The following is a 43780-nucleotide window of genomic DNA, read 5'->3' on the forward strand; positions in this document are numbered from 1 at the left end:
GTGGCGCCATGACGTGGTTGATCACCGGCGGCGCCGGCTTCATCGGATCACATGTGGTGCGGGCGATGACCCGCGCGGGCGAGCGCGTGGTCGTGCTCGACGACGGCTCGGCCGGTGTGCCGGACAGGGTGCCCGCGGACGTCCCGGTGGTCGATGGATCCGTTCTGGACCGCGCTGTCCTGGATCGCGCGATCGCCGACCACGGCATCACGGGTGTCGTGCACCTGGCCGCCAGAAAGCAGGTCGGGGAGTCGGTGGAGCAGCCGCTGCGCTACTACCGGGAGAACCTCGGCGGCCTCGGCACACTGCTGGAGGCGGTGGCGGACGCCGGCATCTGCCGCTTCGTCTTCTCCTCCTCCGCCGCCGTGTACGGCCTGCCCGACGTGCCGCTGGTGACCGAGTCCACGCCGTGCCTGCCGATGAGCCCGTACGGCGAGACCAAGCTGGCCGGCGAGTGGCTGGTCCGGTCCGCCGGGCGGGCGCACGGGATCTCCACCGCCTGCCTGCGCTACTTCAACGTCGCGGGGGCGGCCGAGCCCGCTCTGGCGGACACCGGGGTGTTCAACATCGTCCCGATGGTCTTCGACAGGCTGACCCGGGGCGAGGCCCCGCAGATCTTCGGGGCCGACTACCCGACCCCCGACGGCACGTGCGTGCGCGACTACATCCACGTCGAGGACCTCGCCGACGCCCACCTCGCCGCGGCCCGCTGGGTCGGCGAGCGGGACGGCGGCACCGACCTGACGGTGAACATCGGACGCGGCGAGGGCGTCTCCGTCCGCGAGCTGATCGACGTCATCCTCGAGGTCACCGGGCGCAAGGAGATGGAGCCGGTGATCCTGCCTCGACGGGCGGGCGACCCGGCCAGCGTGGTCGCGTCGTCCGAGCTGACCCGGCGGGAACTGGGCTGGACGGCCACCCGCGACATCCGCGAGATGGTCGAATCCGCCTGGGAAGGCTGGTGCCGGCGCCACCCGGAGGCACGCGCCGCCTGACCACCACCGCCTCCCCGCCACCCACGCCTATCACCGCAGGTCACCACGGACGACGGCGGCGGCAGCCGGCGAGTTGCCCAGCCATGGCGGCCGTTGTTCACTGGGCTCGCCGGTCTCCGCGCGCGGACACGCCGTCGCGCGGAGGGCGACGGACGGGAGCGGCGCGCGATGGGCGCTGGACACGCGCACGGCCACGGCCACCCGCACGGGCCGGGGACCGTCCCGACGGGCACGGCGGCCGCCGCCTACCGCGGTCGGCTGCGCGCGGCGCTCGGCATCACCCTGCTGATCCTCGTGGCGGAGGTCGTGGGAGGCGCGCTCACCGGATCTCTCGCCCTGCTCGCCGACGCCGGGCACATGGCCACCGACGCGGCGGGCCTGGCGATGGCACTGGTGGCCATCCACTTCGCCAACCGCCCGCCGAGCGAGCGCCGCACCTTCGGGCTGGCGCGGGCGGAGATCCTTTCGGCGGTGGCCAACGCGGTGCTGCTGTTCGGCGTGGGTGTCCTCATCTTCTACGAGGCGGTCCGCCGGCTGATCACGCCCCCCGGGATCGAGGGCGGGCTGACCGTCGTCTTCGGCGCGGTCGGCCTGGTGGCGAACCTCGTGTCCCTGCTGCTGCTGATGCGCGGGCAGCGCGACAGCCTGAACGTCCGGGGCGCCTTCCTGGAGGTCATGGCGGACGCGCTGGGCTCGCTGGCCGTGGTCGTGGCGGCGCTGGTCATCCTGGCCACCGGCTGGCAGCGGGCGGACCCCGTGGCCTCGATCCTGATCGGCCTGATGATCGTCCCGCGGACGTGGCGGCTGCTGCGCGAGGCGATCGACGTCCTGCTGGAGGCGGCGCCCAAGGACGTGGACATGGCCGACGTGCGCGCCCACATCCTCGCGCTGCCCGGGGTGGCCGGGCTGCACGACCTGCATGCGTGGACGATCACCTCGGGCATGCCGGTGCTCTCCGCGCACGTCGTGGTGAGCCGGGACGTCCTGGACGCGGTCGGCCACGAGAAGATGCTGCACGACCTGCAGGGCTGCCTCGGCACCCACTTCGACGTGGCGCACTGCACCTTCCAGCTGGAGCCGGTCGGTCACGCGGAGCACGAGGCGCGCCTGTGCCACTGAAAGGTGGCGCGGATGGGCGGGTGGAGAAGGGAGCGGGGCGAGGGCCCAGTCCGGCAAGGCGGAGAAGACAGACGCAGCGGAGCTGCGGCGATCGACGACAACGCCGCCAGGCGAGAGTCAACGGCCCGCGGCGTCGGGGCGCCCATCCGTGTGGCCTCCATGGGGACGCCGCAGTGCGCGACTCGGCGTCACGGGACAGGGACGCGCTGCAACCGCACCGGGCGTCGCCGCGTGAGGCAGACTGAGGTCTTGTCGTCGAAGCAAAGGATGGCCATGCCCACACGCCCCGCCGCCAACCGGCCCCGCACACCCGCCGCGGAGCCCTCTTCCCACGGTGCCCCGGCGCCGATCCTGCTCGAATTGGTCGACGAGGCCGGTGCGACGATCGGCACCGCGGAGAAACTGTCGGCCCACCTCGCGCCGGGGCGGCTCCACCGGGCGTTCTCCGTGTTCCTCTTCGACAGTGAGGGCAGGCTGCTGCTGCAGCGCCGGGCGTCGGGGAAGTACCACTCCCCCGGCGTGTGGTCGAACACCTGCTGCGGCCACCCGTACCCCGGCGAAGCGCCCTTCGTCGCCGCGGCGCGCCGCACCGCCGAGGAACTCGGCGTCGCGCCCGCGCTGATGCGGGAGGCCGGCACGGTCCGCTACAACCATCCCGACCCGGCGTCGGGGCTGGTCGAGCAGGAGTACAACCACCTCTTCGTCGGCCTCGTGACCGCGGCCCCGGACCCGGATCCGGAGGAGATCGGCGAGACGGCCTTCGTGTCGCCCGCCGAACTCGCCGCGCTCCGCGCCTCCGGGCCCTTCTCGGCCTGGTTCCCGACCGTGCTGGACGCCGCGCTGCCCGCGGTCCGCGAGCTGACGGGCGACGCGGGCTGGTAGCCCCTGCGGCGCGGTCCGGGCGGTCACCGCGCGTCCGGGGCCGCGCGGTCGGACCGGCCCGGTCGGCGGCGCGACCAGGGCGCTCAGGACACCAGGCCGCGCGGCAGCGGGAGCGCGGCCCAGATGACCTTGCCGCCGGTCGTGGTCTGCTGGACGTCGCACATCCCGCCCGCCTCGGCGGTGACCGTCTTGACCAGCAGCAGGCCGCGCCCGTTCGTGTCGGCGTCGTCGACCTGGAGGGCCTTGGGCCGGTACGGGTGGTTGTCCTCGACGGCGACCCGTACCCAGTCCATGCCGACGGCGAGCTCCACGGCGATCTCCGGGGACAGCAGCGCGGCGTGCCGCACGGCGTTGGTGACCAGTTCGGAGACGATCAGCAGCACTCCGTGCAGCAGGTCCTCGCCGACCGGCACGCCCTGGCGGACGATCAGGTCCCGCACCGCGTGCCGGGCCTGCGGCACCGAGGAGTCCAGCGCCGGAGCGGTGAAGCGCCACACGCCCTCGTAGGGGCGCGGGACATCCGGAGCCACCGAGGGCACCGGTTCGGGGGGCGGGACGCTCCCGCGTACGTCCATGGCGGTCTTCACCCTCGCATTCGCGCGATGCAACCCGCGACCCCCGCGGCCCGCTCACGGCGGCGGCGGGGAACGCCTCACGGTTCGAGTGTCGGCAGGCGGCGGGCCCGCCCCGAGCCGCTGACCGAAAATCCGTGCCTTTCGATCAGGTTCGACACATTGCGATCGGGCGTGCCAGCCACATGAGCTTTACTGATCCGACCTTTTCCGGTCACTGACGCGTCAGCGGGGCGTCCCGGACATCAGCGACCATTCCGACGATCCGCCGGCCGCCGAGGCCCGCGCCCAGCAGTCCCAGACCGTCGAAGAGCAGCGCGAGCGAGAAGAAGGCGCCGATGACGTAGAGGCTGCTGTGCGGCCAGTCGGCGAGAACCAGGATCGACAGCAGGATGCCGACGGCGCCCTGGATGAGCGTCCACACCATGTGCGGCCCACGCACCACCATCCCGCCGAAGAGGCGGAAGATGCCGCCCGTCAGGAACAGCAGCGCCGCGAACATGGTGAGTGCGGCCGCCGTCTGCTCGGGGTTGCGGATCACGACCACCCCGGCGGCGATGTAGAGGGCCGCGACGACCAGGGCGAGCCAGAAGTAGTTGGTGTCGTGGTTCTGCACCGCCTGCACCAGGCCGACGACGCCGCCGACGAGCAGCAGCCAGCCGAAGAGCAGCATCGAGGTGATGGTCGCGATGCCCACGTAGAACAGCCCGACCAGGCCGCCCGCCACCAGGACCGCTCCGAGGGCGGCGACCCAGCCGAAGCTGCGCCTGATACCGGCCTCCGGGGGTTCCGGATGTTTCCTGCGTCCCTTGAACGGTGCCATGGCCGCCGCCTCCTTGCGCTCGTCGGAGCCTGTCGGGAGCTACTGCCCATATACCCGATATGCGGCGGCGCGGACCGGGATAGGATCCCGGTGGGGCGGCGTCCGTGCTCCGTGCCGGCCGGGACGACGACGAGATGAGGGATCAGGGCATGTCCGAGCCGTCCGTGCCCGGCCTGGTGGTGCACACGGTGGGCGCCACGGCCACCGTGACGATCAGCAATCCGGCCAAGCGCAACGCGATGACCCTGGCGATGTGGCAGGAGTTGCCCCGCCTCCTCGACGGTCTCGCGGCGGACCCGGCCGTGCGCGTCCTGGTGCTCGCCGGGGCCGGCGGCACCTTCTGCGCCGGCGCGGACATCTCCGGGCTGCTGCGCACGCCGGCCGACGCTTCCGGCACGTCCGGCACGACGCAGAGCGCGGCCGTAGCGGCGGAGGAGGCCCTCGCGGCGTTCCCCAAGCCCACGCTGGCCTCGATCCGCGGTTTCTGCGTGGGCGGCGGCTGCCAGCTCGCGGCCGCCTGCGACCTGCGGTTCGCCGCGGAGGGCGCGCGCTTCGGGGTCACCCCGGCGCGGCTCGGCATCGTCTACCCCGCCTCCTCCACGCACCGGCTGGTGAGCCTGGTCGGACCGGCGACGGCGAAGCACCTGCTGTTCTCCGCGGAGCTCATCGGTCACGAGCGGGCGCTGCGGACCGGGCTGGTGGACGAGGTGCTGGCCGAGGACGAGCTGGACAAGCGGGTCGAGGAGTACGCCGGTGTCCTGGCCTCCCGGTCGCTGCTCACGCAGGCGGCGGCCAAGGAGTTCACCGCCTCCCGGATCGCCCCGGAACGGGTCGGCCACTGGGCCCGCCAGGCGGAGCGCAGCGACGACACGGCAGAGGGCGTGACCGCCTTCCTGGAGCGCCGTGAGCCCCGGTTCACCTGGACGGTGGGCCGGTAGCGAGCGGTCGGCGGGATGCCGCGGCACCGGTCACCGGACGGGCACGCCCGCCCTGTGCCACCGCCGGGACACACCGCTCGGTCCGGACCTCCGCAGAAGTGGGCCGTGCGGTGTCCCCCGGTGCGCGGCGCCGGTGGACCCGCCCCACCGGCCGGTCAGGTGTCGGCGGTAGCGCTCAGCGGACGGCCCTGACGGGTTCCTCGCCGGGCCCGTCGGCGCCGACCGCCTCCTTGCGGGACGCGCCGTGCGCGCACGGCATCGCCGGATGCCGGCCCAGCAGCACGACACCCGCGGCGATCGCGGCGAGCCCCGCCGCCTCCCAGGCCAGCGCGCCGGGCGAGACGCGCACCCGGTCGCCGAGGAAGCCGACGCCGCAGGCGATCCCGGCCAGCGGCTGGGCGGCGGTCAGCGCGGGCAGCGACATACGCAGCGGAGCCGACTCGAAGGCACTCTGCACGAGCATCAGGCCGGTCAGGCCCATCGCGACGATGGCGTACGGCTGCCAGTGCGTGAAGAGGGCGCCGGCGCCCTCGTCCTGGGCGATCTGGCCGGAGATCCGGGTCAGGGCGTCCTGGAGGCCGTACAGCAGGCCCGCGGCGAGCGCCAGCACCGTCGCCTCCGGCGACGGACGCAACCGCCGTGCGCAGGCGACGAGCAGCAGCGCCAGGCCGACGACGACGCCGACCACCAGCCAGTGGCGCAGCGCCCCTGCGGGCGGACCGCCGCCCGAGGGGCGGCCGGCCACGATGAAGGCGGTGACGCCGAGCGCCAGCAGCACCACGCCGGACCAGCCGTGCCGGCCGAGTCTCTGGCCGGTGAGGCGGCGTGAGAGCGCCAGCGCGAAGACCAGATTGGTCGCGGTCAGCGGCTCGACGAGGGAGACCTCGCCCTTGGTGAGCGCGAGGGCGCTGAGCAGCATGCCGCAGACCATCAGGAAGACGCCGAGCAGCCACTGCGGCATCCGCATGAGGTGCAGCAGCAGCCTGAAGGAGAGGAAGTGGGCCAGGGGGGCGCGCTGGGCGGCCAACTGCTGGAGTACGAAGCCGAGCCCCAGGCAGCACGCGGCCCCCACCCCGAGCAGGAATACGGCCACCTCGTCAACCTCCCGGTGTCGCCGACTGGCCTGACCTTAGCGCCTCACCCGTCTTGATCGCGACGATTGTCCGCCTTTGGCTTCGGGTCTCCGGGCGCGGCGATGGTGACGGGACGCCGTGCCGTGCGCCCGCCCCGCGCGGTCACGGGCAGGCCCGCCACGATGCCGCGGATGAAGTGCAGCTCGCTGACGATGTCCGCGATGGTCTCGCACTCGGGGGTCGCGGGGAGCTTCGGGGGACCCGCGGCGGGAGCACGGCCGTCCAGGGTGTCGGCGACCGCCGTGAGCGCGGCGTCCACCTGGGCCCCCTCGCGGGCCGAGGGACGCGGGTGGCCCTGCTCCATCCGGACGACGCAGGCGGTCGTCGCGTCCACGATCCGTTCGGTGGCCGCGACCACGCGGGACCAGTCGCCGTTGCCTCCGTGCCGGGAGGGCAGCTCGGCGGCGAGCGTCTCGGCGGCCCCACGGGCCTCGCCCAGAGCGCTGTAGGCCGCCCGGCGCAACACCCTGCGCTGCTCAGGGCGCTCGCCCGCAGCCGCGGCCAGGACGTACCCGAGGTAGTCCCGGGTGCGCCGCTGGGCGACGGCCAGCAGGTGGCCGACCCGTGCGGTGCTGCCGGTGATCCGGGGCAGGTGGCCCACGATGACGACGATCGCGCAGGCGATCGCCGTGTCCAGCAGCCTGGGCAGGGCGGCCTGGGTGTCGCCGCCGGCCCACACGAACGCCAGCACCATGATCGTGACGACGGTGGTCTGCAGCGCGTAGTGGCGGGTCGCGAAGGGCAGGAGCGCGCCTGCCGCGCAGGCGCAGACGGCCGTCCACCAGATCCCGTCGCCCAGGGGCGCGGCGAGCGCCGTGAAGACCAGGACGCCGAGCACTGTGCCGAAGAAGCGGTTGACGACCCGGGAGAACAGCGGGCCGATGTCGGGCTTCACCAGGAACGCCGCCGTGAGCGGCAGCCAGTACCAGTGGTCCGCGCGCAGGGCCAGGGCCACGGCCGCACTCGCGGTGACGCACACCGCGACCTTCAGCGCGTACTCGCGGCCCACGGGGCCGAGAACGCGGCGGCGCATCAGCGGCGCCGGTCCGCGGGCGGGGAGCGGGGCGGCGTCCTCGGGGCAGCCGGTGGCCGGTACCGTGCGGGCGAAGACGGTGGACGCGTGCAGCATCATGGCGTTGAACACCGCCCGCGCGGGGGTGGCCGTCCCAGGGGCGGACGTCTCGGGCACGGTCAGCGGACCGGGCGGTGTCCCCGTCCGCACGGCCGCGGCGAGCCGCCGCGGGCCGTCGCCGGTGCCGGGCGGCAGGGGCCGGGCCTCCCAGAGCAGGGCGGTGGCGGCGTCGGTCAGTTCGGTGGCGACGCCGAAGCGCTCCGCGAGCAGGATCTCCCCGGGGCTCGCGGACCTGCGCAGCAGCCGCCGGCTCAGCCGGCGCAGCCGTACCGCCTCGTCGCCGTGGTCCAGGGCGGCGCTCAGCCGCCGCCGCGCGGCCTCGGCGCCGGGCCCTCCGACGGCGTCGAGGGCGTCCGCCAGGGCGTCGAAGATCCGGGCCAGGGAGGCCCGCTCGCCGTCCAGCGCGCCGCCGGCCGGACGCGGCGGACGTAGGAAGAGCCGCAGCAGGAGCAGCCAGACCGCCCCGGCGAGGAAGCACACCGCCTTGTAGCCGGGCCCACCGGGCAGCTGCAGCCCCATTCCGACCACGGCGGCGGCCAGCCCGTGCATCCCGGCCCGCGAGCAGACCGGGCCCACCACGCTGAGCGCGCCGGAGGCGGCGCCCAGGGCGAACACCACCGGCAGCGCCCACCAGCCGATGAGAGCGCTCTGCGTCACCGCGCCCACCAGGACGCCGAACGCGGTGACGAGCGCGGGCAGCCCGATCTGGACGACGCCCGCCCTGCGGGTCCCGGGGAGGTCGCTGAAGCCCGCGAACAGCGCCCCCAGCCCCGCCAGCACCCCGAACTCGAGGCTCCCCAGCCCGATCCCCAGCGCGAGCAGCGGCCCCGCCGCGAGGGCCCCGCGCAACACCGCCGGCCAGGGCACCGGCCCCCGCTGCCAGCGCAGGGGGTGGGCCAGCCACGACGGCAGGGCGGCGGGCCGGCGGCCGGGACCTCGGGGCGTCACGGGCATCCTCACAGAACGAGTACGGTCTCGGTCTCGGGAAAGCCGCAGGCCAACGGGGGCCGGGCCGTCGCTTCCCCCTGCTCAGCCTATCGGTGGCGGGTGCGCCGGTACCGACTCGGTACCGCCCTCCGGCACCCCCGGGGCGCGGACGGCCTCGGTGCACGATCCCCGGGCGGAGGCTCGGTCCAGCGGCCGCGGAGTTCGGGGAGTCGTGCTGCACCGCCGGGAGCGTCCTCGGCGACGGCGGGCACGGCGTCGCGGCCTTGCGGCGCGGCGGCGAACCCGGTGCCGCAGGGGCGCCGGGCGGGAAGGCCAGGCCGACTGCCACCATGGCGGCCGCACCGGCCGTTCTTCCGGCGGCTTCCGGGGTGCGGCACTCAGGTGACCAGTGGCCTCCCCTGGCGCCTGGCGCCAGGGGAGGCCACCCGGCCCGCCTGCCCCGGGCGGCGGCTGGGGATCGCGCTCGCCGTACCGGCCGGCACAGCCGGTACGGCGAGGCCGGCCCCAAGAGCCTCCGCGGGCTCATCCGCGAGCCCGGACGCGGAGTCGAGCCGGGCGCCCGACCGGAGCCTCAGGCGGGAAGCTGGGCCTCGAGGGCGGCGACGAGCTCGTCGGCCTCGGGCTCGGTGCGCGGGCGGAAGCGGCCCACCACCCGGCCGTCGGCGGCGACGAGGAACTTCTCGAAGTTCCACTGCACGTCGCCCGCCTCGCCCTCGGCATCGGTGGTCTCCGTCAGCACCGCGTACAGCGGGTGCCGCTGGTCACCGTTGACATCGGTCTTCTCGAACAGCGGGAAGCTCACGCCGTAGGTCGCGGAGCAGAAGGTCCCGATCTCCTCGGCCGTGCCCGGCTCCTGCCCTGCGAACTGGTTGCAGGGGAAGCCGAGCACGGTGAAACCGCGGTCGGCGTACCGCTTCTGCAGCCGCTCCAGGCACTCGTACTGCGGGGTGAGACCGCACTTGGAGGCCACGTTGACGATCAGCAGGGCCTTGCCCCGGTGGTCGGCGAGGGAGGCGGGCTCACCGGTGAGGGTGCGCAGGGGGATGTCGTAGATGCTCACGTCGGTATCTCCTCGTATCGGATCGCGGACCGACTGCAGGTCGTGCGCGCAGGCCCGGTCACGGTGCCGATCTTCCCACGCGACCGGGGTCCGGGCACGCCTCCCGGACGGCGTCAGTGCTCTGTGACACGTCCGGAAGCCACCTGGATACGGCGGGTGGTGCGGACGGCCTCCAGCATGCGCCGGTCGTGGGTGACCAGCAGCAGGGTGCCCTCGTAGGAGGCGAGGGCGGACTCGAGCTGCTCGATGGCGGGCAGGTCGAGGTGGTTGGTGGGCTCGTCCAGGACGAGCAGGTTGACGCCGCGCCCCTGCAGGAGGGCGAGAGCGGCCCGGGTGCGCTCGCCCGGCGAGAGGGTGGCGGCCGGGCGCAGGACGTGGGCGGCCTTGAGGCCGAACTTGGCCAGCAGGGTGCGCACGTCAGCGGGGGGCGTGTCGGGGACCTCCGCGCCGAAGGCGTCCAGCAGCGAATCACCGCCGTGGAACAGCTTGCGGGCCTGGTCGACCTCGCCCACCACGACGCCCGGGCCGAGCTGGGACGCGCCCGCGTCGAGGGGCACCCGGCCCAGGAGAGCGGCCAGCAGGGTCGACTTCCCGGAGCCGTTGGCGCCGGTGATGGCCACCCGGTCGGCCCAGTCGATCTGCAGGTCGACCGGTCCGAGGGTGAACTCCGGCCCGCGGCGGACCTCGGCGCCGCGCAGCGTCGCCACGACCGCTCCCGCTCGGGGCGCGGCGGTGATCTCCATGCGCAGCTCCCACTCCTTGCGGGGTTCCTCGACGACGTCGAGGCGTTCGATCATGCGCTGGGTCTGCCGCGCCTTGGCGGCCTGCTTCTCGGTCGACTCGGCACGCAGCTTCCTGCCGATCTTGTCGTTGTCGCTCGCCTTGCGGCGGGCGTTGCGGACGCCGTGCTCCATCCAGTTGCGCTGCATGCGGGCGCGGGACTCGAGGGCGCTCCTGGTGTCGGCGTACTCCTCGTACGCCTCCCTGGCGTGCCGACGGGCCGTCTCGCGCTCCTCCAGGTAGGCGGCGTAGCCGCCGCCATAGGTGTTGACCTGCTGTTGGGCGAGGTCGAGCTCGACGACGCGGGTGACCGTGCGGGTCAGGAACTCGCGGTCGTGGCTGACCAGGACGGTGCCCGCCTTGAGACCGCGAACGAAGGCCTCCAGGCGTTCCAGGCCGTCCAGGTCGAGGTCGTTGGTGGGCTCGTCCAGGAGGAAGACGTCGTAGCGGCTCAGCAGCAGGGACGCCAGGCCCGCCCGCGCGGCCTGCCCGCCGGACAGGGCCGTCATGGGCGTGTCGAGGCCGACGCCGAGACCGAGCGCCTCGCCGGCCTCCTCGGCCCGCTCCTCGAGGTCGGCGCCGCCGAGCGAGAGCCACCGCTCGAGGCTGTCGTTGTAGGCGTCGTCCGCACCGGGCGCCCCGTCGACCAGAGACTGGGTGGCGGTGTCGAGCGCGGCCTGCGCAGCGGCGACCCCGGTGCGCCGGGCGAGGAAGGCCCGTACCGTCTCGCCCTGGCGGCGTTCGGGTTCCTGCGGGAGGTGGCCGACGGTCGCGGTGGGCGGGCTGAGCCGCAGCTGCCCCTGCTCCGGAGCGCTCAGGCCCGCGAGCATGCGCAGCAGCGTCGACTTGCCGGCGCCGTTGGCCCCGACCAGACCGACGACGTCGCCGGGGGCGACGACGAGGTCGAGGCCGGAGAACAGGACGCGGTCCCCGTGGCCTGCGGCAAGATCCTTGACGACAAGAGTGGCACTCATCAGGCTGCCGATGCTATCGCCCCGCCGGACCTCGCCCTGCGCCCGGCTGCGGCGCCCGGGGCGTCCGCCGACCGCCCCCGACCCAGGGAGGGAACGTCCCATGCCGAGCAAGAAGGCCCTCGTCCGCCGTCCCGGCCCGCGCCTCGCCGAAGGACTGGTGACCCACCTCGAGCGCTCCCCCGTCGATGCCGGGCGGGCCGCGCGCCAGTGGGAGGGGTATGTGGCGGCACTGCGCCACCACGGCTGGGAGACGGTGGAGGCGCCGGCGGCCGACGACTGCCCCGACGCGGTGTTCGTCGAGGACGCGGTCGTCGTCTTCCGCAACGTGGCGCTGCTCGCCCGGTCCGGCGCCGCCTCCCGGCGCGCGGAGGCGCCCGGGGCCGAGGAGGCGGTCACGGCGCTGGGGCTCTCGGTCAACAGGGTGCGGCCACCGGGCACGCTGGACGGCGGGGACGTGCTCAAGGTCGGGGACACCGTCTACGTGGGTCGGGGCGGGCGGACCGACGCCGAGGGCGTCCGGCAACTGCGGTCGGTGTTCGAACCGCTGGGAGCGCGGGTGGTCGCCGTACCCGTCACCAAGGTGCTGCACTTGAAGTCGGCGGTGACGGCGCTGCCCGACGGCACGGTCATCGGGTATCCGCCGCTGGTCGACGATCCGTCAGTATTTCCCAAGTTCCTGCCGGTTCCGGAGGAAGGCGGCGCGCACGTGGTGCTGCTCGGCGGCGGAAGACTGCTGATGGCGGCGAGCGCGCCGCGGAGCGCCGAGCTGCTGGCGGATCTCGGATATGAGCCCGTTGTGGTGGACATCAGCGAGTTCGAGAAGCTCGAAGGGTGCGTGACCTGCCTCTCCGTCCGTCTGCGGGAGCTGTACGCCTGACGGCGGGTTGCCTTTTGGGAGCTACCTAACCTACGGTTTCGTAACTTACGATTCCGTAGGCACTCTCAGCGACCCCCACAGGAGCCCCGCGTGACCATTGCCCCGTCCCAGAGCACAGGATCGGAAGCATGGAGCGACACCAGGCTGCTGTACGCCCTGGAAGAGGTCGTCGAGACCGAGATCAACCGCCATCTGGCGGTGGCCAGGGAATGGATGCCCCACGAGTACGTGCCGTGGAGCCAGGGCCGTGACTTCGACGGGTTGATGGGCGGCGAGGCCTGGGCGCCGGAGCAGTCGAAGGTCACCGAGGTCGGCCGGATATCGCTGGTGGTCAACCTCCTCACGGAGGACAACCTCCCCAGCTACCACCACGAGATCGCCACCCTCTTCGGCCGGGACGGCGCCTGGGGCACCTGGGTGCACCGCTGGACCGCGGAGGAGGGCCGGCACGCCATCGTCATGCGCGACTACCTGCTCACCACGCGGGCCGTCGACCCGGTGGAGCTGGAACGGTTGCGCATGCGGCACATGTCGGACGGTTTCGAGTCCGACAACGCGCACAGCATGCTGCACTCGGTGGCCTATGTGGCGTTCCAGGAACTGGCCACCCGTATCTCGCACCGCAACACCGGCCGCGGGTCGGGCGACCCGATGTGCGAGCGCATGCTCGCGCGCATCGCCACCGACGAGAACCTGCACATGGTCTTCTACCGCAACCTGTTGGCGGCCGCGCTGCAGTTGGCGCCCGACCAGGCGATGCGGGCGATCCGTGACGTGGTCGTCGGCTTCCGGATGCCGGGGCACGGGATGCCCGGCTTCGAGCGCTCCGCGGCGCGGATCGCCATCGGCGGCATCTACAACCTCCGCATCCACCACGACGACGTGCTCCAGCCCGTCCTGCGGCACCTGAAGGTGCTGGAGACCTCGGGGCTCGGCCCTGAGGGCCTGAAGGCGCAGGAGGAGCTGGGCTTCTTCATGGGTGAGCTGGACTGCCAGGCCCGCAAGTTCGAGGAGCGCAGGGACGCCCTGCTGGCGCGTCGGGCCGCCCGCGCCTGACGTACCCGGCCCGCGACGGTGGAGCGCCCGCCCAAAGGCGCCCCGCCGTCGCGGGCCGTTCGGCGCGTCACCATGGCGACGTCGCCCACCATCCGGATCAGGCGCGCGCCGCCGTGCGCGAACTCGCGCCGGCGGGCCGAGCCCGTCCCCGAACGGAAGCCCGCGGCGCGGGGGCTCCGCGCCACCCCGAGCCGACGAGCGGCCGGCGCGACCGCCGCCGCGCCAAGCCCCCGGCAGGCGCCCGGCCCCGCCGCCGATGAACGGGCGGTCGACCAGCAGCAGCCCGATCCTCGAACCGCCCGAGGACGAACTCCGCCTGCTGCCCCGCCAGCCCGATCCGGCCGACCACGTGACCGGCCGCACTGAGGGCCCGTATCGGGACGAATCCCACGAACAGGGGTGACATGGCGTGCAGGGAACCTCGGGTCGTCCGGTGAGCCGTACGGCGCGGACCCGGGATCGCCGGGCCGGCCCGGGGCAGTCCATCAGGCGGTCGCCGGGCCGCCGCACCGGGGCCCGGCGGAAAATCATGCAAGCACGCTTGCCTGTTTCCCGCCCCGGTGCCAGCCTGAGACGCGCACGGCTTCTGACGTCGCGTCATTCAGGGGGAGCCTTGTCCGACCCCGCATCCGTACCGGACGACCTTCGCGACGAGAGCGAGGGCCTGGACGCCCTGGTCGCCGGACTCCCGCCAGACGCCTGGGCGACACCGACACCGGCCGTGGGCTGGACCGTGGCCCACCAGATCGCGCATCTGGCCTGGACCGACCGGCAGTCCGTGCTGGCGGTCACCGACCCGGAGGGCTTCGGGTCCGTGGTGGACAAGGCGGCCGCCGCGATCGGCACCTTCGTGGACGAGGGCGCCGGGGAAGGCGCGGCACTGCCGCCCGGCGAACTCCTCGCGCGCTGGCGCTCGGGGCGGGCGGAACTGCAGGCCGCGCTGCGGGCCCAGCCGGGCGGGACGCGCTTCCCCTGGTTCGGGCCGCCGATGAGCGCCGCGTCCATGGCCTCGGCCCGGCTCATGGAGACCTGGGCGCACGGGGAGGACGTCGCGGACGCCCTCGGCGTCCGGCGTCCCGCGACCGCGCGGCTGCGGCACGTGGCACGGATCGCCGTACGGGCCCGCGACTACGCGTACGCCGTCAACGGGCTCGCCCCGCCCGCCGAGGAGTTCCGGGTCGAGCTGACCGCCCCCGACGGCACGACGTGGGCGTACGGTCCGGAGGACGCCGCACAGCGCGTGACGGGACCGGCGCTCGACCTGTGCCTGCTGGCGACCCGCCGCCGGCACCGTGCCGACCTGGCCGTGCGCGCCGAGGGCGAGGACGCCGACCGCTGGCTGGACATCGCCCAGGCGTTCGCGGGACCGCCGGGACCGGGCCGCCGTCCACGTGAAGGAGGTGCGGCGTGAGCTCCGCGAACCGTACGGCGATGCTGGAACGCCTCGCCGAGCTGGCGGCCGAGCACGAGAAGGCGCTCAGGGGCGGCGGACCCGCATACGTGGACCGGCACCGCGCGCGGGGGAAGCTCACCGCCCGGGAGCGGGTGGAGCTGCTGGTGGACCAGGACAGCCCGTTCCTGGAGCTGTCGCCGCTCGCGGCCTGGGGCAGCGACTACCCGGTCGGCGCGTCGCTGGTGACCGGGATCGGCGTGGTCGAGGGCACCGAGTGCGTGATCACCGCCAACGACCCCACGGTCCGCGGCGGGGCGAGCAATCCGTGGACGCTGAGGAAGGCGCTTCGCGCGAACGAGATCGCGCTCGCCAACCGGCTTCCTCTGGTCAACCTCGTGGAGTCGGGCGGCGCGGACCTGCCCAGCCAGAAGGAGATCTTCATCCCGGGCGGTGCGCTCTTCCGCGACCTGACCCGGCTGTCGGCGGCCGGCATCCCCACCGTCGCCGTCGTGTTCGGCAACTCGACCGCCGGAGGCGCGTACATCCCCGGCATGTCCGACCACGTGATCATGGTCAAGGAGCGCTCCAAGGTGTTCCTCGGCGGCCCGCCCCTGGTGAAGATGGCCACCGGCGAGGAGAGCGACGACGAGTCGCTCGGCGGCGCCGAGATGCACGCCCGGACCTCCGGCCTCGCGGACCACTTCGCACTGGACGAGCCCGACGCGCTGCGCACCGCGCGCCGGGTGGTGGCCCGGCTCAACCGGCGCAAGCACGGCCCCGCCCCGGCCGCCGCCTACGACCCGCCGCTCCATGACGAGGACGAGCTGCTGGACATCGTCCCGGCCGACCTCAGGACCCCTTTCGACCCGCGCGAGGTCATCGTCCGCGTTGTGGACGGCTCGGAGTTCGACGAGTTCAAGCCGCTGTACGGGCCGAGCCTGGCGACCGGCTGGGCGCGCGTGCACGGCTATCCCGTCGGGATCCTCGCCAACGCGCGGGGTGTGCTCTTCAGCGCGGAGTCTCAGAAGGCCGCGCAGTTCATCCAGCTCGCCAACCAACGCGACATCCCGCTGCTCTTCCTGCACAACACCACCGGCTACATGGTGGGCCGCGAGTACGAGCAGGGCGGCATCATCAAGCACGGCGCCATGATGATCAACGCGGTGTCCAACTCCAGGGTGCCGCACATCTCCGTCCTCATAGGCGCGAGTTACGGCGCCGGGCACTACGGCATGTGCGGTCGCGCCTTCGACCCGCGCTTCCTGTTCGCCTGGCCCAGCGCCAAGTCCGCCGTGATGGGCCCGGCCCAACTGGCGGGCGTCCTGTCGATCGTCGCACGGCAGTCGGCGGCCGCCCGGGGCCTGCCCTTCGACGAGGAGGCCGACGCGGGGCTGCGCGCCGTGGTGGAGCGGCAGATCGAGTCCGAGTCGCTGCCGATGTTCCTGTCGGGACGGCTGTACGACGACGGGGTCATCGACCCGCGTGACACGCGCACCGTGCTGGGCGTGTGCCTGTCGGCGGTGCACAGCGCACCGGTCGAGGGCGCCCGCGGCGGCTTCGGCGTCTTCCGGATGTGAGGAGCCCTGACCTTGATCACATCAGTGCTGGTGGCCAACCGCGGCGAGATCGCCCGCCGGATCTTCCGCACCTGCCGCGACCTGGGCATCGCCACGGTCGCCGTCCACTCGGACGCGGACGCCTCCGCCCCGCACGTCCGGGAGGCCGACGCCGCCGTCCGGCTGCCGGGCGACGCGCCGGCCGACACCTATCTGCGCGGGGACCTCATCGTCAAGGCCGCCCTCGCCGCGGGCGCCGACGCCGTCCACCCCGGTTACGGGTTCCTGTCGGAGAACGCCGTGTTCGCCCGGGCCGTCCTCGCGGCGGGCCTTGTCTGGATCGGCCCGGGGGCCGAGGCCATCGAGGCGATGGGCTCCAAGACCCGCGCCAAGCGCCTGATGGCGGCGGCGGGCGTCCCGGTGCTGGAGGCGGGTCCCGGCGAGCTGCCCGTGCTCGTCAAGGCGGCGGCAGGAGGCGGGGGGCGGGGCATGCGCGTCGTCCGGGAGGCGGCCGACCTCGAGCGTGAGGTGGCGGCCGCCGGCGCCGAGGCGCTGTCCGCCTTCGGCGACGGCGAGGTCTTCCTGGAGCCGTACGTCGAGGACGGCCGGCACATCGAGGTGCAGGTGCTGGCGGACACCCACGGCACCGTGTGGACGCTCGGCGAGCGCGACTGCTCCGTGCAGCGGCGCCACCAGAAGGTGATCGAGGAGACCCCGGCGCCTGGTGTCGCCGACGCCCTGCGCCGGACGCTCCATGAGGCGGCCGACGCGGCGGCGCGGGCCATCGGCTACGTGGGCGCGGGCACGGTGGAGTTCCTGGTGACGGCGGACGGCCGTGCGTACTTCCTGGAGATGAACACCCGGCTCCAGGTGGAGCATCCGGTGACCGAATGCGTCTTCGGCGTGGATCTCGTCGCGCTGCAACTGGACGTCGCCGAGGGCGGGCGGCTCCCGGCCGCTCCCCCAGAGCCCTCCGGGCACGCGGTCGAGGCCCGGTTGTACGCGGAGGACCCGGACCGCGACTGGCGGCCGCAGACGGGCGTCCTGCACCGCCTTCGGGTGCCGCAGGCGCCGGGGCTGCGGGTGGACGCGGGCTTCGGCGACGGCGACCGGATCGGCGTGCACTACGACGCCTTGCTCGCCAAGGTCGTCGCCCACGCCGCCGGCCGGCCGCAAGCGCTGCGGCTGCTCGCGAGCGCCTTGGAGCGGGCCCGGGTGCACGGCCTGGCGACCAACCGCGACCTGCTGGTGAGGGTGCTGCGCGACCCGGACTTCGCCGCGGGGCGGCTGTCCACGGCCTTCCTGGACCGCCTCGGCCCGGCGCCCGCCGGGGACGAGGGCGCGGCGCGGCTGGCGGCCCTGGCCGCCGCGCTCGCCGACGCCTCGGGCCGCCATCCGCTGGGCGGCTGGCGCAACCTGCCGTCGGCGCCGCAGTCCAAGGCCTACCGCGCCGAGCCGGACGGCGCGCGCTACGAGGTCCGCTACAGGCTCGGCCGCGAGGGCCTGGCCGCCGAGGGCCACCCGGACGTCCGCCTCCTGGAGCGGACCGCGGACCGGGTCGTGCTGGAGGTCGCCGGGGTGCGCCGCGCCTTCGACGTCGCGGTCTACGGGGACGAGGTGTGCGTCGACGGGTCGGCGGGCGCCCACCGCTTCACCGCGCTCCCCCGCTTCCCCGAGCCGGAGGACCGGATCGCGCCGGGTTCGCTGCTGGCCCCGATGCCGGGCACGGTGGTCCGGCTCGCGGACGTCGCCGTCGGCGACAAGGTGGCCGCGGGGCAGCCGCTGCTGTGGCTGGAGGCCATGAAGATGGAGCACCTCGTCGCCGCCCCGGCGGACGGGGTGCTCACCGCACTGCACGCCGAGGCCGGCCGCCAGGTCGACGTCGGAGCCGTACTGGCCGTCGTTCAGGAAGAGGTGTCCGGATGAGCGCCACGCCCGCTGCGCACGGACCGGCAGGCACCTTCGACAACGTCCTGCTGGAGAGCGAGGAGCGGCGCGCGCTGCGCAAGGCCGTCTCCGACCTGGGGCGCCGCTACGGGCGTTCCTACTTCCTCGAGGCCGTGCGCGAGGGGCGGCACACCGACAAGCTGTGGCAGGAGGCCGGCTCGCTCGGCTACCTCGGCGTCAATCTGCCGGAGGAGTACGGCGGCGGGGGCGGGGGTCTGGCCGAACTGGCCATCGTGCTCGAGGAACTGGGGTCCTCGGGCTGCCCGTTGCTGCTGCTCATCGTCTCCCCGGCGATCTGCGGCACGGTCATCGCGCGCTTCGGCACCGAGGAGCAGCGGCGCCGGTGGCTGCCCGGGCTCGCGGACGGCTCCGTCCGGATGGCGTTCGGCATCACCGAGCCGGACGCGGGGTCCAACTCGCACCGGCTGACGACCACGGCCCGCCGCGACGGCTCGGACTGGCTGCTCACCGGCCGCAAGGTCTTCGTCTCCGGTGCGGACATCGCCGACGCGACGCTCGTCGTGGGACGCACCGAGGACGCGCGCACGGGCCGGCTCAAGCCGTGCCTGTTCGTGGTGGAACGCGGGACGCCCGGCTTCGACTTCCGGCCGATCGACATGGAGCTGTCCGCGCCGGAGAAGCAGTTCCACCTCTACCTCGACGACGTACGGCTGCCCGCGCGGGCCCTCGTCGGCGACGAGGACGCGGGGCTGCTGCAGCTGTTCGCGGGCCTGAACCCCGAACGTGTCATGACGGCCGCCTTCTCGATCGGCATGGGCCGTTTCGCGCTCGCCGCGGCCGTGGACTACGCCCGTACGCGGCAGGTGTGGAAGGCCCCCATCGGCTCGCACCAGGCCATCGCCCATCCGCTGGCGCAGGCGCACATCGAGCTGGAGCTGGCCCGGCTGATGACGCAGAAGGCCGCGTTCCTGTACGACGCGGGGGACGACACGGCGGCCGGCGAGGCCGCCAACATGGCGAAGTACGCGGCGGCCGAGGCCGGTGCGAAGGCCGTCGACCAGGCCGTGCACACCCTCGGCGGCAACGGCCTGACGACCGAGTACGGGCTGGCGTCCCTGCTGACGGCCTCACGCGTGGGCCGCATCGCGCCCGTCAGCCGGGAGATGATCCTCAACTACGTCTCGCACCACACGCTGGGGCTGCCCAAGTCCTATTGAGCACGTCCGACGAGGAGGGGGGAACGGCCATGGCGCAGCCGGCCGTGTTCCACAGCGAGTATCCCGCGGTTCCCGCCGTCGACCTGCCGATCCACGAGGCCGTGCTGGGCCGTGCCGCCGACTTCGGCGACCGGCCCGCGCTCGTCGACGGCGTGGAGGGCACGACGCTCACCTACGCGCAGCTCGACTCCTTCACCCGTCGCATCGCGGCGGCGCTCGCCGAGTCCGGGCTGCGCAAAGGCGACGTCCTCGCCCTGCACAGTCCCAACACCATCGCCTACCCGCCGGTCTTCTACGGCGCCACGCGCGCCGGCGCGGCCGTCACCACGGTGCATCCGCTTGCCACCGCCGAGGAGTTCGCCCGGCAGTTGCGGGACAGCGGCGCCTCGTGGATCGTCACCGTCTCGCCGCTGCTGGAGACCGCGCGCAAGGCGGCGGAACAGGCGGGCGGCGTCCGGGAGATCCTCGTCTGCGACAGCGCCGAGGGCCATCGCTGCGTCCTCGACCTGCTGGGCTGCACCGCTGCGGAGCCGGAGATCGCCTTCGACCCGGGCGAGGACCTGGCCGCGCTGCCGTACTCCTCGGGCACCACCGCCCTGCCCAAAGGAGTGATGCTGACCCACCGCAACATCGCGACCAACCTGGCCCAGCTGGACCCGGCGCTGTCGATGGGGCCCGGGCACCGCATCCTGGCGGTGCTGCCGTTCTTCCACATCTACGGGCTCACCGCCCTCATGAACGCCCCGCTGCGCAAGGGCGCGACCGTCGTGGTGCTGCCGCGCTTCGACCTGGAGCAGTTCCTCGAGGCGGTGGCCGCCCACCGGGTGCAGGGGCTGTTCGTGGCCCCTCCGATCGTGCTGGCGCTCGCCAAGCACCCGGCGGTCGCCGCGCACGATCTGAGCTCGCTGGAGTACGTGCTGTGCTCGGCGGCGCCGCTCGACGCGGAGCTGGCCCAGGCGTGCTCCAAGCGGCTGGGGCTGCCGCCGATCCTGCAGGCGTACGGCATGACGGAGCTCTCGCCGGGCACGCACGTGGTGCCGCTGGACGCGCGCGACGCGCCGCCCGGCGCTGTCGGCAAGCTGCTGCCCAGCACCGAGATGCGCATCGTGCCGCTCGACGGAGCGGCCGACAACGACGCCACCGGCGAGATCCACATCCGCGGTCCGCAGGTCATGAAGGGCTACCTGGGGCGGCCCGAGGAGACCGCCGCCATGATCGACGCGGAGGGCTGGCTGCACACCGGCGACGTCGGCCGGGTGGACGCCGGCGGCTGGCTGCACGTCGTCGACCGCGTCAAGGAGCTGATCAAGTACAAGGGCTACCAGGTGCCGCCCGCCGAACTGGAGGCGGTGCTGCTCACCGACCCGCGGGTGGCCGACGCCGCGGTCATCGGCGTGGTGGACGAGGAAGGCAACGAGGTCCCCAAGGCGTACGTGGTGCCGCAGCAGGGCGCGGACCTCACGGCGGAGGAGGTCGTCGCCCACGTGGCGGCGCGGGTCGCCCCGTACAAGAAGGTGCGCCGGGTGGAGTTCACCGACGCGATCCCGAGGGCGGCCAGCGGCAAGATCCTCCGGCGCGAACTGCGCGCCCGGGAAAGGGGAACCTCCTGATGACCGACGACGCCGCGGCACCCTGCGTGCGGAGCGCGTACGACCGGGGTGTCACCACACTGACGCTGGACTCCCCGCGCAACCGCAACGCGCTCTCCGCACGCATGGTCGACGAGTTGTCCGACGCACTGGCCAGGGCCGGCAAGGACCCGGGCACGCGGGCGGTGCTGCTCACACACACCGGCGGCACCTTCTGCGCGGGCGCGGACCTGAAGGAGGCGACCTCGCCGGAGGGGCCGCGGCGGCTCGTGGCGCTGCTGCGGGCGGTCGTGGAGCTGCCCAAGCCGGTCGTGGCGCACGTGACGGGTCATGTGCGCGCCGGCGGCATCGGGCTGCTGGCGGCCTGCGACATCCCGGTGGCCGGGCCGGGGGCGAGCTTCGCCTTCACCGAGGCGCGGCTCGGCCTCGCCCCCGCGGTGATCTCGCTGACGGTGCTGCCGCGCATGGACGCCCGGGCGGCCGCGCGGCGCTATCTGACGGGCGAGGTCTTCGGCACCGCGGAGGCCGTCCGCACCGGACTGGTCGCCGCGCAGGATGAGGCGCTGGACGGGATCCTCGCCGGGCTGCGCGCGGGGTCGCCGCAGGGGCTCGCCGCGTCCAAGGCGCTGACGACGGCCGCCGTGCTGGGCGGTTTCGACAGGGACGCGGAGGCGCTGATCGAGCAGTCCGCCCGGTTGTTCGGATCGTCCGAGGCGGCGGAGGGGACGCGGGCGTTCCTCGAACGGCGGGCCGCGCCTTGGGCGCTGTGAGCACAGCCGCCCGCGCGCCCATGCAGGACCGCAGCCGCGCCACCCGGCGGCGGCTGTTGGAAGCCGCCGCCGCGTGCCTGGCCGAACACGGCTGGACGGGCAGCACGGTGACGGTGGTCGCGGAACGGGCGGGGGTGTCGCGGGGAGCGGCCCAGCACCACTTCCCCACCCGCGAGGACCTGTTCACCGGCGCGATCGAGTACGTCTCCGAGCAGTGGCTGACGGCCCTGCGGGAGCACGCGCGCGCCCTTGCCCGCGAGGGCGCGCCCCGCACGCACGCCGTGGTCGGCATGGTCGTCGACCTCTACACGGGGCCGATCTTCCGGGCCGCCCTGCACCTGTGGGTGGCCGCCGCCAACGAGGAGCAACTGCGGCCCCGCGTCACGGCGCTGGAGACCCGCATCGGACGGGAGGCGCACCGCCTCGCCGTGGAGATGCTCGACGCGGACGAGGCGGTGCCGGGGGTCAGGGAGACCGTGCAGGCCACCCTCGACATGGCGCGGGGCCTGGGCCTGGCGAACCTCCTTACCGACGACGGCGCCCGCCGCACCGGGATCGTCCGCGCGTGGTCGGCGGTGCTGGACGGGGTGATGCGCCGCGGTATCTGAGTCGCCCGCTGTCGGCGGCGGGTGAGAAGATCGCGGCATGCTGAACGAGGCGGTGTCCGCCGGCGAACTGGGCTTCCTGCTGGATCTCGTGGACCCGGCGCTCGCCGCGCGTGCGCGGAGCCGGACGGGTGTCCCTGAGGAGGATCCGGCGTCGTCCGCGAGGCCGCATGGGCACCCGATGTGGGGCTGGGGCCCTTGGTGGCACGAGGTGCCCGCGTCGGTGCTCTGGTGGATGCTCCAGGAGGACGATCCCGAGGTCAACACGGTGGTGTACCACCACTGGCGTGCCGACGACCGTGTCCGGTACGACATCGTGGGCGGCGCCCCTTACGGGCCCGATCGCTCCCGCCGCGTGGAGGTTCCCGCGGACCTCGCCCGCTTTCCGGCACCGGAACTCACCCTGCCTCCGGGCCGGAGGAGCTGACCGCCGCACTGCGCGCCGTGACGGGCATGTCCCAGGGCCGCGCTGCGGCGCTGCTGGTGGGCCGGGACGACTGGGGGGTGGTCGCCGCGGCGGACGAGGAGCGGCCGCTGCCCGGCTACGCCCGCTGGGCGCTGGCGGTCCGCCCCGACTGCCCGCCGGCGCTGCGCACTCAGTTCGGCACGCACCGCAAGTTCACCAACCGGCTGCGTGACGCGGGCGTCGTGGACGGTCCCGCCGCGTACGTGACCGGCGCGAAGCCGGCCCGCCACGTCCTGCGCGTCCTGGCCATGGGCCGCTGGGGGTTTCCGCGGCGGCTGCTGGAAGCCGCCGAGGCGCTGCGGCCGCTGGTGCGCGCGGAACTGGGCGCGAACACCGAGGCGTGGGCGGTACTGGTGCAGCTCCTGCCGACCTTCGCGGGCACGCTGCCGGAGCTGATCGGGACGGCGGGGGCGATCGCGGGGAGCGCCGGGGCGACGGCCGGTGACCGGTTGTCAGTGGCCTCTGGTAACACTGAGTCACCGGGCTAGCCGGGATCCGGACCTGGGAATGGGGGGCTGACATGGGATTCGACGAGCGGTCACGACGACCCGTGGTCGATCTCGCCGACCGGCGGGCGCTGGAGCGGTGGCGTCCGGCGGATCCGGACGTCGTGGCGGAGGCGGAGCGGCTGAAGGAGGCCGCACTGCTCGACTTCGGGCTGACCGAGTCGGCGATCGCCTCCTGGCTGTACGCCAAGTGCCCGCACCAGATCCCGACCACGGCCGTGGACACCGCGGCGGTGGTGGCCTCGGGGGACGGCTCGGTGCTGCTGCTGTACAACCCCGCCTTCTTCGTCGACCTCGGGCTGGAGGGGGTCACGTTCGTCCTCTTCCACGAGGCCCGGCATCTGGTGCACCGGCATCTGCTCGCGGAGCCGGCGCTGCGGGACGACCCGGTCTTCACCACCGCGGCGGAGGTGTCCATCAACCATGTGGCACTGGTCCGCCTCCGGCGGGAGAGGATGCCGCTGCGGGACGGCCGGCCGACCGGGGTCGACCCGCGCGAAATCCACGCCGCGTACGAGCGGGATCTGGCGGAGCAGGGGTTGACGCCCCTTCCCTACCCGGAGTTCGTCGAGACCGACATGGGCGTCTACACCGAGCTCAAGCGGATGAAGCACCCGCCGGTGCCCCCGGCCTCACTGTGCGTGCACCTCGCGGGCGAGGGCGTGCCGGGCGACCAGGCGACGATCGACGCGCTGGTCTCCTCGTCCCTGCTCAACTCGCTGCTGGCCGCGCGGCGCGGGCACACCGGAGCCGAGCGGGAACTACTCGACCTCATGGGCCGCACCGAGGGCGCCTCGGAGCGCACGGCCCGGCTGTGGGGCCGGCTGGGCGCCGGAACGCTGCGGGGCGAGGCGGCCAGGACGGGTCGGGTGGACTGGTGGCAGCGGTGGCTGGTCGACGTGGTCGCCTCGAAGCTGCGGGAGGGCGAGCGGCTGGTCTACCCGAAGAAGCGGGGTGCGCTGCTGGCGGCGCTCGGACACGGCCCCGTGCTGTCGCGGCGCGGCCCGGTCCGCGACAAGGTCCTGGTCATCGCCTACGACACCTCCGGGTCCATGCCGGACTCCGTGGTCGATTGGCTGACCGAACTCGTCGGGCGGATCGACGGCGTGGAGGCGCACTGGCTCTCCTTCGACGGCGTGGTGATGCCCTTCGCCCCCGGTGAGCGGGTGTACGGGGGCGGGGGCACGAGTTTCCAGACGGTCTGCGATTACGTGGAGGGGCGTACGGAGGTCCAGGGCCGGCGCTTCGAGGAGCGTCCCGACGCGGTGATCGTGTTGACGGACGGCTACGCCCCGCACATCACGCCGCGGGATCCCGACGCATGGATATGGCTGATCACCGAGGGCGGCGACGACTGGCCCGACGCCCATGACCCTCCTATGGCCTGCCACCGCGTCACGACAGGAGCGAGATGACCACCACCGCGACGACCGCCACGGCCGGCCCCCGGCCCTGGCGACCCAACGCCACCTATCCGCAGCCGCCCGAGGGCCGCCATGAGGCCTCCCGGTTGGAGTCGTTCATCGACGCGATGATCGACATGGGGCAGACCGGACAGGTCTTCGGCGAGCACGGCATCGGCAAGACGTCGACGTTCTTCTCGCACGTCGCCGAGGCCCATCCGTACGCCGAACTGGTCTATGTGCCGGCCGCCAACCTCACCCCGGACGACCTCCTGGTGGGCGCCCCGGTCCGAGATCCGCACACGGGCGAACTGGTGCTGCGCCAGCTGGTGATGAGCCAGCTTCGCCCGGGGCGGTCGTTCGTGCTGCTCATCGACGACTCGCTGCAGGCCGGCGAGACGATCCAGTCGCAGCTCATGCAGATCGCCTGCAACTGGACGCTTGGCGAGTACGACCTGCGGGAGCTGGGCTGCATCGGGGTGTTCCTCAGCGACAACGAGTCGCTGTCCGAGACGGCCGCACGCCGTGGCGACCTGGCAGTCCTCGACCGCATGGTCACCATACGCGTGACCGCCGGCGACACGGCGTGGCGGCGCAAGCTGGCGGAGAAGTACCGGGAGTGGGATCTGAACGGGGTCTTCGCCCTGTGGGCGTCGCTCGGTCCCGCGGTGCGCGAGTTGCTCTCCCCGCGCACCGTGGACCACGTCCTCGCCAACGCCCGGGAGGGCTTCCCGCTGCGCTGGGGGCTGCCGTTGGTCAACGGCGAGCGGCTGCGGCTGGCCGAGCCCCGGCCGGACGGCAGCCCGGGCCAGAACCGGACGGCGGAGATCCTGGACCGGATCGCCGCGGAGCTCGGGGTGCCCAATCCGGCCACCGTGCCGGACCCGGTGCGCTCGGTGGTGCGGGCGGCGCTGCGCAACCGGTGGTCGGTGCTGCTCCAGGGGCCGCCCGGCTGCGGCAAGACCGAGGTGGTGCGCGAGACGCTGCGGCAGGGGCTGGGCCGGGACCCGCTGTACTTCTCGCTGCCGGTCACCAACGTCGAGGACCTGTGCGCGCCCGTCCCCGACCGGGACGGCTCGCTGGACACCCTGCTGGCGCAGAAGTTCACCGGGAGCGAGCCGAAGGCGATCGTCTGGGACGAGTACAACCGGCCCAAGGACAAGGCCGCGTTCGCCAAGCTGATGGAGATCACCCAGGAGTGGTCGCTGGCCGGGCGCCCGATCGAGAATCTGCGCGCCCAGATAGCGGTGCAGAACCCGCCCTACCATCTGGGCCGACGGCTGATGGTGTCCCGCAACAACATCGCCCAGGCGACCCGCTTCACTGCCTCGCTCACCGTCGAGCCGGGCGACATCCCCGCCAACGAGTGGCTGATCGCGCGCTACGGCGGCCTCGCCGAGACGGTGTTGGAGTGGTGGAAGCACGACATGGACGAGGACGGCCGCGCATGGATCACCAAGCGCACCATCGAGCGGCTGATCAAGCTGCACCAGCGGGGTCTGCCGCTGGAGATGGCCACCGTCTACCTGGGCGACGGCGAGTACGCCCCCGTGCCGCTGACCGCCCTGGTCGACCGACTGGCGAACCGCTCGGTGACCGGGCTTCGCGAGCTGGCCCGGGACGTGGACGCCTGGGAGGCCCGGCTGAGACGTGCCCGGGAGGAGTCCGAGGAGGGCGACAACGAGACCGACGTCGTCCACCAGGTGATCGCCAACGCCGAGCTGTCGCAGCTCAAGCGGCACCGCAAGGCGGTCACCCGGCTGGTCGCGCTCTTGCCGCCCAAGCTGCGCTCGACGTATCTGGTGGGGGCCTCGGAGCAGGTGCAGCGCTTCTGGATCGAGACCTTCGCCGCCATGCCTCGCTGATCAGCGCGGCGTGCGGTGGACACTGCGCACGGCGGCCACGTCCGCCGGAAGGGCCGGCGGCGGCAGGTGCGCCCTGAGCGCGTCAAGCCGCCTCCGGACAGGCGCAGCGCTTCTGGATCGAGACCTTCGCCGCCAAGCCGCGCTGATCAGCGCGGCATGCGGTGGACACTGCGCACGGCGGCCACGTCCGCCGGAAGGGCCGGCGGCGGCAGGTGCGCGCTGAGCGCGTCAAGCCGCCTCCGGATACTGGTCGCGATGCCCTTGCCGAGCACATAGCGGGTCGCCGTCGCGGCCGCCGGAGCGGCATCGAGCAGACGGTGCGCCTCGCGGCTGCGCATCCCCGTGTGGGCCAGCACGAGATGGGTCAGCCGGTGCGGCGCCGCGCTCAGTGCCGCGGCCATCGCCTCGGCCGCGTCGGCGTCGACCCGGTTGTCCGCGGCGCCCAGTGTCCGGGCGGCCTTGACCCGTCCCAGGTCCAGGAGTTCCACACCCGCGGCCGTCGCAGCGGCGACCAGGCGGGCGCAGGCCGCCGGCCCGATGCCGTTGCTGGCCACGGAGAGCCGGGTGAGCCGGCCGTGCGGGGTTCGGGCGAGGGCCTCGGCGAGCAGGAGGGCGCCCTCGTCGCCGAGGCGGGCGGCGGACACATACAGCTCGGCCACCGCTCCGGTCGTGATGAGGCTCGTCAGGCAGGCCGCACCGGCTGTGCCGAGGGTGTTGCCGCCGACGAACAGCCGCTCCACGGCCCGTCCCGAGCGGGCGGCCGCGACGAGCGCGTCGGCCAGCACGGCGAGGCCCGCCGGGTCGAGTCCGGTCTGCACCAGATCCAGGGTGCGCAACGACCGGGCCGCCTCGACGAGTCCGGCGCCGGCCTCGCCCGCGCCGCCGCCGAGCGGGTTGCGCTTCAGCCAGACCCCGGTGACCGCCTGGGGCGAGGCCCGCAGGTGGTCGGCGATGCGGCAGGCGCCGCCCGCCGTGATGCCGTTGTAGCCGAGGTAGAGCGTCTCGACTCCGGTGTCGCGGGTGCGTTCGGCGACGGCGGCGGCACCCGCATCGCCCAGCCCGTCGGTGCCGAGCAGCAGATGGCGTACGGAGCCGGTGGCGGGGGCCTGGCGCAGGGCCTCGGCGACCGCCGCCGCGCCCTCCGGGCCCAGCGCCTGCTTGCACAGGTCGAGGCGCCCGTCGGGCAGGGCGGTCCCGGCCGGGAAGTCCCGGCGTTCGGCCACCCCCTCCCCTCCGCGCAGCCAGCCCAGCAGCGGCTCGAGATCGGCGGCCGGGCGGGGCACGATCTCGGGGACACCCGCGTACGGCGGCCGGTCGTCCGTCATGTCACCACTCGGCTTCCTGGTAGTCCTTGAGGAAGACGCCGGATACCGGGTGTCCGGCCTCTCCGCGCACGATCGGGTCGTAGATGCGGGCCGCGCCGTCCACGACGTCCAGTGGGGTGCGGAAGCCCTGGCCGGCCAGCCGGCTCTTCTTCGGCAGCGGGTTCTCGTCGGTGATCCAGCCGGTGTCGACGCTGCACATGTGGACGCCTTGCGCGGCGAGCGCGGGGCCGCTGGTGCGGGTCAGCATGTTCAGGGCGGCCTTGGCCATGTTGGTGTGCGGATGGCCGGCGGTCTTGTTGCGCACGGCGAAGCGCCCCTCGACGGCGGTGACGTTGACGATGTAGCGGCGCGGCCGCGGGGAGGCGAGCAGCAGGGGCAGCAGGCGGTCGCAGAGCAGTGCGGGGGCGAGGGAGTTGACGAGCTGGGTCTCCAGCACCTCGGCCGGGTCGAGTCCGCCGAGCTCCGCCGACCAGGAGTTCTCGGGGGCGGTGTCCGGCAGCAGCCCGGCCTCGTCGGTCTCGGTCAGCACGAGTTCAGCGGTGGGCCCGGCGGCGGCCGGCAGCGCGTGGACGGTGCCGAAGCCGGGCGCGGTGAGCACGGCGACGGGTGGCCGGCCGGCGGCCAGCGGCGCGCGTTCTCCGGCGATGAGGGCCGCGTACGACTCGGGGGGCCGCCGAACCGTCTGGGCGGCATTGTTGACCAGGATGTCGAGGGGCTCGCCGTTCGCGCGGAGCCGTTCGCACAGACCGACGACCTGGCGGGGGTCCCGCAGGTCGACGGCGACGACGGTGAGTCGGTGCAGCCACCCTTCACTGCCGGGCGCCTCGGTGAAGCGGCGCAGCGTGTCCTGCGGGAAGCGACTGGTGACCAGGAGTTCCGCCCCGTCCCGCAGCATCATCAGGGCCAGCTGGAAGCCGATCTTGACGCGGCCGCCCGTCAGCAGCGCGCGCCGGCCGGCGAGGTCGGTGCGCGCTCCCCGGCGGGCGGTGTTGTCCCCGGCGCAGTCGGGGCAGAGCAGGTGGTAGAAGGCGTCCGCCCGCCGGTAGGGGGACTTGCACACGTAGCAGCGGCGGGGCCTGGCGAACTCCCCTGCCGCGCCGCCCTCCGGGGCGTCGTCGAGGGGAGCGTCCTCCCGGCGCTCCCGTGCGCCGGTCGCGGTGGCGGCCACGACCTCCGCGTCCGCAGCGGCACGGTCCTCACGACGGGTCTTCCTGCGCCGCAGCCGCCCGTCACGCGCGAAGGAGGCGGCCACCTGTTCGGCGCGCAGCCGTACCGGGTCGTCGACGGGCAGTTCGCGCAGTTTGCCGACCACCGTGTCGAAGGCCGCGAGTTCCGCCTCCGTGATGTCGCCCGTCTCCCCCATGATCCCCACTGGTGTCTACCGCTGATGCGAGGGGGTGATCCGGCCGGACGCGACCCGGCCTGTCCGACCGCGCGGAGCCGGCACGCCTGCCGCCGCGCCACGGACCCGTACTTCCCCGGCTGCCCGGACGGCCGGATACGAACCGGCGTGATCCCTCCGTGAGGGGAGGGGCGCCTGCCTCTGCGCTACATCCGGGCATTGCGATGATCCTATCGGGGGCCCGGCCGGATTCGAACCGGCGTATCCGCCTTGTAGGAAGCGGGGGGTCTGCCTCTGCCCTACGGGCCCGTGTGTCCCGCTGCCCGGACGACCGGATTCGAACCGGCGTGATCCGCCTGAGCAAGGCGGTGCGTCTGCCGCTGCGCTACGCCCGGGCATGACGGTGATCGTACCGTCGCCGAGGATCCCGTCACAGGCAGGCCCCATCGGCCGATCGACGAGGGGAATCGGGCGTTCACGTGCACGGCACACCCCCGGTATCGATCCCCTTCTCCGAACGCGAAAGGCGAGGAAGACCGCCTGTCGCGGTCGAGGAATCTCCTGGCGTGAGAGCGTCCTCAAGGCCGTCCGGAAGGTCGTCGTCTTCCTCTTCCCCGACGCGGGCGACGGCGGCCGTCCACCCGCCGTCGACCCCGAGCTCGAGGACCCCCAGCTCCATGAGCACACTCCGTCGGCGCCCGGCGCCCGGCCCTCTGGATGCACGTCCCCCCGACCAGGGAGGCACCCGCCCCGAAGCGGCTCACCGCGGCGCCGGACGGCCGCTGAGTCCCGGCCTCGCACCGATCACGGCGGCGGTCGCGGCGTCCAGCGGATAGGGCCGATCCGGCGGCAGCAGCGCGGCGGCCGCCTCGCGGTCGCCGGAGCGCACGAGCTCGTGGACGCGGTGGGCGAGGGCGGTGACGTCCCGGATCCGGACGATCCAGTGGTCGGCGTAGTCGCGGGTCGCCCCGCCGGTCAGCCCGAGCTGCAGCGAACGGTACGGCAGCGCACGCAGCGAGAGGTCGCGCTCCGGGTCCCACTGGACGCGGACCTGCGCGGTCCGCACGCGCTCGGCCCACGTCTCGCGGTCGGGGTACACCGAGCGGTCGAAGTGCGACAGGCAGGCCTCGCGAAGCGCCGAGTCGAAGCCGTCACGGGTGATCTCGAGGGCGAGCACCCGCTCCTGGCCCTCCTTCCGTCCCCAGCCGCTGCGGTACATCATCCAGAGGAAGGACGGCTTGATCCACGTCATCCGGGAGCGGCTCCAGCTCTCGGGGAAACGGCCGTGGCGCACGGCATGATCACCTATTTCCGGGCGGTACGCCTGATAGACCGTCACGGTGTCGTCGGTGTGCACGGCCCGGATCATGCGGTACGGCGTCTCGCTGCTCTCCATGATGCGCGCATCCTGCCCTCCACGGCCCCCTTGCTGCGACAGGATTTCCAGCGGAACCGCCCCCGCGAAAAGCCTCCCCTGCACTCCACCTCCACCTCGCCTACCCTGGAATCCCGAGCCGACACCACCTACTACCAGGGGCCCGGTGAAGCGGACCGCACCCGTCGGGAGGTATCCGGTGGGATCCGTCACCTTTCTCATCGTCATCGTCATCATCACGGCTCTCGCCTTCGACTTCACCAACGGGTTCCACGACACGGCCAACTCGATGGCCACGTCGATCGCCACGGGCGCGCTCGCGCCCCGGGTGGCCGTGGCGGTGGCGGGAGTGCTGAACCTGCTGGGCGCGTTCCTGTCCACGGAAGTCGCCCGCACCATCTCCGACGGCATCGTCGACGACGCCAAGGTGTCGGCTGCGATGATCTTCGGCGGGCTGGTGGGGGCGATCATCTGGAACCTCGCGACCTGGCTGCTCGGTCTGCCCTCCAGTTCCTCGCACGCCCTGTTCGGCGGGCTCATCGGAGCGGTCTGGGTGGGCGCGGGCGCGGGCGCGGTCAACACCGGCGAGGTTCTGGAGAAGATCGTGATCCCCGCCGTCGCCTCGCCCCTCGTGGCCTGCCTGGTGGCGATGCTGTCCACCTATCTCGCCTATGTGATCACCAGACGGACCCGGGGCGACGTCGCGAAGCGCGGCTTCCGGGCCGGGCAGGTGGGCTCGGCCTCGCTCGTGGCGCTCGCCCACGGCACCAACGACGCACAGAAGACGATGGGGGTCATCACCCTGACGCTCATCTCGGGAGGACTGCTCGCTCCCGGGACGGGTCCGCCGTGGTGGGTGGTGCTGAGCGCCGGGCTGGCCATCGCGCTCGGCACCTACGTGGGCGGCTGGCGGATCATCCGCACCATGGGCAAGGGACTGACCCACATCGACTCCCCGCAGGGCTTCGCCGCCGAGAGCAGCGCCACCTCCGTGATCCTCGCGTCCTCGCATCTGGGTTTCGCCCTGTCCACCACCCAGGTCTGCACCGGCAGCATCCTGGGGGCGGGCCTGGGCCGCAGGCTCGCGCAGGTGCGCTGGGGGGTGGCCGGGCGGATCGCCCTGTCCTGGGTGCTGACGCTCCCCGCGGCGGCCGCGGTGGGCGGCGTGGCGGCCTGGGTCGCGGACCACGGCGACGTGGGTGTGGGGCTCGTGGCGGGTGTGGCGCTGGTCGCCGCCGCGGGCTTCTACCTCCTGTCGCGGCGCCGGCCGGTGACCCCCGACAACGTCAACGACACGCGGGCGAGTGTGCCGGAGCCGAGCGCCGCCGGCCAGCCGGCAGGGTGACGGTGAGGAGCGGACCCGGATGGAGATCAAGTGGGGCAACCTGGGCGCGGTGCTGGGGGTCAGCCTCGGCATCACGATCACCGTCGTGCTGATGTTCTCGCTGGGCATCGTCGCGTGGGGCCGCGCCGGGGGCCCGCGCGGCGGGCAGCCGCGTGACGGCTCGGAGAAGGCGGCCCTGGTCGTGGCGGTCCTGTGCTTCGCGGCGTGCCTGGCGGTGGCGGCGTACGGGATCGACCTGATCATCCCGGGCTGAGGCGGGTGGCGTGGCACGCCGCCGCCGGTCCCGGCCGCGAGCGCGGCGCGCGTCCCGGGCGTCCCGCCTCAGAAGATTCCCTGACCGGGGACGAGGATCCCCCGGGGGTCGTAGCGCCGCCGGGCCGCCGCCAGCGCGGGCCACGCGGACCCGAAGTGGGTTCGCCAGTCCGCGCGGCTGAAAGGGATGGAGCCGACCGGGTACTGCGTGCCGCCGACCGCCCTCGCGGCCTCGGACGCGGCACGGTTGGCGGCCAGGAGGCGGTCGACGGTCGCGGTGTCCTGCGGCGGGGTGGTGCGCAGGACGGCGAGCAGGTACGGAACCGGATCCCGGCCCGCCCGCAGCAGGGGCCGGCGCAGGCGCTCCCGTAGCAGCGGGTAGAGCAGCACGACCCCGGGGCCGAGGTCGTCGGGCGTGAGGGCGTCGAGGATGCGCCCGGCGACGGCGGCCGCCTTGGCGCCGGGGATGAGCAGGTTGAGCCAGGGGTGGGCGAAGTTCCACAGTCCGGCGGCCTTGAGCGCAGCCACCGAGGCGGCGAGCCGGTCGAGGAAGTCGACATAGCCGAGGCTCTCGACCTGTGCGCCCGCGGCGTCGTGGCGCAGCCCCGCCAGCAGCGCGGCGTCGTCGGGATCGGCGTCGTAGGAGACGGCCTCCAGCACATAGGAGCGGAACGCGCCGTCGGCGTCCGGCTGGACCTGGCCCTCGACGTAGTCGAACCGGCCGTCGGTGACCAGCAGTCGCTGGTCGGCGAGGAAGGTGCCGAGGTCGTGGTACGGCAGCAGGTAGTGCCGGACCGTCGTCGGGGCCGGCACCAGGCGCAGGGTCGCCGCGACGATGACGGCGCATTGGCCGAGGCCCGCGAGCACCGCCTCGAACAGGTCCTGGTGGCGCGACGGTGAGCAGCGCACGAGCTCACCCGCGCCGGTGACCACCTGCAGTTCGGTGACGTTGTCGACCTGCGCGCCGTGGCGGTGGCTCTGCCCGCCGAGCCCTCCCACGGACAGGGTGCCGCCGACGGAGAGTTCGAGGTAGTCGGTGAAGACGGGCGGGGTGAGCCCGTGCGCCAGAGTGGCCCGCGTGACGTCGCTCCACTTGGCGCCGGCGCCGACCGTGACGGTACGGCTGTGCGCCGCGACCGGGCCGATCCGCGCCAGGGGCGCAGTCTCGACGACCAGCCCCCCGTCGACCTGCGCCTGCCCGTACGTCCCGTGCCCCTGACCGCGCGGCGCCGCCTTCAGACCGTGCCGGTTGCAGAAGCGCACCATGGCGACGACGTCCTCCACCGACCCCGGGCGCAGTACCGCGGCCGGCCTGCGGTGCACGATGTGCCCGTAGTCGTCCGCGGCGGCGCCGAGCGAGGCGTCGTCCGTGAGCAGCGTCCCGTCCAGGCGGGGCAGCCCCACCAGCCCGCGGTCCGTCCGCTCCGCGGTGGTCGCCGCCGCGGCCCAGCTTCTGCCGACCGGGTCGAATCCGACGACGACGGCGCCCGCGGCTGTGGCCACCGCGCCCAACATCGCACGCCTGGACGGGAGTCGGGACATGTGCGCTCCCCCTGAACGGGTCGGTGGGCCGTACAGCAGTCCTCGGATTCTAGGCCCGCCGTCCCCCGGCCGACGGCGACTCGGGGAATCCCGTGGAGCCGCCCGGCGGGCGGGCCGGCCGCGTAGTGGTCGCGGCGTGCGGCCGTCCGGGCGCGTCATGCACCGCCCGTCGTCATCCGAGCTCCTTCCACCGGGGGTCGGTCGCCGCCTTCACGAGTGCGTCCATGCTGAGGGCGGGTGCGGTGCGGGTGGGAGGCCGGTGGTAGCCGCCGGAGTTGAGTTCCCCGATGACGACGCGCAGCCCGTCGGGCCGGAACGTGTCGGCCGTCCACCGCTGGATCCCCGCTCCGCCCTTGTCGCCCGGCCCCTTGCGAGCGTCCACCTCGGTGCCGTCCGGCAGGGTGGTGGGGTTCTCGAAGCGCAGGGCGCCGGCCTCCTCCGGCCTCCACCGCTGGACGTTGACCTCGACGAGGGTCGCTCCACGGCCGTCGTCCACGGTGATGTGGGCGTAGCCGTCCTCTCCGACCAGCTCGGTGATCTTCAGGCCCGGCGGCATGACGGCCTTGAGGCGTTCGAGGATCTCCCCTCCGCTCGGCTCGCCGGTGCCGGGCTGCTCGGGCGGGGCCGACGGGTCGGGGAGGGTGGCGAGCAGAGGCTTCCACTCCGGCGCGCGCACGAGGGCGGCGAGCCGCGCCTCGTTCAACGGCGGCTCGTCCCGGGTGGTGGGCTCCCCCTTCTGCGCGGGCGCGTTCCACTCCTGGACCTCGATCTGCAGGCCCTCCAGGGTGGTCAGGACGGCCCGCCAGTTCCTGGGGCCCTCGCGTTCGTCCTGGTACTCCCACGTCTTGACCACGACCAGCACCGATCCGTCCCGGGATTCCGTGCGCGTGCAGGCACTGCCCTCCCTCATCATGGCGAGATCGGGACACCGCGCCTCCTCCGGACCGGTCGCGGCGCGGCTGAGGCCGACGGCGATCGTCGACGCGCCGTGCCCGTCGTCCCACACGACCTCGGCCCTGGGGAACATGTCCACCCCTGGCCGCGTACCCGCGGCGTGCCCGCTGATGATCCTGCCCTTGGGGAGCAAACCCGCGAAGAGGGCGAGCATCTTGCGGTCGGAGGCCGTCTCGGGGCCCCAGCCGCGGTCGGTGTCCGTGTCCGCGACCGTCGCCGCGGCGCCGGTGCTCCGCACGCCCTCACCCGGGGCGACCAGGGCCGCGCCCACCCCCAGGGCCGCCACGGCGGCCGCGCTGCCGGCGAAGGCCACCGCCCGGCGGCGGCGGGTCCGGCGGCCCCGGGCGAGGCCGGCCGCGGCCAGGGCGCGGCTGTCGGTGCTGAAGCCGTCGCCGGTGCGCCGCAGCGCGGCGCCGAGCTCGTCTTCGAAGGGCATGGGTGGACCACCGTCCTGAGAAGTAGGGGAAGCGGAAGCGCGAGGGGAAGCGAAGGCGTGGCGGGATCAGGGGGAGGGGACCCGTTCGGCGAGACTGTCGCCGAGCAGGTCGCGGAGCCTGGCAAGGGCCCGGACCGACCGGGTGCGCACAGCGCTGGAACTGACCCGCATCGCGTCGGCGGTCTCTTCGACGCTCCGGTCCTCCCAGTAACGCAGGATGACGACCGCGCGGTCCTTGGGCGCCAGGCGGGCGAGGGCGTCGAGGAGGGTGAGCCGCAGCAGCGCGGTGTCGCTGTCGGTGCCGTCGTGGCCCGCGGGGACATCAGGGAGCGCCGCGGTGGGCGACTCGCCGCTGCTGCGCCGCCGTCTGTGGCTGAGGAAGGTGCGGACGAGCACGGTCTGGGCGTAGCCGGCCGGGTTGCCGACCGTGGCGATGCGCCGCCAGGTGACGTACATCGTGCCGAGGGTCTCCTGCACGAGGTCCTCGGCGAGATGGGTGTCACCGCCGGTGAGCAGGCACGCGGAGCGGAAGAGGTGAGCCGCGCGGGTCCCCGCGAAGTCCAGGAAGTCCTTCGTACGATCCTCGTGCACGCCCCGCCCCAACCTCGTCCGGTGTCCCTTTCACCTCACTGACGTCGTGGGCGACGGAAATGTTGCACCGTCCCGGTCAGCGGGGGCGTCGACGCCGCCGGGTCATGGGACGCGCGGTACCGGGTACGAGAAGAACGAGGAGGTTTCCATGCATATGGCACGTTCTGGGAATGAGCCGCTTCGAGCGCGCAGCGCGCTGCGGGCGCGGTTCGCGCTCGCGGCCTTCGGCCTGGTCTGGGCGATCGCGGGAACCGTGCTCTTCATCAGCCTCGGACAGACCGGGTGGGCCGTCTTCTTCGGGCTGCTGGCACTCGCCACGGCCGTCGACCTGTTCGTGATCGTCCGGCGCATCCGCCAGGGTCCGCACTGGCAGCCGGGACGCGACGTCCCGCCCTACGAACCGCTCCACAAACGCTGAGCACGGAGGGAAGCCATGCTCGGCGGGGAAAGACCGAGGGCCCGGTGCGTGCGCACCGGGCCCTCGGTTTCAGTAGCGGGGACAGGATTTGAACCTGCGACCTCTGGGTTATGAGCCCAGCGAGCTACCGAGCTGCTCCACCCCGCGTCGTTGAACACCACCCTACGGGGTGCCGACGCCAGGACCAAATCCATTTTCCTCAGGTCTCCGCCGGCCGGTCTCCCCGGGCCCTGTGGGGCCTTCGCCGGGGACGCCGAACGGCACCGCGAGGCGAGGCGCCGCACCGACCGCCGGTCACTGCGCAGGGGCGGAGCCGATCAGCTGCGCCTGCCGGGCAGCGCCGCGCTCGGGGCGACGGCGACGGCACCGCCGTCCGGCGCGCCCGCGGTCGGACCTGGGACGCCCCGGTGGCGGACCGCTCCGCGAGCGGGCCCGGTAAACGCGTTGCCGGGGGCCCGGTCGCGGCGTACCTTCTGCCCCGGCCCTGCAATCGTCTGTAAGGAGAAGGCCGTTGCTCTTCTGAGGTCCGGGACACCGTGCCCGCGGCGCCGAACCGGCGTCCGCGCGGGCCAGTGTGCGACCTCGGCCGTGAGCAGCCGCCTCAGCGCAGCGCCCGCCTTCGGTGTCCCCGTGTGCCGACCACCGTCAGTCACGAGCACCCGGAGGACCACATGGGACATCCCACCCTCTCCATCACCTGCACCGACCTCTCCTTCGCCTGGCCGGACGGCACCGCCGTCCTCGACGGCTTCCAGTTCTCGACCGGCCCCGGCCGCACCGGTCTGATCGGACTCAACGGCTCGGGGAAGTCGACCCTGTTGCGGCTCGTCGCAGGCGAACTCGCCCCCGTCGACGGGTCCGTGCGCGTCAGCGGCGAGATCGGCTATCTGCCGCAGGACGTCGTCCTCGACACCGCCCTGCGGGTGGACGAGGCCCTGGGCATCGCGGACGCGCGGGCCGCCCTGCACGCCATCGAGGCCGGCGACGTGCGGGAGGAGCACTTCGCGGCGGTCGGCGACGACTGGGACGTGGAGGAGCGGGCGCGCGCCGAGCTGGACGCCCTCGGGCTGGGCCATGTCGGCCTCGACCGGGTCGTCGGCGAACTGTCCGGCGGCGAGTGCGTCCTGCTGCGGCTGGCGGCCCTGCTGCTGCGCCGTCCTGGCGTGCTCCTGCTCGACGAGCCGACCAACAACCTCGACCTGGAGGCCAGGCGGCGGCTCCATGAGGCCGTCGCGGGCTGGAACGGCGTGCTGGTGGTCGTCTCCCACGACCGCGAACTGCTCCGCCACGTCGACCGGATCGCCGAGCTGCGCGACAGCGGCGTCCGCTGGTACGGGGGCGACATCGACGCCTACGAGGAGGTCCTGGCCGCCGAGCAGGACGCCGCCGAGCGCATGCTGCGCGTCGCGGAGTCCGATGTCCGTCGGCAGAAGCGGGAACTGGCGGACGCCCACGTCACACTGGCCCGCCGGCAGCGGTACGGGCAGAAGATGTACGACTCCAAGCGGGAGCCGCGCGCCGTGATGAAGCTGCGCAAGCGCAGTGCCCAGGTCTCGGCGGGCAAGCACCGCGTCCTGCACACCGAGCGGCTGGCGGAGGCGAAGGAGCGGCTGGACGAGGCCGCCTGCGCGGTGCGGGACGACGACGAGATCCGCGTCGACCTGCCGCACACGGCGGTCCCGGCCGGTCGCACGGTGCTGACGCTGCGTTCCTTGCGGACGGCGTACGGGGCGCCGGCCGGGGACCTGGACCTGCACGGCCCGGAGCGGATCGCGCTGGTCGGCCGGAACGGCGCCGGGAAGACGACGCTGCTGCGGACGATCGCCGGCGGACTCCTCCCGGCGGAGGGCGAGGTGGCGGTGCACGTGCCGCTGCGCTTCCTGCCGCAGCGGCTGGACGTCCTGGACGACGGGCTGTCGGTCGCGGCCAACGTGGCGCGGTTCGCCCCGGAGGCGACGGGCAACCGGATCCGCGCGTCGCTGGCCCGCTTCCTGTTCCGCGGCGGGCGGGCCGACCAGGCGGTGGGCTCGCTGTCGGGCGGGGAGCGCTTCCGGGCGTCGCTCGCGGCGCTGATGCTGGCCCAGCCGGCGCCGCAACTGCTGCTGCTGGACGAGCCGACGAACAGCCTGGACACGGCGAGCGTGCGGCAGTTGACGACGGCGCTGGCGTCCTACGAGGGGGCACTGGTCGTGGCGAGCCACGACCTTGCCTTCCTGCGGACCATCGGCGTCACGCGCTGGCTGCGGCTCGACGCCGGGGGGCTGACCCGCGTCGATCCGCTGTGACGGGTGCGGCGCCGCTCCCGGCGGCGGGGCTCCCCCCTGGTGCCCCGCCGCCGGTGTCCCACGGACCGCCCGTGCGCCGGCGTCAGCGGTACAGCTTGTTCACGGCGGTCCATGTGGTCTTCTTGAAGGCCTTCAGCGGGATCTGCTCCAGGGTTCCCATCTGACCCCACTCGACGACGGTGACGGTGCGGCCGTCACGGCCGATGCCGTAGAGCCGGACGTTGTGCTCGGACTCGGGGGGCGCCACGTGTACGCCGTAGACGTGTGCGCCCTCCTCCACGGCGAGGCGGCCGTAGCTCTTCCAGTCGGCCTCCGAGCCCGGGTGCTGCTCCAGGAACCGAGCGGCGCAGCCCCGCACGGACGCGCGGAGCTCGGCGGCGAGGTCGCGTGCCGCCTTGGTGTTCTTGGCCGTGAAGGTGACCTGCTGCGCGTTGGTGTCCAGGTCGGTCCAGAACGTGCGGTGGGAGACGCCCTTGCGGGGCAGGCCGCGCAGGGCGCAGGCGGCGCCGCTCTCGGGCAGGCCGGTCTGGACCTGGTCGGCGTACCAGGGCGAGTAGGGGTAGGGCGGCAGTTCCTTCGGCGCGAGGAACCTCGGCGCCTTGCCGGGCGCGGCGGTGGCCCCCGCCTCGGCGGAGCCGGCGGCGAGGAGCGAGGTGGCGGCGACCGTGGACAGCGCGGTCACCGCGGCGCGGCGGATGATGGTGCGGTTCAAGGTGCTTCCCCCGTGGTCGGATCGTGGAGTCGGCCGTCGCCGAGCGGCGGCGGTGCTGTGTCCAGCCTGCGCGGCGCCGTCACGACCCGGCAACAGCCGCGGCCTCTTCCGGGACGCCGGAACGGTTGCGCGTACCCTGGCCTGGGGAGGCATGAGCGCCCTGGAACGGGCGACCGGGACACGGGAAGACGTCGGGGGCACGGGACATGGGTGGTACGGCGGCGGGAAGCGAGCACTTCGCCAGGGGCTTACGCGAGCTGAAGGAGCGTTCGGGGCTGAGCTACGGTCAGCTGGCGACCCGGCTGCACGTCAGCACGTCGACACTGCACCGCTACTGCAACGGTGACGCGGTGCCGACGGACTACGCGGTCGTGGAGAGACTGGCACGGCTGTGCGGCGCGGGGCGGGAGGAACTGGTCGAGCTGCACCGCCGGTGGGTGCTCGCCGACGCGGTCCGCCGGGTGGGCAACCGCGGTGGCGGCGCGGCCGGTCCGGAGCCCGGCGAACAGCCCGACCGCGACCGGGAGCGCGCCGCTGGCAGCGGCACCCGGATCGCGCCCGCCGGAAGGATGCCTGCCGGAAGGATGCCTGCCGGCCCCGCGCACCTGCCGGACCCCGAAACCGCACCGGACCCCGAGATCGCACCGGAGGCGACGCGGACCGCGGCGGCTCCCGCGCCCGCGGCGACGACACCGTCCGCGCCGCCGAAAGCGACGCCGACCGCGCCGCCGAAGGCGCCCGCCGAACTCGAGCCGGTCGGCGCCGTACCGCCGCCGCGACGGCCGCGGTCCTGGCGCCGCCGCGTGTCCCGGCCCGCGGTCGCCGGGTCGGTGGCCGCGCTGGTACTCACCGGGGTCACGATGGCGGTGACCGACAGCACCGGCAGCGAGGGCCTGCGGGGGCGCGCCTCCCCCTCCTCCCCGGCCCGCCTTCCCGCGCACTCCGCGCGCTCTGACGCGTCGGTGAGCGCGCCCGCCCCGTCGGGCGGCACGGGCACGGTCCCGGCGTCACCAGGGACGTCCCCCTCCGGGCGAGCCCCGTCCACCGAACCGTCGGGCCAGGCCACACCCAGCGTTCCGCGTTCACCGGACGGCGGTACGCCCGCCCGGCCCCCGGCGCCGGCGCAGCCGCTGGTGTGGAGCGTGCGCTCGCACGTCTGGCAGAACGGCTGCAGCCACCGCTACCTCATCGACCGCCCGCCCTCGGCCGTCCCTCCCCCGCCGGTCTCCCAGGACGCGCGGGCCTGGGCGGCCGCCCTGGGTGCCGTGCACGGCGCCACGACCATCGTCGAGGCCACGATCAGCGCGAAGGGGGCGGCCCCGGTGGTCGTCCAGGCCCTGCACATCCGTGTCCCCGACCGCCGGGAGCCGCTGCGCTGGTCCTCGTACTCGATGGACAACGGCTGCGGCGGAGCGCTGACGCCCGCCGAGTACGCGGTGGACCTCGACGCCGCCCGTCCGCAGGCGCAGCCGCGGGACGGCAGCGACAGCGAGCACACCCTCCCCGCGGTCCGTCTCCCCTACCAGGTCACCGCATCGGACCCGCTGGTGCTCAGGGTGCACGCCCGAACGGTGCACTGCGACTGCGACTGGTACCTGGAACTGGAGTGGAGCGCCGGCGGCCGGTCGGACACGGTCCGCATCGACGACGGCGGGCGCCCCTTCCGCACCAGTGGCGTGAAGGGCCGCCCCGAGTACAACTACTGGTCCCCGGGGGACGGCTGGACCCGGAGCTGAGCCCTCCGGGTCAGAGGCCGAACGGCCGGAGGAAACCCGTGTGCGCGGTGACGAGCACGACCAGCACCATCAGGTCCGTCGCGCCCGGCACCAGGCCGGCGAGCGCCCGCACGGGACGGCGGGTGCCCCGGACCAGCGCGACGCCGCCGAGGATCAGGGCCGAGGGGCCGAGCACCATGGTGAAGGCCGGCAGGCCGATCAGGCCCAGCACGAAGGCGGCGGCACCGGACCGTTCCGCCGCCCTGCTCCACCGCCTTGGCGGTGGCGTCGGCGTCGGCTGTCCGGAAGTACAGCGTCCAGGAGGGCCGCATGCCCTCCTCGCTGAGCTGCCCGTAGGCGGCCACGGTCCTCCCGCCGAGGCGGAAGAGGCCGTAGCCGCCGGCCTCCGGTCCGAGGGGCTGCGCCACCCCGGTCGAAGAGCCCGCTCGCGCCGGGCGGCGTCACTTCCCCTGGGTGAACGCGTCGTAGGCCTTGAGCACCTCGTCCGTCGGGCCGTCCATCCGCAGCGTGCCGTGCTCGAGCCAGATGGCGCGGTCGCAGGTGTCGCGGATCGACTTGTTGTTGTGGCTGACCAGGAAGACCGTGCCGGCCTCCTTGCGCAGCTCCCGGATCCGGGCCTCGGAACGCTTCTGGAAGGAGCGGTCACCCGTCGCGAGCGCCTCGTCGATCATCAGCACGTCATGGCTCTTCGCCGCGGCGATCGAGAACCGCAGACGCGCCGCCATACCCGAGGAGTACGTCCGCATCGGCAACGAGATGAAGTCGCCCTTCTCGTTGATCCCCGAGAAGTCCACGATCTCCTGGTACCGCTGCCGCACCTCCTCCTGCGACATACCCATCGCCAGACCGCCGAGCATGACGTTGCGCTCACCGGTCAGGTCGTTCATCAGCGCGGCGTTCACCCCGAGCAGCGACGGCTGCCCCTGGGTGTAGACCTTGCCGCTCTCCGCCGGCAGCAGCCCCGCGACCGCCTTGAGCAGGGTGGACTTGCCGGAGCCGTTGGAGCCGATGAGCCCGATGGACTCGCCCCGGTGGGCGGTGAAGCTCACCCCGCGCACGGCGTGCACCGTGCGGACGTTGGGGTTGCCCTTGCGCCGGACCAGCCGCGACAGCGCGTTGACCGCGGTGCCGCGTCCGGTGCCCGCGCCGTGCACCCGGTAGACGATGTGCAGGTCGTCCACGATCACGGTGGGGACGCGCTCGCCGCCCGGGGTGGTGTCGCTGCGCTCAGCCACGGCCGTACCTCTCCTCAGCCTTCCAGAACCACACGAAGCCCCCGACGCCCATGACCAGCGCCCAGCCCAGGGCGACCGCCCAGACGTGCGGGGGAAGCTGCGCGGAGGTGAAACTGTCGATCAGCGCGAAGCGCATCAGGTCGATGTAGACCGCCGCCGGGTTCAGATCAAGGGCGATCTTGACCGCGGTCGGCGCGTGGGACGCGAAATGGCTGATGCTGTACATGACACCGGACGCGTACATCCAGGTACGCAGGATGAACGGCATCAGCTGCGCCAGGTCGGTCATCTTGCTGCCGAGCCGGGCCATCACCAGCGCCAGGCCCGCGTTGAAGACGCACTGCAGGACCAGCGCGGGCACCACGAGGAGCCAGGACGGCCCGGGCACCTCGCCGGTCATCAGCACGATGGTGGCGAGGACGAGCATCGACATCAGCAGTTGCTGCAGCTGCATGATCGTCTGGGCGATCGGCAGGCTGGCGCGGGGGAAGTGCAAGGCCCGCACCAGGCCGAGGTTGCCCGAGATGGCGCGGACGCCCGCGAGCACCGAGGACTGGGTGAAGGTGAAGATGAAGACGCCGGTGACGAGGAACGCGATGTAGTTGTCGACACCGCGGTCCGTGTTCAGCAGCAGGCCGAAGATGAAGTAGTAGACGGCCGCGTTGAGCAGCGGCGTCAGCACCTGCCACAGCTGTCCCAGCCGGGCCTGGGTGTACTGCGCCGACACCCGGGCGGTGGCGTACGCGGTGATGAAGTGGCGGCGTCCCCACAGCTGCCGCACATAGGCGGCCAGCCCGGGACGGGCTCCGCTGACCGTGAGGCCGTGCCGGGCCGCCAGCTCTGCGGGGGACGGCGCCGGAGCGCCGGGCGGCGCGGGCGCCGCTGAGGAGGACTCGATGTCAAGGCTCACGAGGGGGGCGCTTCCGTTCGGGGGTGATGCGCAAGGGGGGCGGTTGTGCACCGGCGGAACGAGACCGTATCGTCGTTACCGGGACGTTAGACCACCTGGGCGCTGGAACGCAACCGTTCCGTCCCGTCGTCGCGTAGGCTACCGGACATGGCACCGGACACCGCACCCCCAAGACGCCCGCCCGCCGGGGCGGCAGTGCTCCGCGACGAGGTCACGGAGGCGATCCGCGCCGCCGTCTTCGCGGAGCTCGCAGCGGTCGGGTACGGCCGGATGTCCATCGAGGGCATCGCACGGCGTGCGGGCGTCGGCAAGGCCGCGGTCTACCGGCGCTGGCGCTCCAAGCTGCCGCTCGTCCTCGACGTGGTCTCCGCCGTCGCCGCCCTGGGCGTCCCGGCACCCGCCACGGGCAGCCTGCTGGGCGACATCCGGATGCTGCTGGAGATCACGGCGCGGGCGCTGCGGCACCCGTTCGCCTCGCAGATCATCCCCGACCTGCTGGCGGAGGCCTCCCGCAACCCGGAGATCGCCGAGACCCTGCAGGCCGCGCTGCGCGACACCCAGCGCGGCATCGCCGAGGCCATCGTCGAAGCCGCCGTGGAACGCGGCGAACTCGCCGCCGGCACCGACTGCGACCTCGCCCTCGACCTCATCGCCGGCCCCCTCTACTGGCGGCTCGTCGTCCTCCGCATCCCGCTCACCCCCCGCTACCTCGACCGCCTCGCCGCCGCGACGACCGCCGCCCTGGCCGCCTCGGC

40 protein-coding genes and 4 tRNA genes are annotated in these 43780 nt (G+C 73.6%); 23 read left to right on the forward strand and 21 right to left on the reverse strand.

Translation table 11 applies throughout. From position 1 onward, the window contains the following. Positions 1-8: 8 nt before the first annotated feature. The 3 genes from galE to idi all read left to right on the forward strand — a co-directional run bounded on the left by galE (position 9) and on the right by idi (position 2996). Entirely contained in the window at positions 9-995 is a 987-nt protein-coding gene (gene galE / locus ACRWND_RS21630; protein WP_431951945.1) for a UDP-glucose 4-epimerase GalE, read from the forward strand. Between the two features lie 168 nt (positions 996-1163). Next, positions 1164-2114: a cation diffusion facilitator family transporter gene (locus tag ACRWND_RS21635; RefSeq protein ID WP_431951870.1), complete on the forward strand. Its 951-nt coding sequence runs from the start codon at positions 1164-1166 to the stop codon at positions 2112-2114. A gap of 273 nt (positions 2115-2387) precedes the next feature. Further along, positions 2388-2996 carry an isopentenyl-diphosphate Delta-isomerase gene (gene idi, locus ACRWND_RS21640; protein WP_431951872.1) on the forward strand — a complete coding sequence of 203 codons (609 nt, stop codon included), beginning with the start codon at positions 2388-2390 and terminating at the stop codon, positions 2994-2996. Between the two features lie 83 nt (positions 2997-3079). On the opposite strand, the gene ACRWND_RS21645 is transcribed toward idi, so the two are convergent. Together ACRWND_RS21645 and ACRWND_RS21650 are read right to left on the reverse strand one after the other, a co-directional pair. Continuing rightward, positions 3080-3571 (reverse strand): ATP-binding protein, encoded by a 492-nt coding sequence (locus tag ACRWND_RS21645; protein ID WP_431951874.1) that lies wholly within the window; start codon positions 3569-3571, stop codon positions 3080-3082. Positions 3572-3782: 211 nt separating this feature from the next. Beyond that, positions 3783-4391: an HdeD family acid-resistance protein gene (locus ACRWND_RS21650; RefSeq protein WP_431951876.1), complete on the reverse strand. Its 609-nt coding sequence runs from the start codon at positions 4389-4391 to the stop codon at positions 3783-3785. Positions 4392-4540: 149 nt separating this feature from the next. Between ACRWND_RS21650 and ACRWND_RS21655 the strand changes: the two genes are divergently transcribed. Beyond that, positions 4541-5329, forward strand: coding sequence for an enoyl-CoA hydratase/isomerase family protein (locus ACRWND_RS21655; protein WP_431951878.1), 789 nt, complete (start codon positions 4541-4543; stop codon positions 5327-5329). 175 nt (positions 5330-5504) lie between these two features. Here the strand turns inward: ACRWND_RS21655 and ACRWND_RS21660 are convergent, their stop codons facing one another. The 4 genes from ACRWND_RS21660 to ACRWND_RS21675 all read right to left on the reverse strand — a co-directional run bounded on the left by ACRWND_RS21660 (position 5505) and on the right by ACRWND_RS21675 (position 11356). Beyond that, positions 5505-6422, reverse strand: coding sequence for a DMT family transporter (locus ACRWND_RS21660; protein ID WP_431951880.1), 918 nt, complete (start codon positions 6420-6422; stop codon positions 5505-5507). A gap of 44 nt (positions 6423-6466) precedes the next feature. After that, on the reverse strand, positions 6467-8542 hold the full coding sequence (locus tag ACRWND_RS21665) for an FUSC family protein (protein WP_431951882.1): 2076 nt from the start codon (positions 8540-8542) through the stop codon (positions 6467-6469). A 571-nt stretch (positions 8543-9113) separates the two neighbouring features. Next, on the reverse strand, positions 9114-9602 hold the full coding sequence (locus ACRWND_RS21670) for a glutathione peroxidase (RefSeq protein ID WP_431951884.1): 489 nt from the start codon (positions 9600-9602) through the stop codon (positions 9114-9116). 113 nt (positions 9603-9715) lie between these two features. Continuing rightward, positions 9716-11356 carry an ABC-F family ATP-binding cassette domain-containing protein gene (locus ACRWND_RS21675; RefSeq protein ID WP_431951886.1) on the reverse strand — a complete coding sequence of 547 codons (1641 nt, stop codon included), beginning with the start codon at positions 11354-11356 and terminating at the stop codon, positions 9716-9718. A gap of 100 nt (positions 11357-11456) precedes the next feature. On the opposite strand from ACRWND_RS21675, the gene ddaH reads away from it, so the two are divergent. The 13 genes from ddaH to ACRWND_RS21740 all read left to right on the forward strand — a co-directional run bounded on the left by ddaH (position 11457) and on the right by ACRWND_RS21740 (position 26567). Beyond that, positions 11457-12233, forward strand: coding sequence for a dimethylargininase (gene ddaH, locus ACRWND_RS21680; RefSeq protein ID WP_431951888.1), 777 nt, complete (start codon positions 11457-11459; stop codon positions 12231-12233). A gap of 90 nt (positions 12234-12323) precedes the next feature. Continuing rightward, on the forward strand, positions 12324-13289 hold the full coding sequence (locus ACRWND_RS21685; RefSeq protein ID WP_431951889.1) for an acyl-ACP desaturase: 966 nt from the start codon (positions 12324-12326) through the stop codon (positions 13287-13289). A 613-nt stretch (positions 13290-13902) separates the two neighbouring features. Continuing rightward, a complete protein-coding gene (locus tag ACRWND_RS21690; RefSeq protein ID WP_431951891.1) occupies positions 13903-14700 on the forward strand; it encodes a TIGR03084 family metal-binding protein in 798 nt (265 codons plus the stop codon). 20 nt (positions 14701-14720) lie between these two features. Beyond that, on the forward strand, positions 14721-16259 hold the full coding sequence (locus ACRWND_RS21695) for an acyl-CoA carboxylase subunit beta (RefSeq protein WP_431951947.1): 1539 nt from the start codon (positions 14721-14723) through the stop codon (positions 16257-16259). 12 nt (positions 16260-16271) lie between these two features. Continuing rightward, on the forward strand, positions 16272-18164 hold the full coding sequence (locus tag ACRWND_RS21700) for an acetyl/propionyl/methylcrotonyl-CoA carboxylase subunit alpha (protein WP_431951893.1): 1893 nt from the start codon (positions 16272-16274) through the stop codon (positions 18162-18164). After that, entirely contained in the window at positions 18161-19363 is a 1203-nt protein-coding gene (locus ACRWND_RS21705; RefSeq protein ID WP_431951895.1) for an acyl-CoA dehydrogenase family protein, read from the forward strand. The genes ACRWND_RS21700 and ACRWND_RS21705 overlap by 4 nt, the downstream gene beginning before the upstream one ends. A 29-nt stretch (positions 19364-19392) precedes the next feature. Further along, the gene (locus ACRWND_RS21710; RefSeq protein ID WP_431951897.1) at positions 19393-20973 is read left to right on the forward strand and encodes an AMP-binding protein; all 1581 of its coding nucleotides are present in this window, start codon (positions 19393-19395) and stop codon (positions 20971-20973) included. Then, a complete protein-coding gene (locus ACRWND_RS21715) occupies positions 20973-21722 on the forward strand; it encodes an enoyl-CoA hydratase family protein (RefSeq protein ID WP_431951899.1) in 750 nt (249 codons plus the stop codon). Before ACRWND_RS21710 ends, ACRWND_RS21715 begins: the two co-directional genes overlap by 1 nt. Further along, the gene (locus ACRWND_RS21720) at positions 21710-22330 is read left to right on the forward strand and encodes a TetR/AcrR family transcriptional regulator (protein ID WP_431951901.1); all 621 of its coding nucleotides are present in this window, start codon (positions 21710-21712) and stop codon (positions 22328-22330) included. Before ACRWND_RS21715 ends, ACRWND_RS21720 begins: the two co-directional genes overlap by 13 nt. A 37-nt stretch (positions 22331-22367) precedes the next feature. Then, positions 22368-22754, forward strand: coding sequence for a hypothetical protein (locus ACRWND_RS21725; RefSeq protein WP_431951903.1), 387 nt, complete (start codon positions 22368-22370; stop codon positions 22752-22754). Between the two features lie 17 nt (positions 22755-22771). Further along, positions 22772-23281 (forward strand): hypothetical protein, encoded by a 510-nt coding sequence (locus ACRWND_RS21730; protein ID WP_431951905.1) that lies wholly within the window; start codon positions 22772-22774, stop codon positions 23279-23281. Between the two features lie 32 nt (positions 23282-23313). Then, a complete protein-coding gene (locus ACRWND_RS21735; RefSeq protein WP_431951907.1) occupies positions 23314-24714 on the forward strand; it encodes a vWA domain-containing protein in 1401 nt (466 codons plus the stop codon). Then, the gene (locus ACRWND_RS21740; protein ID WP_431951909.1) at positions 24711-26567 is read left to right on the forward strand and encodes an AAA family ATPase; all 1857 of its coding nucleotides are present in this window, start codon (positions 24711-24713) and stop codon (positions 26565-26567) included. The genes ACRWND_RS21735 and ACRWND_RS21740 overlap by 4 nt, the downstream gene beginning before the upstream one ends. A gap of 146 nt (positions 26568-26713) precedes the next feature. Here ACRWND_RS21740 and ACRWND_RS21745 read toward each other — a convergent pair whose 3' ends face one another. From ACRWND_RS21745 to ACRWND_RS21775, 7 genes are all read right to left on the reverse strand, one after another. Continuing rightward, complete coding sequence (locus tag ACRWND_RS21745; RefSeq protein WP_431951911.1) at positions 26714-27892, reverse strand: ribonuclease inhibitor; 1179 nt, start codon at positions 27890-27892, stop codon at positions 26714-26716. A gap of 1 nt (position 27893) precedes the next feature. Further along, positions 27894-29255 carry an SDR family NAD(P)-dependent oxidoreductase gene (locus ACRWND_RS21750; RefSeq protein WP_431951913.1) on the reverse strand — a complete coding sequence of 454 codons (1362 nt, stop codon included), beginning with the start codon at positions 29253-29255 and terminating at the stop codon, positions 27894-27896. A 122-nt stretch (positions 29256-29377) separates the two neighbouring features. Continuing rightward, positions 29378-29450, reverse strand: a tRNA-OTHER gene (locus ACRWND_RS21755). Between the two features lie 20 nt (positions 29451-29470). Next, positions 29471-29543 (reverse strand) — tRNA-Arg (locus ACRWND_RS21760). 13 nt (positions 29544-29556) lie between these two features. Continuing rightward, a tRNA-Ser gene (locus ACRWND_RS21765) sits at positions 29557-29629 on the reverse strand. An 80-nt stretch (positions 29630-29709) separates the two neighbouring features. Further along, the gene (locus ACRWND_RS21770; protein ID WP_431951915.1) at positions 29710-29913 is read right to left on the reverse strand and encodes a hypothetical protein; all 204 of its coding nucleotides are present in this window, start codon (positions 29911-29913) and stop codon (positions 29710-29712) included. Between the two features lie 81 nt (positions 29914-29994). Beyond that, positions 29995-30630 (reverse strand): DUF4291 domain-containing protein, encoded by a 636-nt coding sequence (locus ACRWND_RS21775; RefSeq protein ID WP_431951917.1) that lies wholly within the window; start codon positions 30628-30630, stop codon positions 29995-29997. A gap of 178 nt (positions 30631-30808) precedes the next feature. On the opposite strand from ACRWND_RS21775, the gene ACRWND_RS21780 reads away from it, so the two are divergent. Together ACRWND_RS21780 and ACRWND_RS21785 are read left to right on the forward strand one after the other, a co-directional pair. Beyond that, positions 30809-31954: an inorganic phosphate transporter gene (locus ACRWND_RS21780; RefSeq protein WP_431951919.1), complete on the forward strand. Its 1146-nt coding sequence runs from the start codon at positions 30809-30811 to the stop codon at positions 31952-31954. A gap of 19 nt (positions 31955-31973) precedes the next feature. Beyond that, positions 31974-32207, forward strand: coding sequence for a hypothetical protein (locus tag ACRWND_RS21785; protein ID WP_431951921.1), 234 nt, complete (start codon positions 31974-31976; stop codon positions 32205-32207). Between the two features lie 68 nt (positions 32208-32275). Here ACRWND_RS21785 and ACRWND_RS21790 read toward each other — a convergent pair whose 3' ends face one another. From ACRWND_RS21790 to ACRWND_RS21800, 3 genes are all read right to left on the reverse strand, one after another. Then, entirely contained in the window at positions 32276-33709 is a 1434-nt protein-coding gene (locus tag ACRWND_RS21790; RefSeq protein ID WP_431951923.1) for an FAD-binding protein, read from the reverse strand. A gap of 211 nt (positions 33710-33920) precedes the next feature. Next, positions 33921-35138: a hypothetical protein gene (locus ACRWND_RS21795; protein ID WP_431951925.1), complete on the reverse strand. Its 1218-nt coding sequence runs from the start codon at positions 35136-35138 to the stop codon at positions 33921-33923. A gap of 66 nt (positions 35139-35204) precedes the next feature. Then, positions 35205-35729 (reverse strand): SigE family RNA polymerase sigma factor, encoded by a 525-nt coding sequence (locus ACRWND_RS21800; RefSeq protein WP_431951927.1) that lies wholly within the window; start codon positions 35727-35729, stop codon positions 35205-35207. A 154-nt stretch (positions 35730-35883) separates the two neighbouring features. Between ACRWND_RS21800 and ACRWND_RS21805 the strand changes: the two genes are divergently transcribed. Beyond that, positions 35884-36147 carry a DUF6343 family protein gene (locus ACRWND_RS21805; RefSeq protein WP_431951929.1) on the forward strand — a complete coding sequence of 88 codons (264 nt, stop codon included), beginning with the start codon at positions 35884-35886 and terminating at the stop codon, positions 36145-36147. Between the two features lie 73 nt (positions 36148-36220). On the opposite strand, the gene ACRWND_RS21810 is transcribed toward ACRWND_RS21805, so the two are convergent. After that, positions 36221-36294: transfer RNA gene (locus ACRWND_RS21810), tRNA-Met, on the reverse strand. A 524-nt stretch (positions 36295-36818) separates the two neighbouring features. Between ACRWND_RS21810 and ACRWND_RS21815 the strand changes: the two genes are divergently transcribed. After that, positions 36819-38432, forward strand: a complete 1614-nt coding sequence (locus tag ACRWND_RS21815; RefSeq protein ID WP_431951931.1) for an ABC-F family ATP-binding cassette domain-containing protein — start codon at positions 36819-36821, stop codon at positions 38430-38432. An 82-nt stretch (positions 38433-38514) separates the two neighbouring features. Here ACRWND_RS21815 and ACRWND_RS21820 read toward each other — a convergent pair whose 3' ends face one another. Continuing rightward, the gene (locus ACRWND_RS21820; protein WP_431951933.1) at positions 38515-39144 is read right to left on the reverse strand and encodes a hypothetical protein; all 630 of its coding nucleotides are present in this window, start codon (positions 39142-39144) and stop codon (positions 38515-38517) included. A 206-nt stretch (positions 39145-39350) separates the two neighbouring features. On the opposite strand from ACRWND_RS21820, the gene ACRWND_RS21825 reads away from it, so the two are divergent. Then, entirely contained in the window at positions 39351-40880 is a 1530-nt protein-coding gene (locus ACRWND_RS21825) for a helix-turn-helix domain-containing protein (RefSeq protein WP_431951935.1), read from the forward strand. A gap of 10 nt (positions 40881-40890) precedes the next feature. Here ACRWND_RS21825 and ACRWND_RS21830 read toward each other — a convergent pair whose 3' ends face one another. From ACRWND_RS21830 to ACRWND_RS21840, 3 genes are all read right to left on the reverse strand, one after another. Next, entirely contained in the window at positions 40891-41091 is a 201-nt protein-coding gene (locus ACRWND_RS21830) for a hypothetical protein (RefSeq protein ID WP_431951937.1), read from the reverse strand. 229 nt (positions 41092-41320) lie between these two features. Next, positions 41321-42115, reverse strand: a complete 795-nt coding sequence (locus ACRWND_RS21835) for an ABC transporter ATP-binding protein (RefSeq protein ID WP_431951939.1) — start codon at positions 42113-42115, stop codon at positions 41321-41323. Then, positions 42108-43025 (reverse strand): ABC transporter permease, encoded by a 918-nt coding sequence (locus tag ACRWND_RS21840; RefSeq protein ID WP_431951941.1) that lies wholly within the window; start codon positions 43023-43025, stop codon positions 42108-42110. The genes ACRWND_RS21835 and ACRWND_RS21840 overlap by 8 nt, the downstream gene beginning before the upstream one ends. Positions 43026-43172: 147 nt before the next feature. Here ACRWND_RS21840 and ACRWND_RS21845 point away from each other — a divergent pair. Next, the coding region (locus tag ACRWND_RS21845; RefSeq protein WP_431951943.1) for a TetR/AcrR family transcriptional regulator at positions 43173-43780 on the forward strand (608 nt) is incomplete at its 3' end.

Origin of the sequence: Actinacidiphila sp. bgisy167, from assembly GCF_965342175.1 — a bacterium.
Lineage (GTDB): Bacteria > Actinomycetota > Actinomycetes > Streptomycetales > Streptomycetaceae > Actinacidiphila.

Coding starts and splice junctions, on each gene's coding strand:
- ACRWND_RS21770 (WP_431951915.1), bottom strand. CDS start 29,913: ATGGAGCTGGGGGTCCTCGAGCTCGGGGTCGACGGCGGGTGGACGGCC.
- ACRWND_RS21795 (WP_431951925.1), bottom strand. CDS start 35,138: ATGCCCTTCGAAGACGAGCTCGGCGCCGCGCTGCGGCGCACCGGCGAC.
- ACRWND_RS21635 (WP_431951870.1), top strand. CDS start 1,164: ATGGGCGCTGGACACGCGCACGGCCACGGCCACCCGCACGGGCCGGGG.
- ACRWND_RS21715 (WP_431951899.1), top strand. CDS start 20,973: ATGACCGACGACGCCGCGGCACCCTGCGTGCGGAGCGCGTACGACCGG.
- ACRWND_RS21785 (WP_431951921.1), top strand. CDS start 31,974: ATGGAGATCAAGTGGGGCAACCTGGGCGCGGTGCTGGGGGTCAGCCTC.
- ACRWND_RS21825 (WP_431951935.1), top strand. CDS start 39,351: ATGGGTGGTACGGCGGCGGGAAGCGAGCACTTCGCCAGGGGCTTACGC.
- ACRWND_RS21815 (WP_431951931.1), top strand. CDS start 36,819: ATGGGACATCCCACCCTCTCCATCACCTGCACCGACCTCTCCTTCGCC.
- idi (WP_431951872.1), top strand. CDS start 2,388: ATGCCCACACGCCCCGCCGCCAACCGGCCCCGCACACCCGCCGCGGAG.
- ACRWND_RS21745 (WP_431951911.1), bottom strand. CDS start 27,892: ATGACGGACGACCGGCCGCCGTACGCGGGTGTCCCCGAGATCGTGCCC.
- ddaH (WP_431951888.1), top strand. CDS start 11,457: ATGCCGAGCAAGAAGGCCCTCGTCCGCCGTCCCGGCCCGCGCCTCGCC.
- ACRWND_RS21740 (WP_431951909.1), top strand. CDS start 24,711: ATGACCACCACCGCGACGACCGCCACGGCCGGCCCCCGGCCCTGGCGA.
- ACRWND_RS21650 (WP_431951876.1), bottom strand. CDS start 4,391: ATGGCACCGTTCAAGGGACGCAGGAAACATCCGGAACCCCCGGAGGCC.
- ACRWND_RS21725 (WP_431951903.1), top strand. CDS start 22,368: ATGCTGAACGAGGCGGTGTCCGCCGGCGAACTGGGCTTCCTGCTGGAT.
- ACRWND_RS21710 (WP_431951897.1), top strand. CDS start 19,393: ATGGCGCAGCCGGCCGTGTTCCACAGCGAGTATCCCGCGGTTCCCGCC.
- galE (WP_431951945.1), top strand. CDS start 9: ATGACGTGGTTGATCACCGGCGGCGCCGGCTTCATCGGATCACATGTG.
- ACRWND_RS21735 (WP_431951907.1), top strand. CDS start 23,314: ATGGGATTCGACGAGCGGTCACGACGACCCGTGGTCGATCTCGCCGAC.
- ACRWND_RS21655 (WP_431951878.1), top strand. CDS start 4,541: ATGTCCGAGCCGTCCGTGCCCGGCCTGGTGGTGCACACGGTGGGCGCC.
- ACRWND_RS21775 (WP_431951917.1), bottom strand. CDS start 30,630: ATGGAGAGCAGCGAGACGCCGTACCGCATGATCCGGGCCGTGCACACC.
- ACRWND_RS21645 (WP_431951874.1), bottom strand. CDS start 3,571: ATGGACGTACGCGGGAGCGTCCCGCCCCCCGAACCGGTGCCCTCGGTG.
- ACRWND_RS21695 (WP_431951947.1), top strand. CDS start 14,721: ATGCTGGAACGCCTCGCCGAGCTGGCGGCCGAGCACGAGAAGGCGCTC.
- ACRWND_RS21805 (WP_431951929.1), top strand. CDS start 35,884: ATGGCACGTTCTGGGAATGAGCCGCTTCGAGCGCGCAGCGCGCTGCGG.
- ACRWND_RS21705 (WP_431951895.1), top strand. CDS start 18,161: ATGAGCGCCACGCCCGCTGCGCACGGACCGGCAGGCACCTTCGACAAC.
- ACRWND_RS21750 (WP_431951913.1), bottom strand. CDS start 29,255: ATGGGGGAGACGGGCGACATCACGGAGGCGGAACTCGCGGCCTTCGAC.
- ACRWND_RS21675 (WP_431951886.1), bottom strand. CDS start 11,356: ATGAGTGCCACTCTTGTCGTCAAGGATCTTGCCGCAGGCCACGGGGAC.